43 protein-coding genes and 3 tRNA genes (2 of these 46 only partly in view) are annotated in these 57,671 nt (G+C 28.5%); 28 read left to right on the plus strand and 18 right to left on the minus strand.

The genetic code is table 11. The features are described from left to right. Window positions 1–966, plus strand: partial view of a hypothetical protein gene (locus tag IPH62_10900; GenBank protein MBK7105781.1) — the 3' portion only. The gene continues 36 nt to the left of window position 1, outside the view; 966 of the gene's 1,002 nt are visible here — the last part of the coding sequence; the start codon falls outside the window, past its left edge; the stop codon is at window positions 964–966. A 22-nt stretch (window positions 967–988) separates the two neighbouring features. Here the strand turns inward: IPH62_10900 and IPH62_10905 are convergent, their stop codons facing one another. The 5 genes from IPH62_10905 to IPH62_10925 form a co-directional block, all read right to left on the minus strand. Continuing rightward, the gene (locus tag IPH62_10905; GenBank protein ID MBK7105782.1) at window positions 989–2,323 is read right to left on the minus strand and encodes an insulinase family protein; all 1,335 of its coding nucleotides are present in this window, start codon (window positions 2,321–2,323) and stop codon (window positions 989–991) included. Between the two features lie 77 nt (window positions 2,324–2,400). Then, complete coding sequence (locus IPH62_10910; protein ID MBK7105783.1) at window positions 2,401–3,960, minus strand: OmpA family protein; 1,560 nt, start codon at window positions 3,958–3,960, stop codon at window positions 2,401–2,403. A gap of 243 nt (window positions 3,961–4,203) precedes the next feature. After that, window positions 4,204–6,180, minus strand: a complete 1,977-nt coding sequence (locus IPH62_10915) for an OmpA family protein (GenBank protein MBK7105784.1) — start codon at window positions 6,178–6,180, stop codon at window positions 4,204–4,206. A 502-nt stretch (window positions 6,181–6,682) separates the two neighbouring features. Further along, complete coding sequence (locus IPH62_10920) at window positions 6,683–7,180, minus strand: HAD hydrolase family protein (GenBank protein ID MBK7105785.1); 498 nt, start codon at window positions 7,178–7,180, stop codon at window positions 6,683–6,685. A gap of 93 nt (window positions 7,181–7,273) precedes the next feature. Further along, the gene (locus tag IPH62_10925; GenBank protein ID MBK7105786.1) at window positions 7,274–10,576 is read right to left on the minus strand and encodes a TonB-dependent receptor; all 3,303 of its coding nucleotides are present in this window, start codon (window positions 10,574–10,576) and stop codon (window positions 7,274–7,276) included. Window positions 10,577–10,937: 361 nt separating this feature from the next. Here IPH62_10925 and IPH62_10930 point away from each other — a divergent pair, with 361 nt between their 5' ends. From IPH62_10930 to IPH62_10940, 3 genes are read left to right on the plus strand one after another with little or no spacing between them, the layout of a single operon-like run. After that, the gene (locus tag IPH62_10930; protein ID MBK7105787.1) at window positions 10,938–13,487 is read left to right on the plus strand and encodes a TonB-dependent receptor; all 2,550 of its coding nucleotides are present in this window, start codon (window positions 10,938–10,940) and stop codon (window positions 13,485–13,487) included. Window positions 13,488–13,523: 36 nt separating this feature from the next. Next, window positions 13,524–14,735 carry an alkaline phosphatase family protein gene (locus tag IPH62_10935; GenBank protein MBK7105788.1) on the plus strand — a complete coding sequence of 404 codons (1,212 nt, stop codon included), beginning with the start codon at window positions 13,524–13,526 and terminating at the stop codon, window positions 14,733–14,735. A gap of 11 nt (window positions 14,736–14,746) precedes the next feature. Further along, complete coding sequence (locus IPH62_10940) at window positions 14,747–16,018, plus strand: insulinase family protein (protein MBK7105789.1); 1,272 nt, start codon at window positions 14,747–14,749, stop codon at window positions 16,016–16,018. Here the strand turns inward: IPH62_10940 and IPH62_10945 are convergent, their stop codons facing one another. Together IPH62_10945 and IPH62_10950 are read right to left on the minus strand one after the other, a co-directional pair. Next, a complete protein-coding gene (locus tag IPH62_10945; GenBank protein MBK7105790.1) occupies window positions 16,019–16,516 on the minus strand; it encodes a YajQ family cyclic di-GMP-binding protein in 498 nt (165 codons plus the stop codon). Between the two features lie 88 nt (window positions 16,517–16,604). After that, a tRNA-Pro gene (locus tag IPH62_10950) sits at window positions 16,605–16,678 on the minus strand. A 123-nt stretch (window positions 16,679–16,801) separates the two neighbouring features. Between IPH62_10950 and IPH62_10955 the strand changes: the two genes are divergently transcribed. Continuing rightward, window positions 16,802–17,659 (plus strand): HDOD domain-containing protein, encoded by an 858-nt coding sequence (locus IPH62_10955; GenBank protein ID MBK7105791.1) that lies wholly within the window; start codon window positions 16,802–16,804, stop codon window positions 17,657–17,659. A gap of 316 nt (window positions 17,660–17,975) precedes the next feature. Here the strand turns inward: IPH62_10955 and IPH62_10960 are convergent, their stop codons facing one another. Continuing rightward, complete coding sequence (locus IPH62_10960; protein MBK7105792.1) at window positions 17,976–18,251, minus strand: hypothetical protein; 276 nt, start codon at window positions 18,249–18,251, stop codon at window positions 17,976–17,978. Window positions 18,252–18,319: 68 nt separating this feature from the next. Further along, the gene (locus IPH62_10965) at window positions 18,320–18,601 is read right to left on the minus strand and encodes a hypothetical protein (protein MBK7105793.1); all 282 of its coding nucleotides are present in this window, start codon (window positions 18,599–18,601) and stop codon (window positions 18,320–18,322) included. Window positions 18,602–18,906: 305 nt separating this feature from the next. Between IPH62_10965 and IPH62_10970 the strand changes: the two genes are divergently transcribed. The 9 genes from IPH62_10970 to IPH62_11010 all read left to right on the plus strand — a co-directional run bounded on the left by IPH62_10970 (window position 18,907) and on the right by IPH62_11010 (window position 33,582). Next, complete coding sequence (locus IPH62_10970) at window positions 18,907–19,188, plus strand: hypothetical protein (protein MBK7105794.1); 282 nt, start codon at window positions 18,907–18,909, stop codon at window positions 19,186–19,188. Window positions 19,189–19,360: 172 nt separating this feature from the next. Further along, on the plus strand, window positions 19,361–19,903 hold the full coding sequence (gene pyrR, locus IPH62_10975; GenBank protein MBK7105795.1) for a bifunctional pyr operon transcriptional regulator/uracil phosphoribosyltransferase PyrR: 543 nt from the start codon (window positions 19,361–19,363) through the stop codon (window positions 19,901–19,903). Window positions 19,904–19,917: 14 nt separating this feature from the next. Next, window positions 19,918–20,841, plus strand: a complete 924-nt coding sequence (locus IPH62_10980; GenBank protein ID MBK7105796.1) for an aspartate carbamoyltransferase catalytic subunit — start codon at window positions 19,918–19,920, stop codon at window positions 20,839–20,841. A 21-nt stretch (window positions 20,842–20,862) separates the two neighbouring features. Next, window positions 20,863–22,152, plus strand: a complete 1,290-nt coding sequence (locus tag IPH62_10985; GenBank protein MBK7105797.1) for a dihydroorotase — start codon at window positions 20,863–20,865, stop codon at window positions 22,150–22,152. A gap of 148 nt (window positions 22,153–22,300) precedes the next feature. Beyond that, complete coding sequence (locus IPH62_10990) at window positions 22,301–23,149, plus strand: hypothetical protein (GenBank protein ID MBK7105798.1); 849 nt, start codon at window positions 22,301–22,303, stop codon at window positions 23,147–23,149. Between the two features lie 69 nt (window positions 23,150–23,218). Further along, window positions 23,219–27,055: a HAMP domain-containing protein gene (locus IPH62_10995; GenBank protein MBK7105799.1), complete on the plus strand. Its 3,837-nt coding sequence runs from the start codon at window positions 23,219–23,221 to the stop codon at window positions 27,053–27,055. Continuing rightward, the gene (locus IPH62_11000; protein MBK7105800.1) at window positions 27,055–30,567 is read left to right on the plus strand and encodes a UvrD-helicase domain-containing protein; all 3,513 of its coding nucleotides are present in this window, start codon (window positions 27,055–27,057) and stop codon (window positions 30,565–30,567) included. The genes IPH62_10995 and IPH62_11000 overlap by 1 nt, the downstream gene beginning before the upstream one ends. Before the next feature lie 85 nt (window positions 30,568–30,652). Beyond that, a complete protein-coding gene (gene pepF / locus IPH62_11005) occupies window positions 30,653–32,557 on the plus strand; it encodes an oligoendopeptidase F (protein ID MBK7105801.1) in 1,905 nt (634 codons plus the stop codon). 14 nt (window positions 32,558–32,571) lie between these two features. Then, entirely contained in the window at window positions 32,572–33,582 is a 1,011-nt protein-coding gene (locus IPH62_11010) for a guanosine monophosphate reductase (protein ID MBK7105802.1), read from the plus strand. Between the two features lie 79 nt (window positions 33,583–33,661). Here the strand turns inward: IPH62_11010 and cadA are convergent, their stop codons facing one another. Together cadA and IPH62_11020 are read right to left on the minus strand one after the other, a co-directional pair. Continuing rightward, the gene (gene cadA / locus IPH62_11015) at window positions 33,662–35,848 is read right to left on the minus strand and encodes a cadmium-translocating P-type ATPase (GenBank protein MBK7105803.1); all 2,187 of its coding nucleotides are present in this window, start codon (window positions 35,846–35,848) and stop codon (window positions 33,662–33,664) included. 6 nt (window positions 35,849–35,854) lie between these two features. Then, window positions 35,855–36,052 carry a cation transporter gene (locus tag IPH62_11020; GenBank protein ID MBK7105804.1) on the minus strand — a complete coding sequence of 66 codons (198 nt, stop codon included), beginning with the start codon at window positions 36,050–36,052 and terminating at the stop codon, window positions 35,855–35,857. Window positions 36,053–36,162: 110 nt separating this feature from the next. Between IPH62_11020 and IPH62_11025 the strand changes: the two genes are divergently transcribed. The 4 genes from IPH62_11025 (at window position 36,163) to IPH62_11040 (ending at window position 39,020) form a co-directional block, all read left to right on the plus strand. Continuing rightward, window positions 36,163–37,776 (plus strand): hypothetical protein, encoded by a 1,614-nt coding sequence (locus tag IPH62_11025; GenBank protein ID MBK7105805.1) that lies wholly within the window; start codon window positions 36,163–36,165, stop codon window positions 37,774–37,776. Window positions 37,777–37,921: 145 nt separating this feature from the next. Then, window positions 37,922–38,224 (plus strand): integration host factor subunit beta, encoded by a 303-nt coding sequence (locus tag IPH62_11030; protein ID MBK7105806.1) that lies wholly within the window; start codon window positions 37,922–37,924, stop codon window positions 38,222–38,224. An 18-nt stretch (window positions 38,225–38,242) separates the two neighbouring features. Further along, window positions 38,243–38,833 (plus strand): tetratricopeptide repeat protein, encoded by a 591-nt coding sequence (locus tag IPH62_11035; GenBank protein ID MBK7105807.1) that lies wholly within the window; start codon window positions 38,243–38,245, stop codon window positions 38,831–38,833. A 114-nt stretch (window positions 38,834–38,947) separates the two neighbouring features. Next, window positions 38,948–39,020, plus strand: a tRNA-Thr gene (locus IPH62_11040). Between the two features lie 1,035 nt (window positions 39,021–40,055). Here the strand turns inward: IPH62_11040 and IPH62_11045 are convergent. The 5 genes from IPH62_11045 to IPH62_11065 form a co-directional block, all read right to left on the minus strand. Next, a complete protein-coding gene (locus IPH62_11045; protein MBK7105808.1) occupies window positions 40,056–41,558 on the minus strand; it encodes a hypothetical protein in 1,503 nt (500 codons plus the stop codon). Next, window positions 41,555–41,995, minus strand: a complete 441-nt coding sequence (locus IPH62_11050) for a hypothetical protein (GenBank protein MBK7105809.1) — start codon at window positions 41,993–41,995, stop codon at window positions 41,555–41,557. Before IPH62_11050 ends, IPH62_11045 begins: the two co-directional genes overlap by 4 nt. Window positions 41,996–42,251: 256 nt before the next feature. Next, a complete protein-coding gene (locus IPH62_11055; protein MBK7105810.1) occupies window positions 42,252–42,941 on the minus strand; it encodes a hypothetical protein in 690 nt (229 codons plus the stop codon). A 245-nt stretch (window positions 42,942–43,186) separates the two neighbouring features. Further along, window positions 43,187–44,407, minus strand: coding sequence for a T9SS type A sorting domain-containing protein (locus tag IPH62_11060; protein ID MBK7105811.1), 1,221 nt, complete (start codon window positions 44,405–44,407; stop codon window positions 43,187–43,189). A 231-nt stretch (window positions 44,408–44,638) separates the two neighbouring features. After that, the gene (locus IPH62_11065; protein ID MBK7105812.1) at window positions 44,639–45,643 is read right to left on the minus strand and encodes a site-specific integrase; all 1,005 of its coding nucleotides are present in this window, start codon (window positions 45,641–45,643) and stop codon (window positions 44,639–44,641) included. Between the two features lie 59 nt (window positions 45,644–45,702). Here IPH62_11065 and IPH62_11070 point away from each other — a divergent pair. After that, window positions 45,703–45,776, plus strand: a tRNA-Thr gene (locus IPH62_11070). Window positions 45,777–46,156: 380 nt separating this feature from the next. Here IPH62_11070 and serA read toward each other — a convergent pair. Both serA and IPH62_11080 read right to left on the minus strand, forming a co-directional pair. Then, window positions 46,157–47,401 (minus strand): phosphoglycerate dehydrogenase, encoded by a 1,245-nt coding sequence (gene serA, locus IPH62_11075; protein ID MBK7105813.1) that lies wholly within the window; start codon window positions 47,399–47,401, stop codon window positions 46,157–46,159. Window positions 47,402–47,551: 150 nt separating this feature from the next. Then, complete coding sequence (locus IPH62_11080) at window positions 47,552–48,796, minus strand: DUF4153 domain-containing protein (GenBank protein ID MBK7105814.1); 1,245 nt, start codon at window positions 48,794–48,796, stop codon at window positions 47,552–47,554. Window positions 48,797–49,225: 429 nt separating this feature from the next. On the opposite strand from IPH62_11080, the gene IPH62_11085 reads away from it, so the two are divergent. The 9 genes from IPH62_11085 to IPH62_11125 form a co-directional block, all read left to right on the plus strand. Beyond that, window positions 49,226–49,927 (plus strand): hypothetical protein, encoded by a 702-nt coding sequence (locus IPH62_11085; GenBank protein MBK7105815.1) that lies wholly within the window; start codon window positions 49,226–49,228, stop codon window positions 49,925–49,927. 357 nt (window positions 49,928–50,284) lie between these two features. Then, window positions 50,285–50,662 (plus strand): DoxX family protein, encoded by a 378-nt coding sequence (locus tag IPH62_11090; GenBank protein MBK7105816.1) that lies wholly within the window; start codon window positions 50,285–50,287, stop codon window positions 50,660–50,662. 380 nt (window positions 50,663–51,042) lie between these two features. Continuing rightward, the gene (gene mraZ / locus IPH62_11095; protein MBK7105817.1) at window positions 51,043–51,483 is read left to right on the plus strand and encodes a division/cell wall cluster transcriptional repressor MraZ; all 441 of its coding nucleotides are present in this window, start codon (window positions 51,043–51,045) and stop codon (window positions 51,481–51,483) included. Window positions 51,484–51,486: 3 nt separating this feature from the next. Beyond that, on the plus strand, window positions 51,487–52,407 hold the full coding sequence (rsmH, locus tag IPH62_11100; GenBank protein MBK7105818.1) for a 16S rRNA (cytosine(1402)-N(4))-methyltransferase RsmH: 921 nt from the start codon (window positions 51,487–51,489) through the stop codon (window positions 52,405–52,407). Window positions 52,408–52,508: 101 nt separating this feature from the next. Next, a complete protein-coding gene (locus IPH62_11105; protein MBK7105819.1) occupies window positions 52,509–52,730 on the plus strand; it encodes a hypothetical protein in 222 nt (73 codons plus the stop codon). Beyond that, window positions 52,723–54,729, plus strand: a complete 2,007-nt coding sequence (locus tag IPH62_11110; protein MBK7105820.1) for a PASTA domain-containing protein — start codon at window positions 52,723–52,725, stop codon at window positions 54,727–54,729. Before IPH62_11105 ends, IPH62_11110 begins: the two co-directional genes overlap by 8 nt. After that, a complete protein-coding gene (locus IPH62_11115) occupies window positions 54,729–56,192 on the plus strand; it encodes a UDP-N-acetylmuramoyl-L-alanyl-D-glutamate--2,6-diaminopimelate ligase (protein MBK7105821.1) in 1,464 nt (487 codons plus the stop codon). Before IPH62_11110 ends, IPH62_11115 begins: the two co-directional genes overlap by 1 nt. A gap of 1 nt (window position 56,193) precedes the next feature. Continuing rightward, window positions 56,194–57,570 (plus strand): UDP-N-acetylmuramoyl-tripeptide--D-alanyl-D-alanine ligase, encoded by a 1,377-nt coding sequence (locus IPH62_11120; protein MBK7105822.1) that lies wholly within the window; start codon window positions 56,194–56,196, stop codon window positions 57,568–57,570. Next, window positions 57,570–57,671: the start of a phospho-N-acetylmuramoyl-pentapeptide-transferase gene (locus tag IPH62_11125; GenBank protein MBK7105823.1), read on the plus strand. Its footprint extends 1,008 nt past the window's final position; the window shows 102 of its 1,110 coding nt (coding positions 1–102); the start codon lies at window positions 57,570–57,572; its stop codon lies off the right edge, out of view. The genes IPH62_11120 and IPH62_11125 overlap by 1 nt, the downstream gene beginning before the upstream one ends.

The raw sequence follows: 57,671 nt of genomic DNA on the forward strand, positions 1-57,671 counted from the left end.
GCAATAGTTGCTTTACTTCTTTTGATAAATGTAGTATTGGGATTTATACATATCAGTTTGCCAAATAACAATCCGCAATTTTTAAGTAAACAAATTATCGATGAAAAATTTCAGAAAGTTTTAACTGATTATGGAATTCATGAAAATTGGATTACGAAAGGTAAAATACAAAAGGGGAAAAGCGATTCATTAAAAAACAGTTTAATTATCCAATTGCCGGAAGACATTCCGATTGCACAAATTTTAAAAGATATAAGTATAGAATTTGCAAAACAGCCGGTAATTGTTAGTTCATCAGAGGAAAAAATAAATGGATCAACAAATTTAATTATTGAATCCGGAAATACAATTAAACTTATTGCGGATTTTAAACATGAAGAAAATTTAGTAAGGGAAGTTTCAACAATTGCGTTTTTACTTATTCAAGTTGAAGATTTAGATGATAATGAAATAGTTGAATTGATGAAAAATCCAATACATTTTGGAGTAATTTTACCGCTGGAATTTAATTCAACTATAACTGCCGAAAAATTAAAAGAAGGAAATAAAGAATATTTTATTCAACTTGATGATGATTCCGATGAAATTGATTTTGAATTAACCGATGATTTAAAATTGGATGAATTAAAAAGTAATTCAAGAAAAATAATTGCATCATTCAATTCACCACGAATATTTTTTATTGATGAAAACAATTCTGGCCTAACAAAAAGTATTATAAATTTTATTTACGAAAAATTTAAAGATAGAAATCGAAGAGTTTTATTTTCAAATAATCTTACTTTATTAAAAGGTGAAAACGCAAATGATATAAATTCACTACTAAAATTTCATGTAACAAATTTAAAACCGGGCGAAGCAAAAACATTTAGAATAAATGTTGAAGATTGGTTTTTAATTCAAGATGAGCTTACAAATATTCAGAAAAAAGGAAATAAAATTGTAAATCCGTCTTGGTTACTTTAATTTACTAATTCATTACTCCTTTTCATAAATTTTCAATCTCAAATTCTTCAAACTGACTTAACTGATTTCTAATTAATTTTTCATCACCTACAACCACAATTAATAATTTTTCAAAATCAATATTTTCCTTTGCTGCATTTAATACATCAGCTTTATTTACATCATCAAGTTTTTGAATGTACGTTTCAAAATAATTATTCGGCAAATTAAACAAGGGAAGCAAAGAAATATTTGAAGCTATTTGCGAATAAGTTTCAAACATAGAAGGAAATCTTCTTACCAAATATGATTTTGCAAAATCAATTTCGTGCTGATGAATAGTATTTTTAATTTCATTTAATTCAAAAAGAATTTCTTTAATTGCATCTCCGGTATTTTCTGATTTTACAGAAGTTGCTACGGTAAAAGTACTTCCAATTGAATTGTAATTGTAACTAGAGTGTGCGCCATATGTGTAACCTTTATCTTCTCGTAAGTTTAAATTTATTCTGCTTGAAAACTGTCCGCCCAAAATAGAATTTAAAATTGATCTTGCGTAAAAATCATTTGAATTTCTTCCTTTGGAAAAGTGACCAATTCTCAATTCACTTTGAACTGCATTCGGTTTATTTACAACTAACATTTTTTTCTTTGATGAAATTTTATCTTCAGTTTGGTTTTTATTTTCTTTCGATTTCCAGTTCTCAAAATATTTGTTAAGAATATTTTGAGCGATATTTTTTTCTAAATTTCCTACAACTATTATGAAAGATCCGTTTGGTAAATATCTTTGTGAAAAATAATCTTTCACATCTAAATTTGTAATTTTTTCAATTGAAGAATTAATTCCACTTGAAGGAAATTGATAATTTGTATTTCGAAAAATATTTTTGTTAAAAACATTTGATGCAACATAAGAAGGATCATCTTCAAGCTGAATATTTTTTGTAATTAATTTTAATTTTTGTCGATCAAAATCTTCATCATCAAAATTCGGCTGCAAAATTATTTTTGATAAAATTTCTAAAGATTCTTCAAACTTTTCAATTAAGCATAACAATGAAATTGTTGTAAATTCTTTGTTGGAATTTATATTTAGAATTGTTCCCATCAATTCAAGTTTATCAGAAATTTCAAATCCGGATAAATTATCTGCACCTTCATCAAGCAACATTGAAGTTAAATAAGACAATCCTTCTTTTCCAATTGGATTGAAAATACTTCCTGAAGGAATAATTAAATTCATTTGTATGATTGGCAGAGTATCTTTTTTGTTAAAAAATACTTTTACAGAATTATCCAAAGTAAAGTTTTCAATTTTGGGAGTAAGAAACTTTAACTTTCCGGTTGGCGTTGGTTTTATTGATCTATCAAGCATAAGAGTCTTATTTTAGTTTAAAAAAAATCCCTATTCTGAAAATCAAAATAGGGATTTAAAAAGTAATATAGAAAATTTTATTTAATTATTTCAAACTCAATTCTTCTGTTTTGTGCTTTTCCTTCTTTTGTTGAATTATCAGCAATTGGTTTAGATTCGCCCAACCCTGCAGTTGTTAATCTATTAACAGAAATTCCTTTTTTCACTAAATAATTTTTAACGGCAATTGCTCTTTTTTCCGATAAAATTTGATTTGCGTTCTCATCACCATCATTATCCGTATGTCCTTGAATTTCAACATCAACATCCGGCATTTTTGATAAAACATATTTTACTTGATTAAGAATTAATTTAGACGACTCTGTAATTATATCACTATTTACCTTAAAATGAATATTTGTAAAAATTAATTTTTCACCTTTATTAGTTGAATTTGCTATTTGATTTTCTTCACGCTTTATAAGTGTATCAAGAATTATTGCTTCTTTACTTTGTTTAAAAAGCTGGACATTTATATTATCTTCGTTGGTAATTTTTATTTCAATCCTTCTATTAAATGCTCGTCCTATTGGTGTATAATTATCAGCAATTGGAAATCCTTCTCCCAAACCAACAGAGCTAAGTCTATTTGGTTCAATTTTATTTTCAATTAAATAATTTTTTACAGCATTTGCACGCCTTTGTGAAAGACCAATATTATAAAGATCAGTTCCATAGTTATCTGTATGTCCTTGAATTTCAATATTTATTTCCGGATGATTTTGCAAAACCGTTAACAAATGTTTTAAAATTGGGTAAGATTCCGGTAAAAAAGTAGCTTTGTCAAACTCGAAGTTTACACCAAATAAAATAATTTTTTCAATTTGTTCAATTTCTTTTTTAATAATTTCTTTGGGTTCGCTTGAATAATTATTTGTTATATAAGTATTACGTTCAATAATTTGAGATGGAACATCACTTATTCCGGAAGGCTTTTCACACATTTTTGAATTTTCTCCGGTGTCAAAATACCATTGAACTCCTACATTAAATGTCATGTAAGAATCTCCGTTTGTACCAAATAAACCTTTTAATTCATTTCTTTGAATATTTCCGTCTAAATAATTATGTGAAGAAGTTATGTAATCAATTTCTGTTACTAATTTCCATTGTTCTTTCAGATAAATTTCTAGACCAGCTCCTAAATCGTACTGATAACGGAAATGAGTTTTGTCAATTTTCTTTGATGGTGCGCTTGATGGTTTAAAAATTTGAAATCCGAAACCGGTTAAAATATATGGTGAAATAAACGAACAAGGAAATAAATTATATTGAAAATCTATACTGCCAGTAAATAGATTTGTTCTAACAATTTTTTGATCAGAATCTTGATAATATGAAGATTCCATATGCATAAATGCCGGTCTAAATCTTGCGGAAAGATTTTCTGTAAATTCTCTATTTATCTCAAAATAGAATCCAAAATTTTCATCTTCGGAAATCATTGGAGTTGTTATACCCATAAGTCTTGGATAAATACCGCCAAATCCAATTCCCCATGAATTTTCCCAAACTTGAGGTTGGGCATAAAAATTATTGGAAAAGAATATTAGAAAAATAATTACTTTCAAAAGGCGGAGAATAATTTTTGTTTTCATAATGACTTTCAATTTTAATATTTATAATGTTACTAATTATTATATAATTTTCAAGAATTATTAACAATTAAATACAGAAATAAGAAAATATTGTGATTTAAATCATCTTTTGAGGCATTGAAATTATTTTTTTAAATAAATGGCGGGTTAAAAGTCTTTTAAGTAAATAAAATTCGGTATTTGATCTAAAAAAAATCCCTATTCCGGAAACCAAAATAGGGATTAGCAAAGTGATTAAAAAAACTATTTTTTAATTTCGAATTCAATTCTTCTGTTCTGTGCTTTGCCTTCTTTAGTTGAATTATCAGCAACTGGTTTGGATTCTCCAAAACCTGAAGTTGTTAATCTGTCGATAGAAATGCCTTTGTTCACTAAATAATTTTTAACAGAAATTGCGCGTCGTTCAGATAAATCTTGATTATATTTATCATTTCCATCGCTATCTGTATGTCCTTGAATTTCAACATTAACATCAGACATTTTTGCTAAAACATTAGCTGCGTTATCTAATATTTTTACAGAAGATTTTGTAATAATATCACTGTTTGTTTTAAAGTGAATATTTGTAAATACTAATTTTTGACCACTTTCAATTAATTCTGCAATTTCTTTTTCTTCCTTTGTTGAAAATTTATCAACGGCAGATTCAAGTTGTGCTGGTTTTGTAGTCTGAACTTTTATCTTATCTGAATTTGTAATTTTAAATTCTATTCTTCTGTTTACTGCTCTTCCGTAAGCTGTTCTATTATCTTCAATTGGTTTGGTTTCGCCGTAACCGATTGGAGTTAAACGAGATTCGTTAATTCCATTTTTGATTAAGAAATTCTTAACGGATTTAGCTCTTTTTTCAGAAAGAAATTCATTGTACATATTATTTCCCAAGCTGTCCGTATGACCTTGAATTTCTACATTAGCATCAGGATATTTTTGTAAGACATTTGCAACATTCGTTAAAGTATTATCGGATTCCGGAGTTAATTGATCGCTATCAAATTTGAAAAATACTCCTTCAATAATAACTTGTTCACTATTCTTTACAGCATTCTCAAATTCAGAACCATTTTGCTGAATTCCGCCGTCTTCCGGTTTAGGACATTTACTGCTAATTCCATCATAAATACTAAATTCAATTCTTCTATTAATTGCTCTTCCAATTTCAGAATCATTATCTGAAACTGGTTTTCTTTCTCCGCATCCGCCAGTATATAATCTATCTTCCACTACACCACGTGTTACTAAATAATTTTTAACACTTTTCGCTCTCCTTTCGGATAAATCCATGTTATATTCATCAGTACCAATATTATCAGTATGACCAAGAATTTCTATTTTTTCTTCAGGAAATCTATTTAACGTATTTGCAACATTATTAAGAATTGCTTTAGATTCTTCGGTAAGTTCATCTTTATCGAATTTGAATTTTACATTTTCTAAAACGAATGATTCGCGTTTGGTTACAGCTTTTTCAATTACTTTATCAATATAAACAGTATCGACAACAATTTTTTCTACAGGAACTTCTCTAATTACTTCTCTAATACTAAACGGTTCGCAAATTCTTGATCTTTCGCCTCGGTCAAAATACCAAACTGCACCAAGTTTAAGATTCATATAAGAATCGCCGTTACTGAAAAGAAGTCCTTTAGTTTCATTTACACTTTGATTCCCATCAATTTTGTTATTTGACGCTGTTATATAGTCAAATTCCGCTTGCAAGCTTATATCATTGAAGAATTTAAATTCAGCACCTAGACCAAGTACTGCCTGGTAGCCCCAAAAAGCTTGTCCTATTATTGGGCCACTTGTGTAGGGATAAGGGTTTGATGATTTAAAATAAGTCATTCCATATCCCAACAATATGAAAGGAGTTATTCTTTCGCATGGTAAAATTGTGTAAAGTGCTTCCAAATTTATTGCGCCCATATTTACATAATTATCAATTTCATCGCCGGTATTTCCATAATAAAAAGAATTTAACAGAATGTAGGAAGGAGTTAATCTAAATCCAAAATGTTCCGTTAAATTATAACCGAGTGTCAAATAAGCACCAAAATTTCCATGCGATGCAATTGATTTGTCACTTATTGTCATATACCTTGGATAACTTAATCCACCGCCGATATACCAATCAGTTTTGTAAACATTTACACTATCATCACTTTCTGTCTGGGCAAAAGATAAATTTGTTAATAACAAAAAAAACAGCAAAAATTTTTTCATTTTATGTACCTCTTTAATTAATTACTACAAAAGTAATTTTGACACAAAAAAAATTAAAAAATATTTATTTCTTAATCCATATAAAATAATAAAATAGAAGTTTTTACTAAATTAAACTTTTAATTGAAATTTGTAACTTATATTTATTCAGAAAGTTACCATCTCTATATGTATCAAAAAGTAAAGTCTAATATTTTAATGCAAATAAATAGAATATTTTTAAGATATGATAAAAATTTATAATTATTAAGATTATCGAATCGAAAGAAAGAATTTATAATTATTTACTGAAGTTACGCAAAATGTCATTTTGAATCCGTCAACTGACGGATGAAGAATCTCAATATTGCAAATTAACTCTATTTTGAGATATTTCGCTTCGCTCAATATGACAAATACCTCAAATTGGGTAACTTCGGTTATTTATTATAACGTAAAAAAATACTATGACTAAAATTTTGTAATTATTCGAATTTTGTAAGTGATTTAATATTGAAGAAAATTACTTTTGTGCTTTCAGAATTATATCTGCAAATTCTCTAAAAACACCATCGCCTCCATTTTTTGATAGTTCCAAATCGACAATATTTTTAACATCTTCAACTGCATCTGCTGGACAAGCAGAAAATCCGACTTCCTTTATAATTCCAATATCGTTAACATCATCACCAATAAAAGCAATGTTTTCCGGAGAAATATTTTCAAATTCACAAATTTCATTCATTTTATTTTCTTTATCCCAAATACCAAGATATAAATAATCTACTTTTATGCGTTCGCCTCTAACTTTAATTAATTCGGACGTATCTGTTGTAATAATTGCAGATTTAATTCCTTTTTCTTTTAATAAACGTGTACTCATTCCGTCTTTAACATTAAATTTTTTCATAACCATACCTTCAGAAGTATAGTACAAACCTCCATCTGTTAAGACTCCGTCAACATCAGTAATAACTAATTTTATTTTTTTTATTTTATTAATAATTTCTAAATCAAGCATAATGATCCGATTTTAGTTACAAAATAGTAAAGTAAAAATAAAAAAAAAGGCTGCATTACAGCAGCCTTTTTGTAGAATAAAAACAATTATATTTTAATTAAATGTATATCTTACAGATAATTGAATTCTAAATACGTCATCAATTGAAGCGGTTGGTGTGAATGATTCGGTAATTAAATTCCCACCGGTTCTTGTTAATTGATATTGGACTTCACCTTCAGCATTTGCTTGGGCATTTCTTACTACAACAAGTGGAGTGGTTGTTGTAAATCTTTGATTAACACCCCAATCCGGGTTTAACAAATTTCCGAAGTTTAAGAAGTCAACTCTAAATTGTAATGAATTACGAGCGCCTAATAAATCCGCAAAAACTTCTTGAGATACGCTAAAATCGGCTCTGAAAACCATTGGTAAAAATGCACCACCTCTTTCGGCATATTCACCTCGATTTTCACTTAAGTAGTCATCTTGTTCAATATAAGCATCCCAAGCTTCTGCTTGTTGATCTGCAGTAAATAAAACATTATTGCTATTATCAACAATATTAACAAAATTCATTTCGGATTTATCATTTGCAATATAAATTAAGTCGTTACTTGTACCGCCATCACCGTTTATATCACCACTAAATACGTAGCTTGCATTTCCGGGTGTATAGCCATCCCAGAAAAATGAGAAAGTTGTTGCTCCAAAATCGAAATATTCTAATCTATATGCAGCTGCAGCAAAAATTCTGTGTCCTGGTGAATAATTTGAATAAGCAATTCCGGGATTGTTTGGGTCATTGCTATGCTGGTTATTATTCCATGAACCAAATGCAATTGAACCTGCATCAACTGTATTTTCCGAATATCCATAATTGTAAGCAACTTTTGCAAACCAATTATCACTAAATGGTTTTTCAAGTGAAGCAGATAAATTTAACGAGGAACCTTCATTTTGGTTTTTCAATACAATTGCACTTGAAATATTGCTGTTTATTCTATTTCCTGATGTCCATCTTGCTCTAGAATCAACTCCGTTAAAAGCTGTATTTGGATCAGCTAAGTTTGCATTGATGTAATAAACTCCGTTAACATCTTTGCCATAAATTGCTTCGGCTGTTCCAATTAAACCAAGAGGTAATTTTTGATCCACGGCGAAGTTACTTCTCCAAATTTGAGGGAATTTAAAGTCCTGATCAGTAAAAGCTAATTCATAACTTGAAGCTGGATCTCCTGTTACAGAAGTTGGTTTATAATGATCTGGATCGGGATTAAAAGGTCTTGCGGTTGTATTATCTTGTTGTTCAAAACCTGTTAGAACTCCATTATTTCCTATTTGATTAGAAACCCAAACATAAGCGGGTCTTCCGGTAAATATTCCAGTTCCGCCTCTTAATTGTGTTGTTTTATCTCCATTTAAATCCCAGTTAAAACCAATTCTTGGAGAGAATAATGGATTTGGATCAGGTAATTTACTAGTTGAATATTTTACAGTATTTCCTTCTTCATCTTGAAAATTTAAATTGTCAACAGCAGAATTCTCAAATCCTGTATTGCCAAAGAATGGAACGTCAATTCTTAACCCCATTGTTAATTTAAAATCTTTGTTTAAGTGCCAATCATCTTGTCCGTAAATTCCGGCATATGTTACTTCAAGAGGTTGAACTGGTTTATCCATTCCTGGTTGATTTGACCATCTCACTTGGAATCTTCTAACAGTAGTAGGTGAAGCAGTTCCGTTTATGTAAGCATTTGCATCAGCATAAAAATCATCTAAAGAATTATATACATAAACACTTTGTGATCCCGGGAAGAAAATATTTTCCGATTCATAATATTCTAAGCTTGCACCAAATGTAAAATTATGATCTGCACCATAAATTGAGAAATTGTTTTGTAATTGAAAACTTTTGTATCTCAATTCATTATTTGGCGTAAACGGCTCAAAGCCAAAAGAGATATAATTTGCACCATCTTTAAGAATATCAACCATCGGGAATAATTTATCACTTTTATATCCGCGGCTTTCATCTTGGTAAGTATATCCAACAATTAAATTGTTAGCCATATTATCGCCAATTCTTGCATTCCACTCACCAACAATTGAGCGAATATTTTCCAAAATACTATAATTTGAATTTGCATAGTTCATTGAATTTGAATTTGTTCTTCTATTTCCAAATCCCAATGAGGAAGAGTTAGACATTAAAACGTCAGTTTCAGAATCTAAATGAGTATATCTTAAACTCAATTTATTATTATCATCCAAGTTATAATCTAATTTTGCAATAAATCTTGTTGCAGGTGTTTCAAAATCATAACCTTGGTAAGGTCCAGTTTCATAATCAAAATTTTGTTTTAGGAATGAGCTGAGGTTATCCAAATCTGATGCTAAAACTCTAGTTGTATTTCCAACAACTTCTTGACCACCAGCATTTGCTTCAAAAGTTGTTGCAGGATTTGTAAGAGCCTCATTTTCAAAATTCATGAAAAAGAACAATTTATTCTTAATTATCGGTCCGCCTAAACTCAAACCAACTTGGCTGTAATTAAAAGTTCCTGGATTGAAATCCAAATCGCCAGCTTTTGTTCCAACTAAACCATCATCTCTAAATTTATAATAAGCAGTTCCGGAAAAATCGTTGGTTCCACTTCTTGTTACAGTGTTAACACCAGCACCTACGAAATTACCTTGACGAACATCATAAGGAGCAATATTAATTTGCAATTGTTCAATTGCATCCATAGAAATTGGAGCAACACCGGTCCTATCACCCGGTTGACCAGCTAATCCAAATGAATTATTGAAATATGAACCATCTACAGAAATATTGTTATATCTGTTATCTTGACCGGCAAATGAAAAACCTTGAGCACTGCTTCCATCAGGAACACCAGCTCTACTGAATTGAGGAGTTAAACGAGCAAAGTCACCAATTCTTCCAGTAATTGTTGGTAAAGTTTTAATAGCTTCTTTGTTTATTGCAGTAGCAGCACCTGTTCTTTCAGAACTAAATATTGCATCTCTTTCACCAGCAACAACAACTTCGCCTAATTCAATATTTGCATCAACCATATTAAAATTAACATCAGAAGAAACACCAAGGTTTAGATATACGTTATCTCTTACTTGTTCTTTGAATCCAACATAAGATGCTGTAACTTTGTAAGGACCACCAACTCTCATACCGGCTACAAAAAATCTTCCATCTAATCGGGTTGAAGCACCGTAAGTTGTTCCAGATGGAGTATGAACTGCAATAACGTTTGCACCCGGCAATGGATTTCCGTCACCGTCTGTTACAATTCCATTAATTGATGAAGTTGTAACACCTTGTGCAAATAAACTGCCAAAACTTATTACAAAAAGTAATAACATTAGGGCAGATTTAAAGTAATTAGTTTGGGGCATAAAGGTCTCCTATTTTGTTATGTAAATTCAGTTTTAATTTACGTTTTTCTAAGATTTTTGTACTCAAATATTTGTAAAATACTTCGGCTTTCCAAAACAAAAATAAGATTTAATAATTTTTTAACATTGCATTTTATTAAAAAAAAATATAAAGAAAATTTGAATTTGAGAAGTTTGAAAATTTTTAAATTCTTAAATTTGTAACTAATTAATAAATCTGTAATCAATGCAATCTTATTAAAAAAATATTAAATCAAAATTTTCCTAAATGAATTTGAATAATTATCCAAAAGATTAGAAGATTATATTGGACAAACCGAATTGCATCCCTTTTGATAAATATTTTGAATAAATTTTTACTATGAAAAAAACAATTTTATTTATTTTAATTTCCTTAAAATTATTTGCCCAACAAGTAACTTTAAATGGTGTAGTTAAAGATTCGTTAACCGGAAATCCTATCGAATTTGCAAATATAATTTTAACAGAAATTAACATTGGAGCAAGCAGTAATACAAACGGAAGTTTTTCATTAGAGATTCCAAAAGTGGGAAAATATTTAATTAAATTTTCACATGTTGGATATCGAACATATAGTAAAAATTTCGAGATTACAAAAAATTCATATTTTGAAATAAATTTAATTCCTTCGGAAATTTTACTTGAGCAAACTACAGTATTAAGTTCACTTCCTAAATTTAGAGAAACTCCGGTAGCAAATAAGGATTATAATAATTTTCAAATAGAAAAAAATCTTGGAAACAGAGATGCCGGTTTTATTATGGAATCTTCTCCAAGTGTTTTTATTTCTTCGCACGGCGGAGGAATGGGAGATTACAAAATTTCTATAAGAGGATTTAACCATACAAATATTGCAGTTATGTTAAACGGAGTTCCGGTAAACAATTTGGAAAACGGTGAAATTTATTGGTCAAATTGGGCTGGAATTGCGGATGTTCTAGAACGTGTAAATGTTCAAAGAGGACTAGGTGCAAATCCATATTCAATTTCGTCAATTGGAGGATCAGTTAATTTTTTAACAAAAGGTGTAAATAGTTTAAATAATTTCGCAAAATTCAGCATGGAATTTGGTTCTGATAATTTTCAAAAAAAGACAATTGCATTTTCACAACAAATACTTGGAAATAGTTTGTTGCTAACATCATTTATTTCAAAAAAAGATTGGGATGGATATGTTGATCAAACTTGGGTTGATGAATTTTCATATTATTTTGCTCTTGGCGGAATTTACGGAAATCATTCACTTGAACTTCAAGCTATAGGTTCTCCTCAAGAACATGGTCAGCGTTTAACAATGCTTACAATTGATGAATGGAAATTATACGGAAAGAATTTTAATTTCGATTGGGGATATTTAAATGGAAAACCATTAAATCTAAGAGATAATATTTTTCACAAACCGACTTTCAATTTAAATCATAATTGGCAAATTAACCAAAATTGGATTTTATCAAACATTCTATATTATTCTTATGGAGATGGCGGAGGAACCGTTCCACCTTGGGCAAATTTTAACAAAACTGAAAATGGATTAATTGATTTTGATTCTGAGTGGAAAAAAAATTCCAATAATGTAAATACAAATTTTCATCCTTTGTTAAATTACACAGAAAATGCTTTACGATTTACTGTTCACAGTCATAATTGGTTTGGTGTAATTTCTAATGCAAGATTTAAAAAAGAAAATATAGAAATTTCTACTGGCATTGATGCAAGATATTACTCAGCTCAAAATTATAGGAAAGTAGGAAATTTATTAGGCGGGGATTATACAATCGGCAGCAGCAATATCAATTTGGATGCAAATGAATTATTATTCAAAGGTGATAAAATTGATTACAATGCTGATAGTTATGTTCGGCAAATCGGCGGATTTATTCAAAGTGAATTTAATTTTGATGATTTATTGTTGTACACAAATTTCTCGTTTTCTTCAACCGGATATAAAAGGTTAGATTATTTTAATTATTTAACTAATGATTCCAAAAGAGAAACTGATTGGCTTGATATTCTAGGTTTTACTGTAAAATCCGGCGCAAATTATAATTTGGATAATTTTAATAATCTCTTTTTTAACATTGGATATTTTTCAAAAGCTCCACTTTCGGAAAATGTTTTTGATTATCTAAATAATAAATATGAAAATCTGAAAAATGAAAAAATTATAAATATTGAATTGGGATATGGATTTAGTACAACTGATTTTCAAATTTCATCAAATTTATATTTTACCGAATGGAAAGATAAAGCAATCAGTAAAATGATTAGCGATGTAAATACAAATCAATTTTATTTTTATAATTTATCCGGAGCTTCCGCTCGCCATATGGGAATTGAGTTAACGTCAACTTATCATTTATTTAATTATTTAAAATTTGAGGGAATGTTTTCTAACGCAATTAACAAATGGACAAATAATGTTTTTGCAGTAGTTGCACCGGAATCTGATCCGACTCAACAAACGGTAATTAATTCCTATGTAAAAAATGTTTATGTCGGTGGCTCGCCAATGACTTCTGCATATTTAAGTTTAGAATTTGAACATAATTTTAATCAAAATTTTTCTATTACTTTAAATCCATTAATTAAATTTTACGGAAATCATTATGCAGATTTTAATCCGAATTTAAGAAACAATATTGATGATGAAAATATAAATTCTTGGAAACTGCCAAATTATACAATCATGGATTTTCATATTTCCGCAAATGTAAATTTAAATTTAAGTTATTTGCAAAAAATTATTTTACATCTAAATTCGTTTAATCTTCTTAACAATAAAGATTATATTGTTGATGCAATTGATGGAATATCACACAATTCACAAAGCGCTTTGGTTTGGTTTGGAAGAGAAAGATGGTGGAATTTTTCCTTATCGTTTGAATTGTAAATCTCAAAAAAAAATAATAAATCATTTAAAAAAATAATGAAATCTAAAAATGTTATAATAATTTTTTTTGTATTTACTTCAATTATATTTGCTCAAAAAACTCCGTATGTTATTTTAATTTCGTTTGATGGATTTAGATGGGATTATTGCGAACGCGGAATTACTCCAAACTTAGATTCGTTACAAAAATATGGAGTTAAGGCAAAATCTCTAAAGCCGTGTTTTCCATCAAAGACATTTCCAAATCATTATTCAATAATTACCGGAATGTATCCGGAAAATCATGGAATAATTTCTAATTTTTTTATCAATCCATTTACAAAAGAAAAATACAGACTTGGCGATACAAACAGTGTAAGAAATAGTAAATGGTATTTAGGCGAAGCTTTTTGGGAAACCGCGAGAAGAAATGGAATTAAAACTGCAAGTTACTTTTGGCCCGGCTCAGAAGTTGATTTAGAATATCGCAGACCAAATTATTTTAAATATTATCAGCATAGCAAACCGTATAAAGAAAGAATTGATGAAGTAATTAACTGGTTAAAATTTCCGCAAAATGAAAGACCGCATTTTATAACTTTATATTTTCATGATACGGATTCTTACGGACATGATTTTGGTCCCAATTCTATTGAGGTAAATCAATCAATTAGAAGATTAGATTCTTTAATTGGTTATTTAAATTCTGAATTAAATCAGTTGGAAATTAAAGACAGTGTGAATATTATTTTAGTTTCCGATCATGGGATGACGGAAGTTGGTAAAGATAAAATTATAAATATCGAAGAAATGCTAAAAGATTATAAATCTAAATTTTATAATAATGAAACATTCGCATTTATCGAGCCATCGCAAAATGAAATAAACGAAGTTTATCAATTATTAAAGGAAAGTGAAAATCATTATAAAGTATATTTTAAAGATGAAGTTCCGGAACATTTTCATTTTTCAAAACATCCGTTTATTTCATCAATTATAATTATTGCTGATTTGGGCTGGACTTTAGTTGATAATAAATCACTAAAAAAATTTAGCAATTCATACTCAAAAGGAAATCATGGATTTGATAATAATGAATTAGATATGCATGGAATATTTTTTGCAAAGGGAAAATTGTTTAAAGAAAATTATAAAATTGGAACTGTACAAAACATTGATATAAATCCATTACTTGCAAAAATTTTTGGAATAAATCCAAAATCAAATATTGATGGAAAACTTGAACGAATTGAATTTATTCTAAAATAGAAAGGAAAAATTTGGAAGATTTATTAAATATTAATTACAAAAAATTTACATTAAAAAATGGATTGGAAGTTGTTCTATATAAGAATGAATCATTTCCAACTGTAGCCGTAAACATTTGGTATAAAGTAGGTTCCGCAAATGAAAAACCAAACAAAACCGGATTCGCACATTTGTTTGAGCATATGATGTTTCAAGGTTCGCAAAATGTACCTAAGGAAAAACATTTTAAATTTGTGCAAGAAGTCGGTGGAAGTTTAAACGGCTCTACAAGTATGGATAGAACAAATTATTATGAAACAGTTCCATCGGATAGTCTGGAATTGGCTTTGTGGCTTGAAGCTGATAGAATGGGATTTTTGCTTCCGGCATTAACTCAAGACAAACTTGATAACCAAAAAGATGTTGTGATGAATGAACGAAGACAAAATTATGATAATCAGCCGTACGGTTTAGCTTGGGAAATTTTATTTTCAAATTTATTTCCGGAAAATCATCCTTATCATTGGCCAACAATTGGCTGGATGAAAGACATAGAAAAATTTGAATTGAATGATGTAAAAGATTTTTTTGCGAATTATTATACTCCAAATAATGCGAGTCTTGTAATCGGTGGAAATTTTGATGAAGAAAATGCAATCAATTTGGTGAAAAAATATTTAGAAGAAATTCCGAATCAGAATAAAATTGCAGAAATTGAAATTGATTTTTCTGAATTGGAATCATCAAAGAAAATAATTCACGAAGATAATGTTCAACTTTCAAAATTATATTTTGCTTGGAAATCTGAAAAAGGTTACGGAAAATATGATGCTGCACTTGATGTTCTTGCAGATATTTTAACCGGATCGAAAAGTTCAAGATTGCAAAAACATTTAATTCATAATTTACAGATTGCACAAGATGTTTCTGCATTTCAATATTCTGCAAAATATGATGGAGCATTTTTTATAACAATTACTTCTCAGCAAAATTGCGATTTGGAAAAATTAAAGGAAGAAACTTTTAAAATTCTAAATCAAATTATTTCTGAAGGAATTACGGATTTAGAATTGGAGCGCGCATTAACAAGTTATAAATCATCTTATATTTATTCGCTTCAAAATTTGGATAATTTGGTAAATCAAATTAATAGTTACAATTGTAATTTGAGTGAACCTAATTCTTTTGTGTATGATATTAAAAGATATTTGAATTTAAAAAATGAAGATATTCAAAATGTGGCAAAATTAGTTTTAGAAAAAAATTATGTTGAGTTAAAAATAATTCCTAAAAGTAAAAATTGATTATTTAAAATTTACAAATTGTACCGGAAAATCTAATTCGGCGCTTTTAATATTAGCGATAACAGATTGAAGCTCATCTTTTTTTGCGCCTTGAACTCTAACTTGCTCATCCATAATTTGAGCATTGACTTTAAACTTCATTTCTTTAATTAATTTTGTAACATGCTTTGCATTTTCTTTACTAATTCCGTTTTGCAAAGTTATTACTTGTTTAACTCTTCCACCGCCGGCAGGTTCAATTTCTTTCAGTTTCATAACCTTTAAAGAAATTTGTCGTTTAATAAATTTTGATTGAAGAATATCAATTGAAGTTTTAACACCGTATTCATCTTTAGAATTAATTGTGATCGTTTTATCACTTTTGCTTAAATCCAATGTTGTATTGGAATCTTTTAAATCATATCTCTGAATAATTTCTTTTTTAGCTTGATTTAAAGCATTATCAATTTCTTGGAAATCAACTTCAGAAACAATATCGAATGAAAAATTTTGTGCCATAAATTTCTATTAAATAATTTTATTAAAATCTGTTTTTATCATAATTGATCTGCGTAATCAGCGTTCTATTATTATTTTAAGTTTCAAGTCGGGGTGATAGGATTTGAACCTACGACTTCTTCGTCCCGAACGAAGCGCGCTACCGGGCTGCGCCACACCCCGAAAATAATTGATTTATAACAACACCTAAAATTACTCACAAAATCTTATTAAAAAAAAAGAAAAATGAATCGATAATGTTAATAATTATTGTCTTAATTCGAATTTAAATTACCTTGAGGGAAAATGCAAGTTACTACCGAACAAATTTATTCAAAATTGAACAAAATCCAGAATTTGCCAACTATTCCAGAAATTATGTTTGATGCAATAAGTATTATAAAATCTGAACCAGGTAATGTTATAAAAATTTCGGAAATAATTGGAAAAGATCAAGGAATGGCAACAAAAATACTATCCGTTGCTAATTCGCCGCTGTACGGAATGTTGAGAAAAGTTTCAACGCTGGAATTTGCAATTATGATTATGGGTTCAAACGAGCTTGAGAAAATTGTTACGGCAATATCACTATCAAATGCTATAAGGTTTAAACCAATTCCTAATTTTAATGAACAGGATTATTGGAAACATTCAATGGCTGTGGGATTGGTTGCAAAAGATATTGCAAGGAGATTAGGTTTTCCGGAAATTGCCGGCGATGCGTTTGTAGGCGGAATTCTTCACGATATAGGAATTCAATTAATTGTAAAATATTTTCCGGAGGAGTTTCAACAGATTTATTCAAATTTAAGTTATGATAAAAAATTTATCGAATGCGAAAATAAAATTCTTGGAATTTCTCACCAAGAAATGGGTGCATTTCTTCTAAAAAAATGGAATTTACCCTCATCAATTTTTGATTGCGTTCAATATCATCACGAGCCTGAAAATTCTTTAGAAAATAAAGAGCTTGTTTCGGTTGTTCATCTTGCAGATTTTATTACAAACGAATTTAATACCGGTAAAGGTTTTTGGGATCAAGGAATTGAATTAAATGTATCTTTATGTACTTCGCTCGGTTTTGATTCTCACAACGATTTAGTTGGATTTTATTCGGATTATTCTGAATTGGTTACAGATACTGTTGATTCAATTCATATTTAAGATGAAAATTAGAGAAGTTTAGTAATTAAATGTCCTAAAATTATTAAATAAAGCGAATTAACAAACAGTTTTATAATGTAATTACTTTTCGAAATCTCAGGATGTAATTTCAAAAATGTAATAAAATAGTTACTTAAAATAGTTAATCTTGCCTGTCGTTCACTCATTTCTTTTTGTTTAATATGTATCTTTTTGAGAAAATTAATTAATTCCTAACGAATTTAATTATTTTAAAATAAATATCAAATAAAAAAATACATTGTGTATTATTAAATCTTATTAATATAAATAATATCGGTTTGAATAGAAAAGAATTTTACTTTCTGAATGTTTCGAGAAAACTAAATCCGAATGCCAAAATAAAACCGGTAATTCCAATTGAAATTGTGAAAAGATTAATTTCAAAGGTTTTTTGAGGATCAAAAAGAGATAGGAAAAAATCAATAAAAACTGAAAATAAAAAGAATAAAGAAAACCCGTACAAACCATAGAATATGTGATTTAAGAAAAATTTTTTTATTGAATTTGTTGGTTTGCTTTTTTCTAACTGTTTTGAAAAAGTTTTTTTATAATCAGATTTTGTATTTGGCATACTTAATAATATTGTTATTAATTTTTTTCATTTACGTTTTGAATCACAATATAAAAATAATTCAATTATTAATCATCATAAGTTTTTTTATGAAATACTTTGTTTATTAAAAACATAAAAAATACGTTTCCAAATCCTAAAAAACTTACAACAACTTCATTTATTCCAAAATCCAAATTAGAAATTACACCGTACAAAAATGGAACTAATTTCATTACAAAGAATGCAACTAAAAATATTCCAAAATAGAAAAAACTATCATTGCAGATTTTTTTGAAGAGTTTTATTTTCTCTTCAAGATTTTCATTTGATTTCATTCCAAATCTGTCAATCACTAGTTCGTTATTCATTTTTTCCCTTTCTAAAAAATTTCTAACTCAAATAAGCAGTAACAAGTTAAAAAAATTGTGATTAAGAACAAACGAATCTCATTAAATAATCTCAAATTGAAAAAATATTTTAAAAGATTTGATTTTAAATTGTAAATTATTATTTTAACGCAAGTTATAGAATTTGTATTAGGAATTACATCAAATGAATTTAATAACTGATATAATTGTAAAAAGATATTTAGCAATATTGTATTTTTTTCTGGTTTCATTTATTCTATTTATCCTAAATATCTAATTAAGCATATTGAAAATGGAGTATTTTCATGAAAAAAATAGCTAATACTATGGAATTTGATTTTATTGGCGATAGTCTTCAATTAAAAGGAAGATTCAAATCATTTTTCTTAAAACCGGTTTTCTTGGGAATTTTCTTTTTTTCAATATTTTTTTCAGTAATACTTATTACAAAACTTTCAACTTACTTCATTGGCTCAACTGCAGTTTTTGGATTTAACATTTACGATATACTTTTTTCACTAATTGGTTTTAGTTTAGGTTTTTTATCAGAATTTATTAGGCAAGTTAAAAGAATATTATCCAGATAAACTGCCATTCCACATTTTAAAAATCATTCTTCTTTGTAGAAAATAATTTTTGTATTATTTTTACGCATAAATCCTTTAACATTATCCGGAGAGATAACCAAGGAATGGAAAATAAAATTTTAATAAAATTAGGAGACCTCAGCGACTTTTAGTCAATGGGGATTTTTTTTATATGAATATAAAAGCAAAAATTATAGATGAATCTGGGTTAAACAGAACAATTACAAGATTAGCTCACGAAATTCTTGAAAGAAATAAAGGTTCTGAAAATATTATATTAATTGGAATGCGAACTAGAGGAGAATTTTTAGCAAAAAGAATTTTAGAGAAAATAACGGAAATTGATAAAAAAACTCCGCCGCTTGGAATTTTAGATGCAACATTATATAGAGATGATTTTCGCACAAGACTAAAACAACCGGAAGTTTCCGTAACAAATATCACTTTTGATATAACTGAAAAAAATGTAATTCTAATTGATGATGTTTTGTACACCGGAAGAACAACCCGCTCAGCTTTAGATGCTTTAATGGATTTAGGCAGACCGAGCTCAATTCAGTTTTGCGTTTTAGTTGATAGAGGTCATAGAGAAATGCCGATCAAAGCAGATTTTGTCGGAAAAAATATTCCAACTTCCGTTAATGAAGAAGTAAAAGTTAAAATGAAAGAAGTAGATGATGAAGATGCGGTTTATTTAATAGAATCACCAAAATAATTTTTAGGGGAAAAATGTCATTAAAAATTAAACACCTTTTGGGTTTGCAAGACGTTTCTAAAAATGATATTCAATTAATTTTAGATACGGCAACAACCTTTAGGGAAGTTTTAGAAAGACCGATTAAAAGAGTTCCAACTTTACAAGGAACTACAGTTGTAAATTTATTTTATGAAAATTCAACACGTACAAGAATATCTTTTGAGCTTGCAGAAAAAAGGCTTTCCGCAGATACTTTAAATTTTTCTACATCAACAAGCAGCGCAAAAAAAGGTGAAACTTTTAAAGATACTGTGAGAAATATTGAAGCAATGAAAATTGATATGATTGTCGTTCGTCATCAATCAGCCGGAGTTCCGTTATATTTAACTAAAATTTCTAAAGCATCAATAATTAACGCCGGCGATGGAAGACACGAACATCCAACTCAAGCTTTGCTGGATATGTATTCAATTAAAGAGAAATTAGGAAAATTAAATGGATTAAAAGTTTGTATTGTTGGAGATATAGCCCACAGCAGAGTTGCACTTTCAAATATATTCGGATTAAAAACAATGGGTGCAGAAGTTTCACTTTGTGCACCGCCAACAATGATTCCCAGAAATATTGAGCAATTTGGAATAAAAATTTATCATGATATTAACAAAGCCGTAAGTGAAAATGATGTGTTAAATGTTTTAAGAATTCAGCTTGAACGTGATGCCGGAACTACAATTCCTTCTTTAAGAGAATATCATAATTATTTTGGAATAACAACAGATGTAATTGAACGAAATAATAAAGATATTTTAATACTTCATCCCGGACCAATAAACAGAGGAGTAGAACTTTCTTCAGAAGTTGCCGATGGACCGTATCAAATTATTTTAGATCAAGTTACAAACGGCGTTGCAATAAGAATGGCAGTTCTATATTTGTTAGGAACAAAAAATTCGTAATTATAAAAATTGGATTGTAAAATGAAAATTGTATTAAATAAAGTTAGAATTATAAATCCCGCACAAAATCTTGATGAACAAAATGATATTCTAATTGAAGATGGAATTATCAGAAAAATTGGGAATTTGAATAAAGAAGATTTATCCAACGCAAAAGTTTTTGAGTTTAACGGAAAAATTTGTTCGCCCGGACTTTTTGATATGCACGTTCATTTGCGTGAACCGGGAAGAGAAGATACCGAAACTATTTTAACCGGATCAAATGCGGCAGCTTCCGGAGGATTTACCGGAATTGCTTGCATGCCAAACACAAAACCCGCAATTGACTCTGCTGAAGTTGTAAATTTTATTAAAAGTAAATCTGAAAATCATTTGGTTGATGTTTTTCCAATTGGTGCAGTTAGTAAAGATAGAAAAGGTGAAAATTTAGCTCCAATTGCAGAACTTGTTACTGCCGGAGCTGTTGCTTTTTCTGATGACGGCGTTGCAGTTAAAACTGCTTCACTTTTGAGAAATGCTTTAGAATATCTGAAAATGTATAATCTCCCAATTATTGAACATTGCGAAGATGAATCTTTAGCTGGCGGAGCAATGAATGAAGGAAAAGTTTCTACAATGTTAGGACTTCCGGCAATTCCAACAATTGCTGAAGATTTAACCGTTATGCGAGATATTGCAGTTGCGGAATACGTGGATGGAAAAGTTCATATTGCGCATATAAGTTCAAAAAATGCAGTTCAGTTAGTTAGAGAAGCAAAAGCAAAAGGATTAAAAATTACCGCTGAAGTTACTCCTCATCATTTTACATTAACTGATGAAGCGCTTATAAGTTACGATTCAAATTATAAAATGAATCCGCCTTTGCGAACCGAAGAAGATGTAAAAGCTATGATTGAGGGATTAAAAGACGGAACAATTGATTGTATTGCAAGCGATCATGCGCCGCATTCTATTGAAGAAAAAGAAGCAGAATTTATTTATGCTCCCAATGGAATTTTAGGATTAGAAACTCAACTTGGTTTAGCATTAAATGAATTGGTTCATAAAAATCATTTATCAATTTCACAATTGATTGAAAAACTTTCCATCAATCCCAGAAAAATTTTGAATATTCCAATTCCGCAAATTTCTGTTGGCGAAAAAGCCAATCTAACAATTTTTGATGAAAATGAAATTTGGACTGTTGATATTAAGAAATTCAAATCTAAAACTAAAAATTCTCCGTTTGATAAAAGATTACTTACCGGAAAACCAATTGCAGTAATCAATAATTCTAAAATGCATTTTGATGAAAAATTTACCGAAATATAATGTATATTTTTCTGTACAATAAAATTCACATCTGAATACAAAATAAATCATAATTTATTAAAAGCCTTGAATTTGAAGAAATTTGAGGCTTTTTTATTTGGCATTTTCCTTGAAATACTAATAGTAGAATTTCGTATTGGAGGAAAAAATGAAAAATGAAAAAGCTTTATATCGAATATTATTAGTAATCGCAGCTTTGTTCTTATTCACAAATTGCGATCCAAATTTAAATTATGAATATGATGATACGCCGCCATCCTCTCCGGAAAATGTTGTAACTTACGTCGGTGATGGATTGGTTGAAATTACTTGGGAAGATAATTCAGAAAGAGATGTTGCCGGTTATAATGTTTATTTTTCATATGATTATTGGGGTGAATATGAATTAATTGGAAATACATCCGGAAATTATTTTGTTGATAACGATGCAGTAAACGGTGAATTATATTATTATGCAGTTGCAGCTTATGATTTTGACGGAAACGAAAGTGAATTAAGTTACGATATGGTTTACGGAGTTGCAAGACCAGAAGGAATGAACAAATCAATTTATGATTATAATCTTTATCCAAATAATTCCGGTTATGATTTTAGCGAATATGCAGTTGTTCCTTTTGATGCTTACAGCGATGATTTTTCGACAGACTTTTTCTTTGAAAATTATAATGGCGAATATTACTTAAATGTTTGGGATGATACTGATATTCAAGATATGGGTTATACAAATAGTTTCTTAGATATTTATTACGCTCCTTTAGATGGCTGGGTTTTGATGAATCCCGATGAAAATGTAAAATATACAAAAGCTATTGTTGGTCATACTTATGTAATTTGGACTTGGGACAATCATTATGCAAAAATTAGAGTAAAAGCAATTTCTGGAGATAGAGTAGTTTTTGATTGGGCTTATCAATTATTAGAAGGTGAACAACAACTTAAAACAAATAGAAATGCTGAAACAAGAAATAAAATACCAGAAAAAGTTATTAAAAAGTAACACACCTAAAACTCCTTAATTAGAAAGCATACTCAATTGAGTATGCTTTTTTATTTTCGTTTAAGTATTTTGAAATCGAAATTAATCAATTTGATTGCAATGAATTTTACTTCATTTCTTAAACAAAATAAAACTCTAACAATTTTAATCTTTGTAATATTTTCAATTTTAATAATTGGATTTGTAGGAAATAAACTAACCGAAGATGAAATTGAAAATTGGGCAAATTCAATTGAAGAAAAAACAAAACTCACAGAAACAAACACAATTATTTATTTAAACAAAATTCAAAATGAAATTATTGATAATAAAAATCGGTTACAAAATAATTTAAGAAATATTGATTCACTGAATTTTATAAATATTGAAAAATTAATTAATAATTATAATTCTGCTGAAGATATAATTGCAGTTTTTAATAATAATAATCTGATTTTCTGGAATGTAAATTATAATCAGCAATTATCAAAAAATGATTCTTTAAATTTCCAATTTGGTGAAACTTACTTTTTAAAATCCGGAATTGACACTTATTTATTTGTTAAAGATACAATCAAATCTAATAATCCAAATGTTTTTATTTTATACGGAAGAATAATTGAAAAGCAGTATGAATTAAATCCAACCTACTTTAAAAAAATTAGCTTAACAAATGATTTAACAAATAAATTTTTTGTAGAATACACAATAAATTATACACCGACAGAGTTAAAAAATAAAGACGGAAGAAAACATTCTTTTACAATTTTAAATAATAAGAATAACAAAATAGCTACGGCAATTTTTATAAAACAAACAAGAGAAAATGCTGTACAAAAATTAAATGATAATATTTTTATTATTCAAAGTTTCCTTGCGTTACTTGGTTATTTGCTTTTAGGATTTGTGCTTTATCAAAAAATTCATAATAAAATACATTTGCTTTTAAAGTTTTTCTTGTACTCTTCTTATTTAATTATTCTGCGATATTTATTAATCTCTATAAAAATTCCACAAAAAATTTTCACATCCGGATTTTTCAGTCCTAAAATTTACTATTCAAAATTTGGTTTTGGATTGGCAGATTCCCCAATTGATCTTTTTGTAACGCTGTTAATTTTATTTATAATATTCTTAACCGCTTTCAGATATTCAATAAAATATTTCAAACATGAATTAAATTCAAATAAAATCAAAATAATATTTCCAATAATTTTAATTCTTACAATAATATTTTATGTTGTTTCGCTTCGCGGATTTAGTGCCGTAATACGCAGTTTTGTATTCGATACTTCACTAAGATATTTTCAAAATCCATCATTAAGTTTAGATTTTTCAAATCTGTTAATGCATATCAACGTTTTAATTATTGGATTAGTTTCAATATTAGGTTCCGCATCTATTATTATTTTCTTAGCTAAAATTTACAAAACTACATTTCGTATAAATGATAACTTGTTTTTTATTTGGTCATTAGTACTTTTTATTTTCGGAATTATAATTTATCAATTCGTACAAAAAAATCCTCAAAGTACAATATTCATACAGGTTTTACACGTTCTACTTGTATTTACTTTCGTCTATTTAATTATAATTTCGGAAATAAAAATTACAACAAGAATATTTTTAGTTTATATAATTGCTTCATTTATTTCAATTATCACTTTGCTTTTTTACAATTCAGAACTTGAAAAAGAATCATTAAAAACTACTGCAAAAGTTATAACAAGAGAAAATGATGAATTTTATAAATCGATAATATTTGAAACTCTTCTTGATAATTTCAGCAGAAAAATTGCGACTGAAGCATTCCAAAATTCAAATACAAATTTTAATTCAAATGCTTTCATGATATGGAGTAAAAGCAATCTGCAAAAGGAGTCTGTAAATTCTTCCGTAAACTTTTTGGATTTGAAAGGAAATTTACTTGGCGGATTTGGTTCAATTTATCCGCAGTTTACAATAAAAAATATTATTGATACAAATGCAGTTATTGAAGAAATAAAAATATTTGAAGAAAAATTAAATAATGAATCACAAAAAATAATTAGAGGCATTTTTCCACTTAAGGATGAATATGCATTTTTAGGTTATCTTGATGTTTCAATACTTTCCGATTTAAATGATTTTGGGTTTAGCACTCACCCGGAATTTATTTCTTCCGGAAAATTAAATGAACATGCAATTTTAAAATTGGATAAACTTTCTATTCTTGATTATAGAAATAACGAATTAAAAATTGTTTACGGAGATCTAAATCCTTCTACAGAAATTAATGATGTAATTCTTAAAACAGAACTAACTGAAAAAAATGATGCATGGATTGAAAAAGAATTTAACGGCTCGGAATATATTTTCTATTTAAAGAAAGTAAAGCTAAATGGAATTGAACGAATGGTTGCCGTTGCATTAAAAGGTAAAGATCTCTCAATTGGTTTGTTTGATTTCTTCAAAGTATTTTTTACTCATGCGGTAATTTTAATTATTGCAATTATTTTTTACTTTTTAATTTTTTATAAGAAATATAAAATTTATCAATTTGATTTAAGAGCAAAATTACTTTCCGCATTTTTAATAATTTCCTTAATTCCATTAATACTTACTGCATTTTATTTTAGAGGAATTACAAATGATAAAAATATAGAATCGACTTATTATAAATTAGGAAAACGCGCTTTCGCAATTGAATCATATTTGAACGATCATTATGAAAACGGAAATAACGGAAATATTAATTTTGCAAATGCTTCCAAAGATTTGAACATTAATATTTCAGCTTATTTTCAAAATCAAATTCTGTATAGTACGGATGATTTAATTTATGATGTTGGGTTACTTCCTAAAATTATAAATCCTTATGTTTATAAAAAATTAATTATTGATGGCGAACAAGAAATATTGATAAATGAATTTATTGATGAGTTTTCTTACAAATCTTTTTATTACAAAGCAGAAATAGCAAATTCTGAAATTGTAATAAAAGTTTCCGATGGATTTAACAAAATACTTTTGCCTTTAAGCGGCTCCGAAGTTGATGTTTTTTTATTTGGCACATATTCATTAGCGGCAATATTTATAGTACTTTTCAGTGCTTTGTTGGCAAATCAAATTTCTTCTCCAATTAGAAAATTAACTTTGGCAACTAAATCTATTGCAGCCGGCGATTTAAGTTTGAATATAAACACAAATGCTAAAGGAGAAATAAAAGAACTTGTTTCCGGCTTTGAATATATGGTTAAAGAAATAAAACAAAATCAAGCAATGCTTGCGGAAATTGAGAGGGAAGAAGCATGGAAAGAAATGGCAAAGCAAGTTGCTCATGAAATTAAAAATCCTTTAACACCTATGAAATTAAGTGTTCAGCAGCTTATTGCAGCTTATGAAGACAAATCTGATAAGTTTGACATGTTCTTCAAAAAAGTTACTTCAACAATTTTAAATCAGATTGAAACATTAAAAAATATTGCAACTGAATTTTCAAATTTTGCAAGAATGCCAAAACTTAAAGTTGAGCAAATTGATTGCATTGAAATTATAAGGGAATCAATAAATTTATTTTCCGGCGAAAATATTAAAATTGAACTTAACACAAATTTAGAACAGTTAATTATCAATGGCGATTCTCAACAATTAAGAAGAACAATAATAAATCTTATTAGAAATTCAATTCAGGCAAATGCTAAAAATATTTTATTTAATATTATAGAAAATGAAAAAGAATTTTTGCTTCAAATAACTGATAATGGAAATGGAATAAAATCGGAAAATATTGAGAAAATATTTGAAACAAATTTTACGACAAAAAACGACGGAATGGGTTTGGGTTTAAGTTTAGCAAAACGCTATTTAACCAGTACCGGTGCGGATATTTCGGTTATTCAAACTTCGGAAGAAGGAACAATCTTCCAAATTAAATTTCTTAAATGATGACAAAGCTTACAAAATATCAAAAAGAAGCTTTAAGAATCGATAAACATATTTCATTAACCGCAAATGCCGGTTCAGGTAAAACCACAGTATTATCAAAACGATTTGTCGAAATTCTGCTTCAGGAAAATATTTTACTCAGCAATATTGTTGCAATTACTTTTACGGAAAAAGCTGCAAGCGAACTTTACACAAAAATTGCAAAAGAATTAGATGAAAGAATTACAAATTCTAATTCAATAATAAAAGTTCGATTAGAAACAATAAGAAGAAATTTAGTATCTGCAAAAATTTCAACAATCCATTCTTTCTGTATAGATATTTTAAAAGATTTTGCGCCGGAAGCTGGAATTGATGCAAACTTTTTACCCATTGATGCAAGAACTTCGGATGAACTTTTAGAGCAAAGTATTGATGAAATTATCATTAAAAATCTAAAGGATAATAATTCTGAAATTAAAAATCTTATTAGAATATTTGGAAATAAATCCCAGTTAACTCAAAAGATTAAGCAATTATTTTCTAAAAGAAAATCCACGGAAAAATTAGTTGAAAAATATTATTCAAAAACTGTTGATAATATTGCAGTTTGGCTGAATGAAAATTTTGAAAATAAGTTTAAAGAAACATTCTCCATTTTAATTGATGAACTAATTTTAGAAATTGATGAAATAAATTCAATTGCAGGAAAATATAAATCAACTGAAATTTATATTGAAGTAAATAGATTATTGAATGAATTAAAATCGGAAAATAAATTAATAGAGAAATTTATAATTATTAAGAATATAGCTGACGTAATTATAAAACAAGATGGAAATGTTAGACAGCAAAAATATTTGAGCAGTGATTTATACAATGAAAATGAAATCTTACTTAACAAAATCAGTAATAATTTTGCAGAGTTAAAAAAAATTGAAATTGATGAAAATGCTGATGAACTTAATTTCGATTTAGCAAAATTCGGAAAAATTATTATTGATTTTTATAATGAAGTTAGTGATAAATATAAATTTAAAAAACTGCATAAATCATTTTTAGATTTTGAAGATTTGCTTATCAATACTTACCACCTTGTTCAAAACAAAGATGTTGTAAACAAACTTTCTCAAAAGTTTAAATACATAATGGTTGATGAATATCAAGATACAAATGAAATTCAGTATGAAATATTTATGCCTATTCTTCAATATTTATCGAGCGGAAACCTATTTGTTGTAGGCGATGATAAACAAAGTATTTATATGTTTCGCGAAGCAGAAGTAAAAGTTTTTAACGACACAAAAAAACATATTGAAACAAAAGAAGGCAAACATGGAATTTTACAGCTTCCGCATTCGTTTAGATTAGCTCCAAACATTGCTTTATTTACAAATGTTTTGTTTAGTAGAATATTCAAAAATCCTAATCCAGCATTCAATGAAGTTGAATACAATGAATTAGTTTGTGCTTATTCCAAACAAAATAAGGGACGAATTGATTTTTTAATTTCAGAACAAGAAGATGGAATTAGCGAAGCAGAACTTGTTGCAAAAAAAATACTTCATTTAGTGAATGATAATAAAAATGAAATATCATTTAGTGATATTACAGTTTTGTGTCGAGTTAGAAAAAATTTTATAGAATTAGAAAAAGAATTCGTTAAATATAATTTGCCATTTACAATAGTTGGAGGAAAAGGATTTTTCCAGCAGCAGCTTGTACTTGACGTTTATAACTATTTATCATTTTTGATTAATACAAAAAATGACCTCGCATTTCTTTCAATTTTACGATCGCCTTATTTTGGAATTACCGATACAGAAATAGCGGAAATATCTTTTGAAAAAGGTGCGTTTTATTTTGAAAAGTTTAAGAATTATATTAATTCAAAAAGTAAGTTTAAAAACATTTTTACTTTGCTTGAACATCATATAAAACTTTCTTCAAAAACAGAAATAAGTGAGTTAATACGAATAATAAATAACGAAACTGCTTACTGGGCTTATTTATCAAACAAAAAAAATGGAAAACAAGACATTGCAAATCTTGAAAAATTAATTCTTCAAGCTATAAATATTACTGAGCAAGGATTTAATACGTTATATGATTTTACCAATTATTTAAAAGATGCTATTAACAATCTTGAAGATGAAGGTCACGCAGAATTAGACGAAACTGAAAATTCTATAAAAATTATGACAATTCACCAATCGAAAGGGTTGGAATTTAAGGTTGTAATTTTATTCAAAACAAATCAGAAAAATTTTGATGAAACACTTAAAACAAAAGATATTTACATAGATAAGGATTTTGGAATTCTTTCAAAACTTCCTTTTAGAAAAAACTATTTTGAAAATTTCCGACAAGCACCAATAATTGGTTTATACAATTATTTCCAAAATAAAAAATCAATCGCCGAATTGAAAAGACTGCTCTACGTTGCAATTACAAGAAGTGAAGAATATTTAATTGTTTCGATGCAAACTAAGAAAGGAAGTTTTTCTAAAGATTCTTTTGCGGAAATTATTGCAGAAACTTTAAATATTGATTTAAACAAAAGTGAAAAAGTTATTTCCGGCAATCTTACATTCATGAAACTAAATAATGAAGTGTATGAAACAAAAGTTGAAAAAGTTGATACAATAATTAATTTGATTAAATCAATCGAATTGGAAAATACCCAACAAATAATTGAAGAAAAGGCAATTGATGAAAGTTATGAATTCTTAATTGAAAAAATAAAAAGTACAGAAAAAAATGAAATAATATCGGCATCAAAAATTAGTTTATTCTTGCAGTGTCCTAAAAAATATCAACTGACTTATGAATTTGGATATGGTGAGTTAATAAAACTTTTTAGAAATAATGATGAATATGAATTCAATCAAAAAGAAGATGAAAATATTCCCGCAAATATTTTGGGTAAAATTGTTCATTCAATTTTGAATAAAGAAACATATAAAAAAGATTTAATTGCTGAAATTGAAAATGAAATTCAGCTTGAAGATGAATTGATTCTTATTGATTCTGATTCGAAACAAAAATTGGTAAAAGAAATTGTAGAATTGTTCGATCAATATTATAGTTCAGAATCATATCGAAAAATTTTGAACTTTAAAAAGTTTCAAAATGAAATAGAAATTTATAAACGTGAACAAGATTATTTTTTGTATGGAATTATTGATAAGCTTATTATTGAAAATGATAAAATCATTATTATAGATTTTAAGACAGATAAAATTTCAAACAAAAATATTAATGAAAAATTAGAAACATATTTTAATCAACTTAAATTTTATTCATACATTTTAGCAAGTAAATATTCAGAAATAGAAAATTATGAATTGATACTTGTTTTTATTAGAGAAGATAATTTTACATCGTCAATTAATTTATCAAAAAAAGAAATCCAAAATTTTGGGAAAGTAATTTCGGAATCTGTATATAAAATTAGAACTAAACAATTTGATGAAGTTACAAAAGGCTGCGAAGATATGAAGTTTTATAAGTTAGAAGAATGCAGCCACTAAGATCAATTTTTACCACAAAACCACTTTAGAAATCATTTCAATTTAGTTAAGTTTATTTCATTAAAAAATATTAGTTGGAGCAAAAATGTACGGCATAAAATTTATTAAAAATAATTTAGTAAGGAGTATAATAATTTTGACAATTTTATTTAATCTATTTAACAGTGAAAAATTTGCACAGAGCAAAGGAGAATTACCACTTAGAAGCGATATTCCAATTGACCAAACTTGGAACGTAACGGATATTTATGCAACTCAAGATTTATGGGAAAAAGATTTTCAATGGGCAGAAAATGCTATTGAAAAATATAATTCATTTAAAGGTAAACTTGGAAACTCAAGTTCTGAATTATTAACTTGCTTAAATTTTGATGATGAAGTTGGAATAAAAATAAGTCGTCTTTATTTATATGCATCGCTTTCAAAAGATTTGGATTTGGGAAATGCGGAAAATCAAGGAAGATATGAGAGAATTTCTTCACTTGCATCTAAATTATCTGCTGCAAGTTCATATATTCGACCGGAGATTTTATTAATTCCGGAAGATAAACTTTGGGATTTTGTAAAAAATGAAAACGGACTAAAAATTTATGATCATCAGTTGCATGATTTGTTTAGAACCAAAGCTCATACACTTTCGCCGAGAGAAGAAGAATTAATGGCGTTATCTTCACCGGTTAGGGAAGTTGCATCAAATGTTTTTGGAATGTTTAACAATGCAGATATACAATTCCCAATTGTTAAAGACGAAGGCGGAGTTGAAGATATTAAAATTTCTCACGGAAGATATGGCGCCGCAATGTATTCTACTGATAGAGATTATAGAGAAAGAGTTTACAAGGGTTTGTACAAACCATTTAAAGAATATAAAAATACATTGGTTGCATTGTTCAACGGAAATATTAAGTCGTCTATATTTAATGCAAAAGCAAGAAATTATAAATCAACCAGAGCGGCAGCATTAGATGCAAATAATATTCCTCTTGAAGTTTATGATAATCTTGTAAACACAGTTAATGAAAATTTGAAACCGTTACAAAGATGGGGAAATTTAAAAAAGAAAGTTTTGGGAATTGAAAGTTTACATGCTTACGATACTTATGTTACACTTTTTCCGGCTGTTAAAAAAGAATACACTTATGAACAATCAAAAGAAATATTACTTAAAGCGCTAAAACCACTTGGTGAAGATTATCTTAAAAGTTTGGAATTAGCTTTTAATAATAGATGGATTGATGTTCATGAAACAAAAGGAAAAAGAAGCGGTGCTTATTCTTCCGGCGTTTCCTATGGAATTCATCCTTATGTATTATTGAATTGGTCAAATCAGTTGAATGATGTTTTCACTTTTGCCCATGAGATGGGGCACAATATGCATTCATATTATACAGAGAAAAATCAGCCATATCCATACGCAAATTATTCTATCTTCGTTGCAGAAGTTGCTTCAACAGCAAATGAAGCATTATTGTTGGATTATTTAATTGAAAATGCTGAAACAAAAGAAGAAAAAATGGCATTGATTGAAAATCAATTAACGGGAATGACAACAACATTTTACCGCCAAACAGGTTTTGCGCAGTTCGAACAATTGGTTCATGAAAAAACAGAAGCCGGGGAAGCATTAACTCCGGATTTACTCTGCAAATTATTCGGAGAAATGTATCAGAATTATTGGGGACCGGAAATGGTTGTTGATGAAGAAGAAACTTATACATGGGCTCGAATTCCGCATTTTTATTACAATTTTTATGTTTATCAGTATGCAACAAGTTATGCTGCTTCTCAAGAATTGGTCGCCCAAATTAAAAAAGAAGGTCAGCCGGCAATTGACAGATTTTTATCTTTCTTAAAAGCCGGTAGTTCTCAATATCCAATTGATGTATTGAAAACAGCCGGAGTTGATATGACTTCGCCTAAACCGGTTTTAGCAGTTGTAAATAAAATGAATGAATTATTAGATAAATTAGAAGCACTTTTAGCCGAATAAATTTGGAATTGTAGATGAAATTATTTTCGAAAAGAGACTTAAATAGTTATGACTTATCACTCACATATGATGATATAAGTTTAGTTCCATGCGAAGTTTCACGGATTGTAAGCAGAACCGAAGCAATTACTCACACTGAATTTTTAGGGAAGAAATTACTTCTTCCGGTTGTTGCAAGTCCAATGGATTCAGTTACCGGAATTACAATGGCGCAAGCCCTTGATAAAATGGGATGTATTGGCATTGTAAATCGTTTTGATTCATCATTAGAAGAATTGATGAAAATAAATGCCGAAGGAATTTCTGCTGTTTCTGTAAGCTTAAATTATGATGAAAGTTTGATTGCAAAATTAGCTGATTACAATTTGATAATTTGCATTGATACAGCAAACGCAAATAATAGCACCGTTTTGAAAAAATGTGAGGAAATAAAAAGTAAACATAATGTAAAAGTTATTGTAGGAAATGTTGCTCAAGGAAATTCTCTGAATGATTTAGTTAATGCCGGCGCTGATGCTGTTAGAATTGGAATCGGCGGCGGAAGCATGTGCACAACTTCAATTCAAACGGGAATTGGAATTGGACAAGCTTCATCATTGATTGATTTATATTTTGCCCGTGAAGAAAAAAAGCTAAATATACAATTAATTGCGGATGGCGGAATTAAAAATCCCGGTGATGTTGCTAAAGCTTTGGCACTTGGTGCAGATGTAGTAATGTTAGGAAGAATGTTAGCGGGAACCAAAGAGGCTCCCGGTGAAGTAATAAAATATAATGATCAATTATGGAAAAAATATCGTGGTTCTGCTTCATTTGGTGTTAAGATGAAAAATGAATTTATCGAAGGTGAAGAAACAATGATTCCATATAAAGGTCCGGTAAAATCTGTAATTGATTCTATTTCTGATGGATTAAGAAGTTCTATGAGCTACATGAATTGCTTCACAATTGATGAAATGAAATCCGTAAATACTTTTGCGGTAATGAGTCATAGTTCATATTTGGAAAGACTTCCTAAAAAATAAATATGTAAAAAATTAAATATCATTCTGGGCATGTCTCGCATGTTCAGAATGATAATGTTAAAATTATTTTTCAATTGGCTTAATCCAATTTTGCATTTCTCAATCTCAAAGAATTTGTTACAACAGATACAGAACTGAAAGCCATCGCCAATGCGGCAATCATTGGATTCAACATTCCCATTGCGGCAAGAGGAATTCCCACAATGTTATAAATAAAAGCCCAAAATAAATTTTGTTTTAAAACTTTTATTGTTTTTTGGGAAAGCTTTAATGCTTTTACTACATCATTAACTTTGTTATTTATTAAAATTATTTTTGCCGAATCAATTGCAATATCGGTTCCGGCACCCATTGCAATTCCAACATCTGCTTGAGTTAAAGCCGCCGCATCATTTATTCCGTCGCCAATCATTACCACTGTTTCATTTATTGCCTGAATATTTCTAACTGCATTTACTTTTCCATCGGGCTTAATTTCTGCTAAAACTTGCTTTACATTTATTTGATCAGCAATATATTCGGCATTTTTTTTATTATCACCGGTTAATAAAATTGTTTTAATTCCAAATTTATTTAACTTTTCAATTGATGATTTTGCATCGTCCTTTATTGTATCCTGAATTAAAAAATACCCTTCAATTTTATTATCAATAATTACATAAACCGCACTACCGAATTTATTTTCGACTTTCAAATTATTTATTTCAAAATTTGATTTGCTAATAAATTCTTCACTTCCGATTTGAACTAATTTGCCTTTAACAATTCCTTTAACTCCACTTCCGATCAAGTATTCAAAATTAGTTACATCAAATAAATTAATTTTATTTTCTTCAGAATATTTAAAAATGGATTTAGCGAAAGGATGTTCTGATAATTTTTCTACGGATGCTGCGAAAGAAATAAATTCTTCAATCGGAAATGAATAAGATTTTACATCGGTTACAGTTGGATTGTTTTTTGTTACGGTTCCAGTTTTATCAAAAATAAAATTTTTAGCTTTATACATTATTTCCAAACTTTCTGCATCTTTTACTAAAATACCATTTTGTGCGCCAAGTCCGGTGCCGACTAAAATTGCTGTTGGAGTTGCCAAACCCATTGCGCAAGGGCACGCGACGATTAATACTGCTACAAAATTTATTAACGAAATATTTATATCAAAATTACTGCCGATAAAAAACCAAAATATTCCGGTTAAGATTGCAATTAAAATTACAACTTGAACAAAAATTCCCGCAACTTTATCTGCTAATCTTTGAATCGGCGGTTTTGAAACTTGAGTATTTTCTATGAGAGAAACAATTTTCCCTAAAAAAGAATTTTCGCCAAGTGCCGTAACAAACATTTCAAATGAGCCGGTTAAATTAATTGTTCCGCCGGTTACAACAGAATTTATTTCTTTACTTATTGGATTGCTTTCGCCGGTTATTATCGATTCATTAATTGTGGAAAAACCACTAATTATTTTTCCATCGGAAGGAATACTTTCGCCGGGTTTTACTAAAATTCTATCGCCAATTTTTAATTCTTCGGTTGGAATTAATTTTGTTTTACCTTCAATAATTATTGTGCAATTTTTTGGTGTTAGATTAATTAAATTTTTTAATGCTTTTGATGTTTTAGATTTTGCATTGCTTTCCAAATATTTGCCGAATAAAATTAAAGTAATTATCACAGCCGCCGTTTCAAAATAAATTTGATGTGAAATATGTGATTTATTTAATATTTGCGGAAACAATGTATTTATAACGCTGAATAAATATGCCGATCCGGACCCAACCGCAACTAGCGTATTCATATCCGCAGAAAATTGTTTTAGATTTTTTATTGAAATTGTAAAGAATCTTTTTCCGGGAATGAACATAACCGGCGTTGTAAGAATTAGTAATATTTTATTAGTTGTATCGTGATCAAAAATCCAAATTGATTGAAAAAATTCGAAATGCAATAACATGCTAATTAAAAATATTGGAATTGTAAAAACCACTGATATTTTCAAATTGTTAAACAAATCTTCATTTTCAGAATTTTCAGTTTCTTTCGAAGAAAATTTTTCATCAACTAATTCATAACCATATTGATTTAATTTTTTTGCTAATCCCGATAAATCTATTTTTTCATCTGAAGAAGAAAAATTTAGTTTTTCGGTTGCAAGATTTACGGAAATATTTTCAAATCCATCAAACTTTGATGCAATTTTTTCAACGCGGGTTACGCAACTTGCGCAAGTCATTCCCTTAATTTTTACGCTTACTTTTTTCATAAGATATTACAAAACCTTATATCCGGCTTCGTTAATTGCGTTTTTAATAGAATCAACTTTTATTTTTTCTGGATCAAATTTTGCAGTAACTTTTCCAATTTCTACGTTAAAAGATTCTAAATTTAATTCTTGCAATTCTACTTCAACAGCTTTTACGCAATGTTGACAATTCATTCCCTCAACCGTTAGTTTAATTTCTTCCATGTTAACCTTTTTATTATTAAAATTGATTATTTCTTTATTAAGATATAAATTATCATTCAATATTTTCCATACTAAAATTGAAGATATTATAAATATCCCAAAGGTAATGTATGAACTTTGTAAAAAAAATATTTTATGGTAAAAAATTAGATTTAATAATTGAAAGCGGCAGAGAAAATCTTCTTTGCGAAAATTATTTTATGGCAATTAAAGATTTTACCTTTGCTTTACAAATTGATGAAAAAAATGAAGAAGCTCTATACAGCAGAGGAATGACTCAGTACAAAGTAAAACATTACAGCGATTCTTTAAGTGATTTTTTAAATCTTGATAAAATAAATCCTGATTTCAATCCGCTACAAAGTTATTACATTGCGAAAATTTACTTAAAATTAAATGATGCAAAATCTGCTTCTGAGTATGCTACTAAATATTATAAGACAAATCCCAACGATACAAAAATTCAATACTTTGCTGCCAGAATGAAATATTTTAATGCAGAATATGATGATGCATTAATTCTTGCGGATAGAATGTGTGAATTAATTCCGGAAAATTTTAATAACAGATACTTAAGAGGTTTAATTTATTTTTCACTTCAAAAATATGATAAAGCTTTGGTGGATATTGATAAAGCTATTGAGATTTCATCGGTTGAAGATTATTTATTTAACATTCGCGGTTTAATTAATGTTAAATGTGAAAGATATTACGAAGCCGTTGAAGATTTTGATTATGCAATAAGATTAAATCCTGAAAAAGGAAGTTATTATTTTAACAAAGCAAAAATTCTTTATCAGTTAAATGAATTGGCTGATGCAAAAATTTCCGTTGAAAAATCTTTGGAAATTGAACCAAACAATAAATATGCGTTACTTCTGAAAGCAGAATTGAATTTACTTTCTGAAAATTATGAAGGATTGATTGAAGATCTTGAATCATACCAAACTTTTGAACCGGGGAATATTGAAATAATTCTGAAAAAAGCTACTCTAAAAACAATGATTTACGATTTTGAAGGCGCAAAAAATGATATAAAAAAAGCAATTAAACTAAATTCGGAAGATTCTAATTTATATTATAATCTCGCATTTCTTGAATATAAATTAAATGATTTTTCATCGGCAATTAAAAATTTGCAGACTGCGGTTCAAAAAAATCCGGAGTTCAGCGACGCTTATTTGCAGAAGGGAATTATAGAATTTTTGAGCAATGAGTTTGATCATTCAATAAATTCATTGGATAAATATTTGCAATTACAGCCGGAATCTGAAAAAGCAACAATTATTAAATCGCGAGCTTTAGTTGAAATTGGAAAACTTTCCGAAGCTCAAAGTGTGCTTGAAAAAATTAAAGATTCTGCCGAAAGCGATGAATTTAATCTTTTAAATTCAAAAATAAATTACGCAAATGGAAATATTGAAATTGCACAGAAAGCAATTCAAGAAGCGGCAAACAGCGGCAAATTTAATAAAAGTATAGAAATAATTAATAACTCGCTAAAGCTTGAAGCTGGTTTACTAAATGATGTTCGTGAAATAAATGAAAATAAACAGGATAGTATTTATAAATTGGATTCTCAAATCCTAAATACTTTAATAAGTTTTGAAAAAGAGCATTATCATACAGTAAAATATAGATTATCTAATATCGATAATTTGGAAAAAAAGAGAGAGGAACAGCTAAGACCAATAAACGATTTTGTGAATAAACAAATAGGTTAATGATTTTTAAATAGCAAATCTAAAAGTAAACTTTCCTAACTGATTGTTTTTTATTGATTTATACATCACCTTTGTTTGATTTAGTCGTAAATCTTTCATATCTTTTCAAGTTCGTTTGAAGAATTAACCAAAATGGAAATTTATTATGACAAAAGCTGATATAGTAGAAAAAGTTGCATCCGGAACCGGCTTAACAAAATTAGAAACAGAGGCAATTATAGAAGGATTTTTAAATACTGTTATTCAATCTTTAAGAGAAGGCAGCAGCATCGAAATAAGAGGATTTGGAAGTTATAAAACAAAAAAGAAAAATGCGCGTTATGCAAGAAACCCAAGATCAGGTGATAAAGTTTACGTTCCCGAACATTTTGTACCGGTTTTTAAATTTTCAAAAGATTTTAAAGCTGCTGTTGATAGAGGAATGAAAAATACGGAGACAGAAGCTTAATTAACTTCAATTAATTTTATGGGGAAAGAAATAAAAAAAGAAATTACAAGTTTACAACTATTACTTACAATATTTGGTTTATCAGCAATTGGAATATTTTTATTAATTATTTCGGGATTGTTTGATACCTCTGAGACGTTTGTTCAACATAATCATACAAATAACGAAAGCCAGCAAGTTCAGTCGCCTTCGGTTGATCTAAATAAACTTAACGAAATAAACAAGCTTGAAGAAGTAGTTAAAAATAATCCCACCAACCACGAAGCATTATTGAATTTGGCTCACATGCAAAATGATAATGGTTTTTATGATAAAGCTGTTGACAAATATGAACAATATTTAAAATTACATCCGGAAAACGCTGATGTTATTGTTGATTTGGGAGTTTGTTATTTTGAATTAAAAAAATATAATAAATCTATTTCCGTAATAGAAAGTGCATTGAAAATTAATCCTACACATCAAATAGCACATTTTAATTTGGGAATTGTAAATTTATCGAATGGAAATATTAACAAAGCAAAAGAATGGTGGGGAAAGGCTCGTGATATTGACCCAAACTCTAACATTGGAAAAAAAGCTGAAGAATTATTAAAAACAAATAACTAGGAGCGTGTACATGCCTTGCGGTAAGAAAAGAAAACGACATAAAATGGCTACTCACAAAAGAAAGAAAAGATTAAGAAAGAATAGACATAAGAAAAAAGGTAAATAGTTAACTTTGCCAACTTAGCTCAGCTGGTAGAGCAACTCATTCGTAATGAGTAGGTCGGGGGTTCGATTCCCCCAGTTGGCTCGGTAACTGTTGAAAATGAGCTGAAAACAATATTTTATCCTTCCTATAACATCTAAGAAATTAGTAATTAGCAGAATAATGATAAATTTGTAATTAAACAGTCACCAATTTAGTAACCAATTTAGTAACCAATTTCATTTCCCTAAAGAACAAAGAAAAAGCCCAACTAGCAAATCGAAGGTCACCACAACCTAAAACTAATTGAGCTTTCTCAAATTAAAACTTATTTAGTGGTGATTACCGATTTATTGTTAATTACTAAAGTACACTTTTATTTTTTATTGTCAAGAACAAAATCGCTGAAGCCCAATATTTATCTGGGTTTTGACGGTGGATTCAATTTATATTAATAATAAATAATATATATAAAACAGAAAGATGTTAGGCAAGTTTACATAATACCTTATTATGTAAAGCATTTTATTCAACCAAAGTTGTTGCATAATGAGCGTTTATGCGACAAGCACAGCAAAGAAAATGCGTACTTGCTCAAAATGTAATATTCAATGAAAAATTCCAACTAAACTTTAGGGTTATAGACCCAAATTGAAGGCGTGTGGGTTATGTGTGAGAAAGGTACGCACAATCTACAAAATATTTTCAATGGTTTTCCTTAATCCTCAACACAAGAATCAGAAAAAGATAAAACACCTCTCAAAATTATTTTGAAATATTTTTTAGAACTAAGCGAAGATTATTACATATTATTGACAAAAGCTAAGTTGTTTAATTACAATGGGTTATGGGGAGTTGATGGATTTGTATAAAAGCTAAGTGATAGTAATATAAGGGTTTAGAGATAGCTCAGGGTTTGTTCTTATCCAAATCACGTCTTGATTGTTGCTATTTGGTTGCTGTTATTACACTTCATTTTTTTTCAATTTGATAAGTTTGATAATGCTGCAGATAATATAATCTACAGCTTGAATTATACTGTTAAATTTAGTTTTAAATAAACATAGATATACCTAGAATCAACTGTTTTACAAATACCATACAAATGTATGGCTAAAGTAAACTGTCCTTTAAAACTCATTATTTCAACTTTGGTTTAAAACCAAAATGTTTAATATATACTTCATGCATCGTTTCAATTAATTCATCTTTGTATTTATTCGGAACAATAAAACTATCATGAATAGGTAAACAAGGAATTCCTTTCTTTGTAAAATGTTTCAAAATATCTTCTGCAATCTTTGAATCTTTATATTGAAGAGTTAAGCCAATATCACTATTTAGGAATTTATTAATTCTAATATGTTTCTCAGCAAATCCCATAAAATATTCACGAGTTTTTAGACCATTTGAGTTGTGTAATTCTTTTAATAATTGTTTTTTATTTAGCTCATCGTTAAAAGCTTTAATTCCAGAAGTCATAGTTTTAGCATTTATTGATATTAAAGAAACCAACTTCATTAAAGGTCTTAGGGCTTCACCCATTACTAAATATGGGTCACCTTCATACTCATCACCAAGTAAGTTATATAACATATTTATGTGAAGACTGGAAAAATCAACTTCAACAACCGGCTCAAAATCAATGAGAATTTCATTTCGTTTTTCTGAATTTAGCTGTTGATAATCTCCACCATAAAACCTACCTCCTAATTTAAAGCTTGACCTATTAAACACTCTTATTACACGGTCGCTTAACTCTTTATAAATTAATAAGTTAGATTGATTCTGACTAAGTAATGGAGAAGAAGAGTTGTGCCCTTTACTATCATTGTGATTATGAATAGTGTTATTGATAGCAATAATTACATCGCTTAACTTTGTATAAGACTTAAATAGACTTTCATTATAAAAAGGGCTTAGAATTAAATGACCATTTATCAGTTCATTATATTCTTTTAAAAAATTGTCTAATCTTTTTACTTTTCGAGTGAGTGGATAATCAATATAATACTTGTCTGAATCTTTCAATATTATATTTGTTGGGTACGGAGTTTTTATTTGCGAGTCAATATTTCCAAAATATATAATACCAGATTCGGTTTTCTTTTTTCCCAACTCGATATTATCCTCAGCGAATATTGGATTATTTAAGATTTCTATCAACTCTATTGATGCCCATATTCGAGTAAGTTTTCCCTTGCCGATTTCTTTATCAAAGTGTCCTCTTTTTTCTGATAAAAAATTCATGGTTATCATTTTATCAATTAAAGCGATAGTAGTTGAATAAGTGAAATAAAGAATTCTATATTTATTTGGAATTGAATAATAGTTTTTATCTCTACTAATTAAACACACTTTACCCTTTTCACTGCATTTAATAACGTTAGTTAAAATATTGTTTAATGAATTCTTTTTTATTGTCAATTCTTTTGAACTGTTAGATTTGCAAAATTCCGGTATAATTAAATCAATAAATTTTTCAATTCTCGTTTTACTATTTCTTTTAGTTAAAATCCTTTGGTCAAAAAATTCATAGTCTTCAAGATTGATATTTTCACAGAAGTATTCATATTTGCTAACATCAAAAGAGGCACATTGATAAACAAAGGGAGATTTCTCTCCCTTGTAATTACTATTCATGCAACCTCCAAAAACAAATCTTGTTGAATACATCTTTCATTTTTAAGTTCACTTGCTTTTTGTCTTCCAAATTCATCAATTGGTAAAAATGCTTGCTGTTCAAATCCTTTATTTTTAAAAGAAAATAGTTTCCCTTTCTTCAAAAAATATTCTCTTGATGTTTCGAGTATTTTCCCTTCAAAATCTATTCTTATCCATTCAAATTGAATATCTTTTGATGTTAAGAGATTAGCATTTAAGCCAATAGAATTAGTCCTTCTAAATAGATGTGTCTTTTTTCTTGTAGTTATAAAAGTTGATTTGGAAGTATCTAAGAAGCCAATATACCTTGATTGCATATCAAGATTTAATTTTACTTTTTTTTGCTGCGGATACTTTGTGTTTAGTAATTCAATTTGGTTACTTGAATCTTTGCGGTTTGTGTTGTAATTTTCCATTGCATTTTCCTTTTGATAATTTGGAATTTGTTTTTATGCCAATGTCTTGACCACATTGGCTTTTTTTATTAATGTACAAAGCCTCAACTGATTTACTCCCGATAAATCAATTAAGGCTCTGCATTAAATTTTAGCTCAATTATTTCAGGAGTAATTAATTTTCAAATGTCTTTAATGACATTAAAAAATTTCGTATATGTAGTATAAGTGGGAAAAGAAGATGGGAACAAGTATGGGAAAATTAGGGAAATACGAATTATTCCCAGTTTTTTATGAAAGTATTTAACATTTTTTCTTTGACATATCGTTTTATTGTTTCTCTACATTTTATAATCCTCTCATTTGGGTATTTTTTTAATAATAATCCTTTTATAAAATTAAATCTTTCCTTTTGAGGAATTTCTAAAATTTTATTAAAGTTATTGTTTTTCTTAAGGCAGATTCTAATTTCATTTGCGAGATTTTCAATAGGTTTTGTTGTTATTTTTTCTTCTTTAACTTCTTCAGTTTTCTTTAATAATTTTATTCCTGTATCAGATTTAAATGAAGAATTAAGTAACTCAAAAACTCTACGTTGCTCTTTTTGTTTAGATTTTTGGGATTTGCTGTGTAATTTTAATTTCTTTATTTCACTTTTAATTATTTTCAAAATCGGTTTGAGCTCAACTTCCATTCTGTCAATAACCAAGTTCTCTACTACTGCAATATATTTAATGTTGCTCATATCTACTTGCTTTGAAAGGTATTTATAAAAATCCTTAGTATTTTCATCCTTTCCTTTTCGAATATCATAACCTTTTAAATAATTTTCATGAACTTTAATGAGATTCTTCAATTTCGTCTTTACACTTAAAAGGTAGGTTATTTGGTAATCAATTGTTTTCATTTCATGACAATAATCCAGAATTTTATTTATATCCCAATTGAATACATCAACTTCTTTCATATTCTATTTACCAAAAAAAACCCGTATTCAAGATTCACTAAACTGGTTTGCTGTCCAGTTGCCAATTAAGGCAATCTCGAAAAACGGGTTAATTAAAAATTTATATTTAGCAATTTTTATTTAGTGATTACAATCTTCTATTTACTTGTAAATTCTTGTACCTCAATTCCAAATCGTCTAAAAAATTATTTATTTAAAAATGTAGATTAAATATCAATTAAGCTACACTTATATCAATTTGCATTTTATTTTAAATATTGCATTTTTTTATTTTCTATTTGGCTACCCGCTCTTAAACTATAAATATATATGCCACTTGATAAATTTTTGGGACTCCATTCGATTGAATGTTGACCAGTTGATAACTCACTATTTATTAAAGTTGAAACCTCTCTACCTAATACATCATAGACTTTTAAACTAACGTATTCACTTTTTGGTATTGAAAATGTTATTTCTGTTTTTGGGTTAAAAGGATTAGGGAAATTTTGGTTTAATCTAAAATTATTATCAATGTCATTACCTAGATTGTTTAATGACGTTGTGAGAGGTTGATTTGTTCGAAATATTTTACCTTGGCCTGTTCCGGCATAAAGATATCCATTTGACATAACTACTAAGTTATTCACACTCGAGGTTTCTAATGAATCTAAGCCTAATAGGCGCCAACTTTCACCATTATCCTTGGATAGAAAAACACCTTTAAAACCACAGACAATCAATTCAGCATTATTAAAATATATTGATGCTGGATTTGCATAACCCAATCCAGAATAAGTCCAGTTTAATCCCTTATTGTTAGAATATCTGACCCCATCACCTAGACTGTATAGAATACCATTATTTGAATATAAATTACGAAATTCACTCTCATAATTAGTATTCCATGTTAATCCTTGGTCAAATGAATATAATAAGCCACCAAAATTTTTTGATATATATATGTTATTATCCAAATCTATACACATTGACATGTTACCCGTATTCATACTGTTTTCAGTTGGTAATAAATTATTTGAGAGAACATTGTCAGAAAAAGAATATAATGAGGCTGTACATAGTAAAAATAATTTTCCATTTGTATCATACTCAAAATCTATTATTTCTGGAATTTCCAAAAGTTTAATCCAATTTATTTCATTATTTAGAGTTTGAGCTAAATTATTTGTATACAACACCGTCAGAGTATTGTTATAGATTTTAGCATCTTTGAAAGAGGTATTATATTGTTCCGGTCGAATAAAATCTAACCCATTAGTAAATTCAATCCAATTGTTATTTTGTAAAATAAAGATACCGTCATTTGTAATAGCCATTAATTTCCCAGATGGATATTCAATTAATCTAACTAGATAATTATCATTTAGACTTTTTAATTCAATCCAGTCCAATTCTTGTGAATAAATAGGTAAAAAAAAACAAACAAACTGAAAAACTGTTATCAAAATTGATATTCTTTTGAACATTGTTGCCTCCAGATTTCATTTTATAATGATGTTAGATAAGAATCTTGATGGTGAATTTGAAGAATGTAGATTTTTCATAGTTCTACATATATTAGTTGAAGAACGGTAACATAAACTTAGTAAAAATTAAAATGAATAGTATAAACCTTATTAATGAGCATGTAATCATTATTAGTAAGTTACTATTATGTTTAATTGAGTATAATGTCCAAATATTTACAAATTTAAAAACTAATTCAACATTTCTACAGATTCCTTCAAATCCTCAGCTCTTAAGTGTGCATATATTTCAGTTGTCTTTATATCTGCATGACCTAGTAATTTAGATACATGATAAATACTTACTCCATTTTGAACTAACCTAGAAGCAAACGAATGACGCAAAGAATGGAAATTTAATGATTGATTTATTTCTAAACGTCTTACGTGTTTCTTAAACTTCTTTGAGATATGGTCTTGTTTAAATTCTTTAAAATTATTGTGGAATAGTAAGTCACAATTTTTAAATTTATAAAGTCTGTTAATAATTTCACAAGCTCTTTTAGATAAATATACTTGCCTTACTCTCTTACTTTTATTTATATAATTCTGATTGTCTAAAGTAATTGATTTGTTTGGTAAATCGACTTGATTCCAGTTTAAAGTCAATATTTCCATTTGCCTCATTCCAGTATTATAGGCAATTTCTATTATATCCCTAAACCATAGTTCCGTTACTGAATTAAAAAGAAGTTGATATTCATTCTTTGTAAAAAACTTAGGTTGCTTTTCTGGAATCCTAAAGTTTGGAATATCAGTAAAATAATTCTTTGAGATATATTTATGTCTATGTGCATAGTTAAAAGCACTTCTTAAATAGGCTAAATGTTTTTGAACTGTGTAGATTGATATTTTTCGTTTAAAGTTTAGATAGTCTTGAATACTTTGTAAAGTTATTTCGTGTAGAAATGGATTACCTAAGAACTTTTGGAAATCCTTAAAAACCCATTTTAGAGATTCAGTTGTTTTAGGTCTGTGAATATTCAAGGAAAATTTATAATACTCATTTGTAAATGTATTCAAATCAATTTTCTCAATTCCGTTTATGAACTTTGAACTATGTTCTTTACTGAAATGGGTTAAAAATTCATAAGCCTCTTTCTTAAATTTGGTCTTAGTTGATACCTTATTTCTTTTGCCAAGTTCGTTATCGAAATAAATATAGTAGTAACCATTTGCACGTTTTGAAAGAAACATAAAACCTCCTATTTAGAGGTTCATTAGGGAAATTGTTCACCAAATAAGTAACCACTTGAAGCTAAGTTATTGTTATTGCTGGTAGAGCAACTCATTCGTAATGAGTAGGTCGGGGGTTCGATTCCCCCAGTTGGCTCGGTAACTGTTGAAAATGAGCTGAAAACGCACTTTTTAGAATTCCCTCAACTGCCTCTAAAGCAACATTTTTTTCAATTTTAATAAGATTTGTTATTAAAATTGTAATTACTTTAGGATATCAAAATCTTATTAAACAATCTGAGAAACTGATGAAGACATTGTGTATCTATTCAAGTTCCCAAACGAATGCAATTACATTATCTTCAAATACTGATCTCATTTGCCAATGAATTTGGTGTTTCAAAAGATAAATCCAGCGATACTAATAGAGCTTATTTTTTCGTGTGAATTACTAAACAACATTTAATTTAATCAACTTTTTTTACTACTCAGTTTTGAAATATTAAATCCGCTACTTTACTAAACCACCAATATCTAAAGAAGCATTCTTGCTTTTATTGTTTCTGGAATGGCTTTCAGTTCTCTAATAATATCTTCAGTGTGTTCTTTGCTATCGATATCAATAATTACATAACCTATGTAAGCATCTGTCTGTAAATACTGAGATGCAATATTTAGATTTCTTGAAGTGAATACATTTGTAATTTTATTCAAAACACCCGGTTGATTTTTGTGAATGTGTAAGTATCTCTGACGATCAAGATTTGGTGTAAGCGAGATCTGAACAAAATTTGTTGCCCCAATTGAAGATCCAACATCACAATAATGAACTAGTTTATCAGAAACTTCTAGAGCAATATTAGCTTGAGCTTCTAAAGTACTTCCGCCAATGTGAGGTGTAAGTATTACATTCTGAAATTTTTGCAACGGGTTAACAAATGGAATATTGTTAGATGCAGGTTCTTCGGGATAAACATCAATCGCTGCACCGGCAATATGCTTTTGTTCTAAGGAATTATATAGGTCATCAAGATTCACAACAGTTCCGCGCGCTGCATTAATGAGTAAAGCTCCTTTCTTCATTAATGATAATTCGCGGGCACTAATCATATTTTTTGTTGTTTCATTTTCGGGAACATGAAGCGTTACAATATCAGATATTTTCAATAATTCTTCTAAAGTTGCACAGGCTGTTACATTTCCGTAATTCAACTTTTTTGTTATATCAAAGTAGAAAACATTCATTCCCATTGCTTCCGCAAGAATTGAAACTTGAGAACCAATATGCCCATAACCGACAATTCCCAAATTCTTTCCTCTAACTTCGAAAGAATGGGATGAATCCTTTTCCCACTTTCCATCATGTGCATTAAAATTTTTCTCCGGTATTCCTCTAATTAAAAAGATACATTCGCTTATAACTAATTCAGCCACAGATCTTGTATTTGAAAAAGGCGCATTAAAAACCGGAATTCCAAATTGGCGTGCAGAATCAAGATCAACTTGGTTCGTACCAATGGAATAGCAGCCAATAGCAACCAATTTTTTTGCATGTGATAAAACTTCATTTGTTAAGTTAGTCTTGGAACGTATTCCAATAATATGAACATCTTTTATTTTTTCAATCAGTTCTTCTTTTTCAAAAGATTTATTATAACACTCAACATTGCTAAAACCGTTCTCGGCAAAGAAGTTGTGAGCGTTTTCATGCAAGCCTTCGAGCAATAATACTTTTATTTTTTCTTTTGCTAATGAATATGACTTATTTTGGATTTCCATATTTTTCTCATTTTTGCTATCAAACTACTTTTAAAAAAAAGCGGTTAATTTTAACGAATTTCAATTGAAGATTTTAATAATATTTTAGAATATTTTTATCACAAATTAAATGCGAATCTAATTAAACTCTTTCAAAATAACCTACACTTTTTATTTCATTCCAAACACAAATGGAAGAATAAAAATTACCAAAATTGTATATGCAAAATAAATTGTTAAATATTTCGCAACCGTACTTTCTACTAAATCGAGTTTAGTAATTTTAAAGTAAGATTGCAGCAAATCCTTTGCAATTAAAATTAAGTTAACAAATATCAAAACATTTGATAACAAAACTACGGTTCTGTTTGGTGTTATTCCTGAAGAAAATCTTGTTATTATTGCCGTTAATGCAATTGAGTTTATTACAATAGCCAAAACCGCTAACGCAAATAATATCAAAACATTTATATTTTTATCTTTTGTTTTATCAAGTTCCGAAACGGAAAAAACAATTATTGCCATCACAGCCAATAACAAAGCATTAAAAACCAATAGCAGATTTCTATCTTCAAGAATTTTGCTGTTTGAGAAAACCATAGAAATTAAATAAACAACAAGTGTAATTAAAACTAATGGAGTGAAAACTCTTGCAATTACTGGCGCAATTTTGCTTGTAATATTTGGATATAAACGAATCAAAAAGTAAGCTGCAATTGGCGAAGATACGCCTCCGATTAAAACAATATTTTCAGAATAAAATTTTTCAATATTCATATCTATTACATTGAATAAGTTTAAGGTAATTGCCGTAAGCAATCCTCCGGAAATAATTAATAGTCCCGTCATTATCAAAAGTTCGCCGTTAAAACGAATGAACTCAATTTTTCTTCTGGTATTCTTAAAATCAAATGAAATAAAAGTAAGTGCGAATAAACACCATAAAAATAGCGGAATGTGAAGTTGTGAAAGAATGATTGAATCGCTTGTGTGATAGGGTAATAAGTTTACAAACACCAATAAAATCAAGGTTGTAAATCCGTAAATCAAAAACTTCTTCACATCATAAATTTTATTTTGATAAAAAGTATAAAGTATCAATCCGTTGCAAACTATTATTGCTAAATTTCTTTGATAAAAAATTTCATTACTAAGTTGAGAAAAAACATTCGGAAGTTTTGCTAAAATTCCCGTTGCTAAAGAAAGAATAATCACAATCAATAAATCAATTTTACTAAATCCTATAAACTCATTTTCTGTTTCCGGAGCTAAGCGAACTTTCCAAAATTCTACTAAATCGGAATTATAATCATTAGATATTACGGCAAAATTTTTGGTAAAATCCTCTTTATTCTCTCGATATAATTTTTCGAGATTTTCTGGATTATTAATGTTTTCAATTATTTGTTGTTTCATGTGAGTGATGTTTTTTTTAGTGAAAAATTTCAGTGCGTCAACACTGGAAATATATGATTTATTTAGATGATAAATTTCATTAAGAAAGTTAACATACATTGTTGCGGTAAAAAGATTTCAGATTTTTCCTAAAAATAAATTACGAGAGTTGAACATGGCCAAACTAAAATTCGTTCCCAAAAATTTTCTACATAATATTTAAAATTAATTTTGCAACTTTTGAAAGCAATGTGAATTATTTGTCATTCAATAATTCTAAAGTTGGTAGATGGTAATCCAAAGTTTTAAAGTGTTACATTTTTTATAATTTATTTTCTAATTAGATTTTAAGAAAAATATTCTTTACAACTCTAAGATTTTTCTATTTTACAATGAAGAAATTTTAATTTCTAAACGTCTATTGTAATACAAATTTTTGAAGGGGAAAACATGAAAAAAATATTGATATTACTTTTTATAATTTCGTTTGTTTCAACAAACTATTCTCAACAAATTGGACTAAGTTTTATGTTTGGTTATCCGCAAGGAGAATTTAGATCAAATGTTGATAGAATGGGATTTGGCGGACAATTACATGGAACTTTTTGGACTCCATCTCACGAAATGCCTTATACAATTGGTGTTGATCTGGGTTATATGGTTTATGGTCAAGTAGATGAACGAAGACCTTGGATTGGATTTCCCGGAGTTTATTTAAATTTAAGCAGGACAAATAGTCTGGCAAATTTACATGTGTTAATGCAGATTAGCCCTTTCTTTGGAACAATTAGACCTTATGCTGAAGGACTTTTCGGCGGATCATATATATTTACTCAGTCTTCTGTCCGTGCTGATTATGAAGATGAAGACATTGCGTCCACAACAAATTATGATGATTTCACATGGAATTATGGCGGAGGCGTTGGCTTGCAAATTAAAATTGCCGGTGAAATGGAAAATGTTGATGCAGTTTTTTTAGATTTTAAATCACGATATTTATATGGAACAGAAGCAGAATATCTTACTGAGGAAAGTTTGATTGAAGTTGATAATAATGGAAATCCGATTTTTGAAGCACAAAAATCCAAAACTGATTTCTTATCATTTCATATTGGTTTTATTGTAAACTTAAACATAATTAGTAGTGAATGATTTTTTAACTCATTGTGCAAATAAGTTTTGAGATGGGGGAAAAAGTCAACACAAATAATTAAAAATTTATTTGTATAAATCATAATAAATTAATTCAATCTTTTTTTTCTTTAGATAAAAAAATAATTTTAACTTTTTAAAAGTTAAATTAATATTGCTTGTCATTTCCATGAATTTTCCTGAGTTTGGCAGAATTTCGCGAACCCAAAGAGAATTTAACAGATTCTCATCCGTTAGCTAACATATCCCGGAATGATATTTAAAATATTTTAGAATTATTTAATAAGATAATTTGTATTTTAAATACAAGAACGATAGGAAACTGCAAAAAATGAAAAGGAAAATTTTATGAAAGATATAAAAGGTAAAATTTTATTAGTCGTTAGTATTTTGTTCGGATTAATGTTCATAAACGCGGGATTAAATAAATTTTTTAATTATATGCCAATGCCTGAAAATATGCCGGAAGAAATGATGAAATTGTTTGAAGCATTTGTTGTAATTGGTTGGTTATTACCATTAATTGCGGTTGCTGAAATAATAGGCGGAATTCTTTTTATGATTCCTAAATTTAGGGCACTTGGCGCAGTTGTTATTTTTCCGGTTATGGTAGGAATTCTTTTAACTCATATTGTAAACGAACCTTCCGGATTACCGATTGCAATTATACTTTTTGCAATTAACATTTGGGTAATTATAGAGAATCGTGCAAAATATCTGTCGATGATTAAATAAAATCAAACACTTTTTTTTTTATTCAAATAAATTTCTAATCAGAAGATATTTAATATTAGAGATTGATGGATTTCAATCTCTATTTTCTAAACTCCTCAAATAATTTTCATTAAGAAATCCTAACAAATTTTTGTCATATTTTATCCTACAAAAAATTTACAGCCAACAATCATAAATCAATCGATCACTATTTAAAAGTATTTTTCCAAAATGTATATCTCTTTGTGTATTTACTAAAATAATCGAAAAATTTCGTATCAAATATATTTCTTAAAATATCAATAAAGTGGTAAAAAAAACTTGACTTTTGAACTATAAAAGCATTATTTTTCTTGTAGTGGGTAAAAGTGTTTAATATTCCCAAATAATAGGATAAGTTAATGTTTTTAGGCAGTTTTAATTACTCAATTGACTCAAAAAGCAGAGTTAGCATTCCTGCTAAACTGAGAAAATTTTTGGACCCAAAAGCTAATGACTCTTTTGTGTTAACCAGAGGAACTGCCAAATGTATTGATATTTATCCAATGAATCTTTGGGAAGAATTAGTAAACGAGAAATTGAAAAATTTAAACAGTTTTGAACCCAATGATGCACTTTTTCTGAGAATGTTTTTACAGCAGGCATCTGAAGATAAACTTGATACCCAAGCCAGATTATTAATTCCAAAAAATTTAATTGAATACGCTCAAATCGAAAAAGATGTTCTTATACTTGGTGCAATTAAAAGAATCGAAATTTGGAATCCCAACATTTACGAAGAATACTTAAAAACCAGTGAGCTATCCTTTGAAGAAGTAGCTAAAAAAGTTATGGGTGCTTGACGTATGGCTTATCATGTGCCGGTTATGTTGGATGAAACAACAGAACTATTAGTAAAAAATCTATCGGGCACATACTTTGACGGCACTCTTGGTTTTGGAGGACATTCTTCAAATTTTTTACGTCATCTTGATAATAATTCAAAAATTATTGCAACAGATAAAGACATCGCTGCAATTAATTATTGTGAAAATTTATTTTCCGGTGATGATAGAATCACAATTTATAATTCAAGTTTTACGGAAATAAAAAACATTTCTCTTGTAGAAGGCATAAACGGTTATGATGGAATTTTTGCCGATTTAGGCGTTTCATCGTTTCAATTTGATAATGCAGATTCTGGTTTTACATATAGAGAAGAAGCAGATCTTGATTTACGAATGAATAAAACAATTGGCGAGCCTGCTTATAAATTTATCAATTCTGCCGATGCAAACGAAATTGCAGATGTGATTTTTCAATTTGGTGAGGAGAAAAATTCAAGAAAAATTGCGCGACAAATTTTAGCAGAAAGAGAAAAAAAGTTTATTAAAACTACAACTCAGCTAAAAGAAATAATTCAAAAAATTGTTCCGGTAAAACATTTAAATAAAACTTTATCAAGAGTTTTTCAAGCATTAAGAATTTATGTAAATAATGAACTTGAAGAGCTGAAATTATTTTTAGAAAAGTCAGTTGAATTGTTGAATGAAGGCGGAAGAATAGTAATTCTTTCTTATCACTCATTGGAAGACAGAATTGTGAAAGATTTTTTTAAGTATGAATCATTAAGCTGTGTTTGTCCTCCGGAAGTTCCTGTATGTGTTTGCACAAAAAAAAGCAGATTGCAAATAATTACAAGAAAACCATTAGTTGCCGATGAAATTGAAATTAAAAATAATCCAAGATCAAGGAGTGCAAAATTAAGAGCAGCACAAAAAATATAACAAAAAAAAGCAGCGGCTTTTTTAAGAATGTTTTTATAGTTGTTTTTACAATTGCTCCATTACTATTCGCATACATGTTTACAATTAAAGAAATCAAAAACTTGAATGCGTTTAAGAATCTTAAATTAGAAGAACTAAGAGAAAAAGAAAATAAACTAGAAATAAAAAAAGTTGAACTGCAAAGACTAACTTCTGAAGATGAAGTTGTACAAAAAGCTAAAGATAAATTTGCACTTGTAAGAATTGATAACTTAAGTAAAATTTCTGTGAATAAAAACCAAATTGAAAATATCAAAAAATTTATAAGCAAAAAGTATGAATAATAATCGCGCATTACTCATATTGATTTTTGTACTTGTTGCCTTTGTGGGATTGGTAATTCAATTATTCTCTGTGCAGATTGGAGATCATACTACATATAAAGCTAAAGCTGATAAGCAGCAAAATTCTGTACATATTGTTAAAGCTGAGCGTGGAATTATTTATGATCGTAACAGAGAAATATTAGCATATACAAAAGATGATGTTTCTCTTTTTGCTGATGCAAGAATGCTGAAAAAAAGAACCAAAAGTAAAGAGAAAGTTGCGAAAGAACTTGCAAAAATTTTTAAGACAGACTCAAAAAAATATATTAGAATGATAAATAACAGTAAGGGAAATGTTTGTCTTGAGAAAAAAATTCCCAAAGATAAATCTCTCTTACTAAACAATTTTGTTGTTGATGGATTTTTTAAAGTTGAAGATTATACAAGAGTTTATCCGTATAAAAATATTACTTCGCACATTTTAGGTTATGTTGATAAGCAGTCTGAAGGTCTTGCCGGGCTTGAAAAAATGTACAATGAACAATTACGCGGAATTGACGGCGAGCTTCATATTGAAAATGATGCAATTGGCAAAACTGTTTCAATAAATTATGATGAATCTGTTTCTCCGGTTCCTGGCTATTCATTTCAGCTTACAATTGATAAAGTTTATCAAAAAATATTGGTGACAGAATTATTAGATGGGGTAAATCTCTATAAAGCAAAATCGGGAATTGGAATAATTGCAAATCCGCAAACCGGCGAGATTTTAGCAATGGCAAATGTTCCGGATTATGATCCTAACGAATATAATACATTTGATGATTTCTCAAGAAGAAACCGAGCATTAACCGATACATATGAGCCGGGTTCAACAATGAAATCAATAGTTATGGCAATGCTACTGGATCAAAATTTAGTTGAAGAAAATAATATTGTAAATACTGAGAACGGAAGATATAGAATTAAAGGTGCTTTAATAAGTGATACGCATGAATTTTCAACTTTAACAGTAAGAGGCGTGCTTGAACAATCCAGTAATATTGGAATGGTTAAGCTCAGTGAAAAAATAAACAGCAATGATTTTTATAAAGGTTTAAGAGATTTTGGTTTTGGAAATTTTACATCAATTGATTTACTTGGAGAAACAAGAGGGAATCTTAAAAAACCAAATCAGTTTTCAAGAATAAGCAAAGCATTCATGTCTCATGGTTATGAAATTTCAGTAACTCCAATTCAAATGGTCATGGCTTATTCAGCAATTATTAATGGTGGAAATTTGCTTCAGCCATTTGTTCTAAAAAAAATATTAGAATCAAATGGAGAAGTTGAAGAAGAATTTGAAACTAATAAAATTAGACGAGTAATAAGCGAAGAGACTTCCAATAGAATGAAAGATATTATGTTAGGCGTGGTTGAAAACGGAACTGGTTCAAACGCTAAACAGAATAATGTTTTCGTCGGCGGGAAAACGGGAACTGCACAAAAATTAGTAAATGGCAGATACTCAAGCTGGGAATATAATTCATCATTTATCGGATTTTTTCCTGTAGAAGATCCCAAAATCATTTGTTTTATTTTACTTGATGCACCGCAAGTTGGAAGATATGGCGGGCAAGCAGCCGCTCCAATTTTTAAAAACATTACATCAAAAATTCTTGAAACAGATTTTTCTATAAAAAGAAATAAAAATAAGATTGAGCGAAACGAGCTTATTCAAAATTTAATGACCGAAGTAAATATAGTTGATAAACGTGATGAGGAAACATCGTTCGCAAATGTTTCTCATGAGAATACGAAAGAGAAATCTAAACTAAAAATTAAAAAATCTATAATGCCGAATTTAATAAACAAAACTATTAGAGAAGCAGTTTCTATTTTGAGTGAATTAAATATCAAATATTCGATTGAAGGTTACGGAAGAATTGTTAGTCAAAGTGTAAAATCCGGAAGTTCAATTTCCTCAAAGACCGAGTGTCAATTAGTTTGTTCAAACACAACATTGGGGAAAAACTAATGTTGTTAAGCAAAATATTAAATAGTGTTTCAGTCGTTCAAGTAGTAGGTAATCCTGAAATTATTGAAATTAATAAAATAACTATTGATTCAAGAGAAGCACAAAAAGGCTCAATATTTTTTGCTCTTAAAGGATTAAAAACAGACGGACATAAATATATTCAACAAGCAGTTAGTAATGGAGTATCAACAGTTGTTTTAGAAGACGAAAATCCCAATGTGGATAGATTATTAAGCAGCAATAATGTTGCAAAAGTTTTAGTTAAAAACGCAAGATTGGCACTTTCTAAAATTTCAAGCGAATATTATGAAAATCCTTCTGCAAAATTAAATCTTGTTGGAATAACCGGTACAAAAGGGAAAACAACTACTTCATATTTCTTAAAGAATATTTTTGAAAATGCCGAATTGAAATCCGGCTTAATTGGTACAAATAAAAATATGATTGGTGAAATTGAAATTCCTACAAAACTAACAACACCGGAATCTCATATTATAAATGAATTGATGTACGAGATGGTAAAAGAGGGATGTGCAAATTGTATAATGGAAGTTTCATCTCACTCGGTAGAAATGGAAAGAGTTTCAGATCTTGATTTTAATGTTGGAGTTTTTACAAATATAACTTCAGATCATTTGGATTATCACAAAACATTCGAAAATTATTTAAGTGCAAAAAAGAAATTCTTTACTTCAATGAAAAAAGATGCAAAAATAATTTTTAATAAAGATGATGAAAATTATTCCTCATTGTTGTCTGAGACGAAAGCATATAAAATTTCATATTCATTAAATGTTAATTCAGACTTTAAAATAAATAATCTTGAGTATAATCTTGATGGAACTAAGTTTGATTTGAATTTTCAGAATCAAAATTATAGTGTGGAAACAAAATTAATTGGTCAGTTTAATGCTTACAATGCCGCAGCGGCAATTGGTGCATCAGTGTTTTCTGATATTTCTATTTTAAAATCAATTGAAGGAATTTACTCAACCAAACAAGTTCCGGGAAGATTTGAAGTTATTTCATCTGAAAAGAAAAAAGTAATTGTTGATTATTCGCACACTGCTGATAGCCTGCAGCAAGCATTGGATGCAATAAAACACATTGTTAAAACCGATAGACCAATTTATACTGTTTTTGGCTGCGGCGGCGATAGAGATAAAACAAAACGACCGATTATGGGAAAAATTGCAACCGATAACAGCAAATTTGTTTATGTAACTTCAGATAATCCTAGAAGTGAAGATCCTTATGATATTATTAAAGACATTACTTCAAATCTGAATTCAAGAAATTTTAAAGTAATTGAAGATAGAGAAAGTGCAATAAAATCAGCAATCAAAGAAAGTGAAGACAACGCGGTAATTTTAATCGCCGGAAAAGGGCATGAAAATTATCAAGAAATTAATGGTATTAGAAATTATTTCTCAGATAAAAAAGTTGCGGAAAAATATTTATAGAATGAAAATAACTTTAGAAGACATATTTAATCTTTCATCATCAGTAATCTACAATCCGGATTTATATAAATCGGTTTCTTCTGTTTCGACTGATACAAGAACAATTAAAAAGAATTCTTTATTTGTTGCAATTAAAGGTAAAAATTTTGATGGTCATAATTACATTAATGAAGCAATAAACAAAGGTGCTTCAGCAATTGTTGTAAATAGAAAAAAAATTGCGTTATTAGATAATGTTGATTTGCCGATTATTTCCGTAAAAAATACTGTTATGGCTTACGGTGAATTAGCAAATATCTGGCGAAATAAATTTTCCAGAAAAGTTATTTCTATTACCGGAAGTAACGGAAAAACTACAACAAAAGAAATGGTTTCTCATTTACTTTCATCAAAATATAAAATTCATAAAACAATTTTAAATAATAATAATAATATTGGAGTTCCATTAACAATTTTATCGACACCAAAAAATGTTGATTTTATTGTGCTTGAGCATGGTACAAATCATTTTGGTGAAATTGAATACACGGCAAAAATTGCACAACCGGATTTTGCACTAATAACAAATATCGGTTCTTCACATTTAGAATATTTGAAATCCGTAGAAAAAGTTTTTGAAGAAAAAGTAAAGTTGTTTGATTTTGTCAAGGAAGATGGAAATATTTTTTTAAATGCTGATGATAAAATATTGAGGAATCAAATTAAAATTCGCAAGAATGCTTTAACCTTTGGTTCTAATAAAAATGTTGATGTAAATTATAATATTCTTGGAATTACTAACGATTCAAAATATAAAATAAAGATAGAAGGATTTAACAAAAGTTTAACATTAACAATTCCGTTACTTGGCAAAGCAAATGTTCAGAACCTTATAACAGCAATAACAGTATGCTTAAAATTAGGTTTAAGTAAAAATGATATTATTAATTCTATAAAAACATTACAACCGGTAAAAGGGAGATTGTTCGAGTTTGATTACAAAAATTTTACAATAATTGATGACACATATAATGCAAATCCGGAAAGTGTAAAAAATGCAGTTGAAGTTTTATCAAACTTTACAAAAAGAAAAAATAAAATTCTTGTACTTGGAGATATGTTTGAATTAGGTGAAGATGCAAAACAAATTCATACAAATCTTGCAGAAAATATTAAACATGCGAAAATTAACTTACTTATTTCAATCGGTAAAAATACCAAATACTTAAATGACTCAATAAAATTAGGCAATTTATCACGTTTTCATTTTGATAATAGAAAAAAAATGAATTCTTTTCTTGAAACTTTAAACTATGGTGATTCGGTTATTTTGGTTAAAGGTTCAAGAGGAATGCACATGGAAGAATTTGTAGAAACTATTAAAAGGAAAAATGCATAATGCTATATCATCTTTTTAATTACTTAAATGAGCTTTATGCACCGCCTGGATTTGGAATATTTAAATTTTTGTCGTTTAGATCGGCGCTTGCCGCAATAACT

The sequence above is a fragment of the Ignavibacteriota bacterium genome (assembly GCA_016708125.1).
Classification (GTDB): Bacteria; Bacteroidota; Ignavibacteria; order Ignavibacteriales; family Melioribacteraceae.

Coding starts and splice junctions, on each gene's coding strand:
- IPH62_10905 (MBK7105782.1), bottom strand. CDS start 2,323: ATGCTTGATAGATCAATAAAACCAACGCCAACCGGAAAGTTAAAGTTT.
- IPH62_10910 (MBK7105783.1), bottom strand. CDS start 3,960: ATGAAAACAAAAATTATTCTCCGCCTTTTGAAAGTAATTATTTTTCTA.
- IPH62_10915 (MBK7105784.1), bottom strand. CDS start 6,180: ATGAAAAAATTTTTGCTGTTTTTTTTGTTATTAACAAATTTATCTTTT.
- IPH62_10920 (MBK7105785.1), bottom strand. CDS start 7,180: ATGCTTGATTTAGAAATTATTAATAAAATAAAAAAAATAAAATTAGTT.
- IPH62_10925 (MBK7105786.1), bottom strand. CDS start 10,576: ATGCCCCAAACTAATTACTTTAAATCTGCCCTAATGTTATTACTTTTT.
- IPH62_10930 (MBK7105787.1), top strand. CDS start 10,938: ATGAAAAAAACAATTTTATTTATTTTAATTTCCTTAAAATTATTTGCC.
- IPH62_10935 (MBK7105788.1), top strand. CDS start 13,524: ATGAAATCTAAAAATGTTATAATAATTTTTTTTGTATTTACTTCAATT.
- IPH62_10945 (MBK7105790.1), bottom strand. CDS start 16,516: ATGGCACAAAATTTTTCATTCGATATTGTTTCTGAAGTTGATTTCCAA.
- IPH62_10955 (MBK7105791.1), top strand. CDS start 16,802: ATGCAAGTTACTACCGAACAAATTTATTCAAAATTGAACAAAATCCAG.
- IPH62_10960 (MBK7105792.1), bottom strand. CDS start 18,251: ATGCCAAATACAAAATCTGATTATAAAAAAACTTTTTCAAAACAGTTA.
- IPH62_10965 (MBK7105793.1), bottom strand. CDS start 18,601: ATGAATAACGAACTAGTGATTGACAGATTTGGAATGAAATCAAATGAA.
- IPH62_10970 (MBK7105794.1), top strand. CDS start 18,907: ATGAAAAAAATAGCTAATACTATGGAATTTGATTTTATTGGCGATAGT.
- pyrR (MBK7105795.1), top strand. CDS start 19,361: ATGAATATAAAAGCAAAAATTATAGATGAATCTGGGTTAAACAGAACA.
- IPH62_10980 (MBK7105796.1), top strand. CDS start 19,918: ATGTCATTAAAAATTAAACACCTTTTGGGTTTGCAAGACGTTTCTAAA.
- IPH62_10985 (MBK7105797.1), top strand. CDS start 20,863: ATGAAAATTGTATTAAATAAAGTTAGAATTATAAATCCCGCACAAAAT.
- IPH62_10990 (MBK7105798.1), top strand. CDS start 22,301: ATGAAAAATGAAAAAGCTTTATATCGAATATTATTAGTAATCGCAGCT.
- IPH62_11000 (MBK7105800.1), top strand. CDS start 27,055: ATGACAAAGCTTACAAAATATCAAAAAGAAGCTTTAAGAATCGATAAA.
- pepF (MBK7105801.1), top strand. CDS start 30,653: ATGTACGGCATAAAATTTATTAAAAATAATTTAGTAAGGAGTATAATA.
- IPH62_11010 (MBK7105802.1), top strand. CDS start 32,572: ATGAAATTATTTTCGAAAAGAGACTTAAATAGTTATGACTTATCACTC.
- cadA (MBK7105803.1), bottom strand. CDS start 35,848: ATGAAAAAAGTAAGCGTAAAAATTAAGGGAATGACTTGCGCAAGTTGC.
- IPH62_11020 (MBK7105804.1), bottom strand. CDS start 36,052: ATGGAAGAAATTAAACTAACGGTTGAGGGAATGAATTGTCAACATTGC.
- IPH62_11025 (MBK7105805.1), top strand. CDS start 36,163: ATGAACTTTGTAAAAAAAATATTTTATGGTAAAAAATTAGATTTAATA.
- IPH62_11030 (MBK7105806.1), top strand. CDS start 37,922: ATGACAAAAGCTGATATAGTAGAAAAAGTTGCATCCGGAACCGGCTTA.
- IPH62_11035 (MBK7105807.1), top strand. CDS start 38,243: ATGGGGAAAGAAATAAAAAAAGAAATTACAAGTTTACAACTATTACTT.
- IPH62_11045 (MBK7105808.1), bottom strand. CDS start 41,558: ATGAATAGTAATTACAAGGGAGAGAAATCTCCCTTTGTTTATCAATGT.
- IPH62_11050 (MBK7105809.1), bottom strand. CDS start 41,995: ATGGAAAATTACAACACAAACCGCAAAGATTCAAGTAACCAAATTGAA.
- IPH62_11055 (MBK7105810.1), bottom strand. CDS start 42,941: ATGAAAGAAGTTGATGTATTCAATTGGGATATAAATAAAATTCTGGAT.
- IPH62_11060 (MBK7105811.1), bottom strand. CDS start 44,407: ATGTTCAAAAGAATATCAATTTTGATAACAGTTTTTCAGTTTGTTTGT.
- IPH62_11065 (MBK7105812.1), bottom strand. CDS start 45,643: ATGTTTCTTTCAAAACGTGCAAATGGTTACTACTATATTTATTTCGAT.
- serA (MBK7105813.1), bottom strand. CDS start 47,401: ATGGAAATCCAAAATAAGTCATATTCATTAGCAAAAGAAAAAATAAAA.
- IPH62_11080 (MBK7105814.1), bottom strand. CDS start 48,796: ATGAAACAACAAATAATTGAAAACATTAATAATCCAGAAAATCTCGAA.
- IPH62_11085 (MBK7105815.1), top strand. CDS start 49,226: ATGAAAAAAATATTGATATTACTTTTTATAATTTCGTTTGTTTCAACA.
- mraZ (MBK7105817.1), top strand. CDS start 51,043: ATGTTTTTAGGCAGTTTTAATTACTCAATTGACTCAAAAAGCAGAGTT.
- rsmH (MBK7105818.1), top strand. CDS start 51,487: ATGGCTTATCATGTGCCGGTTATGTTGGATGAAACAACAGAACTATTA.
- IPH62_11110 (MBK7105820.1), top strand. CDS start 52,723: ATGAATAATAATCGCGCATTACTCATATTGATTTTTGTACTTGTTGCC.
- IPH62_11115 (MBK7105821.1), top strand. CDS start 54,729: ATGTTGTTAAGCAAAATATTAAATAGTGTTTCAGTCGTTCAAGTAGTA.
- IPH62_11120 (MBK7105822.1), top strand. CDS start 56,194: ATGAAAATAACTTTAGAAGACATATTTAATCTTTCATCATCAGTAATC.